Annotated in this window: 60 protein-coding genes (1 of these 60 running past the window's edge); 24 read left to right on the top strand and 36 right to left on the bottom strand. The window is 43.4% G+C overall.

Going from position 1 to position 57,671, the window contains the following annotated elements:
* Positions 1–437 precede the first annotated feature (437 nt).
* Positions 438–980 carry a gamma carbonic anhydrase family protein gene (locus L4C32_RS07895; RefSeq protein WP_428196324.1) on the top strand — a complete coding sequence of 181 codons (543 nt, stop codon included), beginning with the start codon at positions 438–440 and terminating at the stop codon, positions 978–980.
* On the opposite strand, the gene L4C32_RS07900 is transcribed toward L4C32_RS07895, so the two are convergent.
* From L4C32_RS07900 to dprA, 7 genes are all read right to left on the bottom strand, one after another.
* Positions 973–1,230, bottom strand: coding sequence for a DUF1488 family protein (locus L4C32_RS07900; RefSeq protein WP_428196325.1), 258 nt, complete (start codon positions 1,228–1,230; stop codon positions 973–975). The genes L4C32_RS07895 and L4C32_RS07900 overlap by 8 nt on opposite strands.
* Entirely contained in the window at positions 1,230–2,054 is an 825-nt protein-coding gene (gene aroE / locus L4C32_RS07905) for a shikimate dehydrogenase (RefSeq protein WP_428196326.1), read from the bottom strand. Before aroE ends, L4C32_RS07900 begins: the two co-directional genes overlap by 1 nt.
* 73 nt (positions 2,055–2,127) lie before the next feature.
* Positions 2,128–2,685, bottom strand: coding sequence for an L-threonylcarbamoyladenylate synthase type 1 TsaC (tsaC, locus tag L4C32_RS07910; protein WP_428196327.1), 558 nt, complete (start codon positions 2,683–2,685; stop codon positions 2,128–2,130).
* A gap of 125 nt (positions 2,686–2,810) precedes the next feature.
* Positions 2,811–3,317 (bottom strand): 5-(carboxyamino)imidazole ribonucleotide mutase, encoded by a 507-nt coding sequence (gene purE, locus L4C32_RS07915; RefSeq protein ID WP_428196328.1) that lies wholly within the window; start codon positions 3,315–3,317, stop codon positions 2,811–2,813.
* A 77-nt stretch (positions 3,318–3,394) separates the two neighbouring features.
* Positions 3,395–3,937, bottom strand: a complete 543-nt coding sequence (locus tag L4C32_RS07920; RefSeq protein ID WP_428196329.1) for a DNA topoisomerase family protein — start codon at positions 3,935–3,937, stop codon at positions 3,395–3,397.
* Positions 3,937–4,413 (bottom strand): DUF494 family protein, encoded by a 477-nt coding sequence (locus tag L4C32_RS07925; RefSeq protein WP_428196330.1) that lies wholly within the window; start codon positions 4,411–4,413, stop codon positions 3,937–3,939. Before L4C32_RS07925 ends, L4C32_RS07920 begins: the two co-directional genes overlap by 1 nt.
* Before the next feature lie 2 nt (positions 4,414–4,415).
* Positions 4,416–5,516, bottom strand: a complete 1,101-nt coding sequence (gene dprA / locus L4C32_RS07930; RefSeq protein ID WP_428196331.1) for a DNA-processing protein DprA — start codon at positions 5,514–5,516, stop codon at positions 4,416–4,418.
* A gap of 119 nt (positions 5,517–5,635) precedes the next feature.
* Here dprA and def point away from each other — a divergent pair, with 119 nt between their 5' ends.
* From def to L4C32_RS07955, 5 genes are read left to right on the top strand one after another with little or no spacing between them, the layout of a single operon-like run.
* The gene (gene def, locus L4C32_RS07935) at positions 5,636–6,145 is read left to right on the top strand and encodes a peptide deformylase (protein ID WP_428196332.1); all 510 of its coding nucleotides are present in this window, start codon (positions 5,636–5,638) and stop codon (positions 6,143–6,145) included.
* Positions 6,146–6,160: 15 nt separating this feature from the next.
* On the top strand, positions 6,161–7,117 hold the full coding sequence (gene fmt, locus L4C32_RS07940; RefSeq protein WP_428196333.1) for a methionyl-tRNA formyltransferase: 957 nt from the start codon (positions 6,161–6,163) through the stop codon (positions 7,115–7,117).
* Positions 7,118–7,174: 57 nt separating this feature from the next.
* Positions 7,175–8,452 (top strand): 16S rRNA (cytosine(967)-C(5))-methyltransferase RsmB, encoded by a 1,278-nt coding sequence (gene rsmB / locus L4C32_RS07945; RefSeq protein ID WP_428196334.1) that lies wholly within the window; start codon positions 7,175–7,177, stop codon positions 8,450–8,452.
* A 36-nt stretch (positions 8,453–8,488) separates the two neighbouring features.
* Entirely contained in the window at positions 8,489–9,865 is a 1,377-nt protein-coding gene (gene trkA / locus L4C32_RS07950; RefSeq protein WP_428196335.1) for a Trk system potassium transporter TrkA, read from the top strand.
* Position 9,866: 1 nt separating this feature from the next.
* Positions 9,867–11,318 (top strand): TrkH family potassium uptake protein, encoded by a 1,452-nt coding sequence (locus tag L4C32_RS07955; protein WP_428196336.1) that lies wholly within the window; start codon positions 9,867–9,869, stop codon positions 11,316–11,318.
* 38 nt (positions 11,319–11,356) lie between these two features.
* Here L4C32_RS07955 and trhA read toward each other — a convergent pair whose 3' ends face one another.
* A complete protein-coding gene (trhA, locus tag L4C32_RS07960) occupies positions 11,357–11,998 on the bottom strand; it encodes a PAQR family membrane homeostasis protein TrhA (protein ID WP_428196337.1) in 642 nt (213 codons plus the stop codon).
* Between the two features lie 232 nt (positions 11,999–12,230).
* Between trhA and L4C32_RS07965 the strand changes: the two genes are divergently transcribed.
* The 5 genes from L4C32_RS07965 to L4C32_RS07985 all read left to right on the top strand — a co-directional run bounded on the left by L4C32_RS07965 (position 12,231) and on the right by L4C32_RS07985 (position 16,236).
* Complete coding sequence (locus L4C32_RS07965) at positions 12,231–12,428, top strand: hypothetical protein (protein ID WP_428196338.1); 198 nt, start codon at positions 12,231–12,233, stop codon at positions 12,426–12,428.
* Between the two features lie 32 nt (positions 12,429–12,460).
* The gene (locus tag L4C32_RS07970) at positions 12,461–12,724 is read left to right on the top strand and encodes a YihD family protein (protein WP_428196339.1); all 264 of its coding nucleotides are present in this window, start codon (positions 12,461–12,463) and stop codon (positions 12,722–12,724) included.
* Between the two features lie 216 nt (positions 12,725–12,940).
* On the top strand, positions 12,941–14,362 hold the full coding sequence (gene ccoG / locus L4C32_RS07975; protein WP_428196340.1) for a cytochrome c oxidase accessory protein CcoG: 1,422 nt from the start codon (positions 12,941–12,943) through the stop codon (positions 14,360–14,362).
* 93 nt (positions 14,363–14,455) lie between these two features.
* Entirely contained in the window at positions 14,456–15,442 is a 987-nt protein-coding gene (locus L4C32_RS07980) for a serine/threonine protein kinase (protein WP_428196341.1), read from the top strand.
* A 191-nt stretch (positions 15,443–15,633) separates the two neighbouring features.
* Positions 15,634–16,236 carry a thiol:disulfide interchange protein DsbA/DsbL gene (locus L4C32_RS07985; RefSeq protein ID WP_428196387.1) on the top strand — a complete coding sequence of 201 codons (603 nt, stop codon included), beginning with the start codon at positions 15,634–15,636 and terminating at the stop codon, positions 16,234–16,236.
* 54 nt (positions 16,237–16,290) lie between these two features.
* Here L4C32_RS07985 and L4C32_RS07990 read toward each other — a convergent pair whose 3' ends face one another.
* Positions 16,291–17,814 (bottom strand): YifB family Mg chelatase-like AAA ATPase, encoded by a 1,524-nt coding sequence (locus L4C32_RS07990; RefSeq protein ID WP_428196388.1) that lies wholly within the window; start codon positions 17,812–17,814, stop codon positions 16,291–16,293.
* Between the two features lie 421 nt (positions 17,815–18,235).
* On the opposite strand from L4C32_RS07990, the gene ilvG reads away from it, so the two are divergent.
* From ilvG to ilvA, 5 genes are read left to right on the top strand one after another with little or no spacing between them, the layout of a single operon-like run.
* Positions 18,236–19,882, top strand: coding sequence for an acetolactate synthase 2 catalytic subunit (gene ilvG / locus L4C32_RS07995; protein ID WP_428196342.1), 1,647 nt, complete (start codon positions 18,236–18,238; stop codon positions 19,880–19,882).
* Complete coding sequence (gene ilvM / locus L4C32_RS08000) at positions 19,882–20,127, top strand: acetolactate synthase 2 small subunit (protein WP_428196343.1); 246 nt, start codon at positions 19,882–19,884, stop codon at positions 20,125–20,127. The genes ilvG and ilvM overlap by 1 nt, the downstream gene beginning before the upstream one ends.
* Positions 20,128–20,137: 10 nt before the next feature.
* Complete coding sequence (locus L4C32_RS08005; protein ID WP_428196344.1) at positions 20,138–21,079, top strand: branched-chain amino acid transaminase; 942 nt, start codon at positions 20,138–20,140, stop codon at positions 21,077–21,079.
* 21 nt (positions 21,080–21,100) lie between these two features.
* On the top strand, positions 21,101–22,945 hold the full coding sequence (ilvD, locus tag L4C32_RS08010) for a dihydroxy-acid dehydratase (protein WP_428196345.1): 1,845 nt from the start codon (positions 21,101–21,103) through the stop codon (positions 22,943–22,945).
* Between the two features lie 3 nt (positions 22,946–22,948).
* Positions 22,949–24,496 (top strand): threonine ammonia-lyase, biosynthetic, encoded by a 1,548-nt coding sequence (ilvA, locus tag L4C32_RS08015; RefSeq protein WP_428196346.1) that lies wholly within the window; start codon positions 22,949–22,951, stop codon positions 24,494–24,496.
* Positions 24,497–24,556: 60 nt separating this feature from the next.
* Here ilvA and glmU read toward each other — a convergent pair whose 3' ends face one another.
* The 23 genes from glmU to L4C32_RS08130 all read right to left on the bottom strand — a co-directional run bounded on the left by glmU (position 24,557) and on the right by L4C32_RS08130 (position 44,540).
* Positions 24,557–25,918 (bottom strand): bifunctional UDP-N-acetylglucosamine diphosphorylase/glucosamine-1-phosphate N-acetyltransferase GlmU, encoded by a 1,362-nt coding sequence (glmU, locus tag L4C32_RS08020; protein ID WP_428196347.1) that lies wholly within the window; start codon positions 25,916–25,918, stop codon positions 24,557–24,559.
* 181 nt (positions 25,919–26,099) lie between these two features.
* Positions 26,100–26,519, bottom strand: coding sequence for a F0F1 ATP synthase subunit epsilon (locus L4C32_RS08025; protein ID WP_428196348.1), 420 nt, complete (start codon positions 26,517–26,519; stop codon positions 26,100–26,102).
* Between the two features lie 18 nt (positions 26,520–26,537).
* Entirely contained in the window at positions 26,538–27,941 is a 1,404-nt protein-coding gene (atpD, locus tag L4C32_RS08030; protein ID WP_428196349.1) for a F0F1 ATP synthase subunit beta, read from the bottom strand.
* A 35-nt stretch (positions 27,942–27,976) separates the two neighbouring features.
* Positions 27,977–28,843 (bottom strand): F0F1 ATP synthase subunit gamma, encoded by an 867-nt coding sequence (gene atpG / locus L4C32_RS08035; RefSeq protein WP_428196350.1) that lies wholly within the window; start codon positions 28,841–28,843, stop codon positions 27,977–27,979.
* A 45-nt stretch (positions 28,844–28,888) separates the two neighbouring features.
* A complete protein-coding gene (gene atpA / locus L4C32_RS08040; RefSeq protein WP_428196351.1) occupies positions 28,889–30,430 on the bottom strand; it encodes a F0F1 ATP synthase subunit alpha in 1,542 nt (513 codons plus the stop codon).
* A 14-nt stretch (positions 30,431–30,444) separates the two neighbouring features.
* A complete protein-coding gene (gene atpH / locus L4C32_RS08045; RefSeq protein WP_428196352.1) occupies positions 30,445–30,978 on the bottom strand; it encodes a F0F1 ATP synthase subunit delta in 534 nt (177 codons plus the stop codon).
* 16 nt (positions 30,979–30,994) lie between these two features.
* Complete coding sequence (gene atpF / locus L4C32_RS08050) at positions 30,995–31,465, bottom strand: F0F1 ATP synthase subunit B (protein WP_428196353.1); 471 nt, start codon at positions 31,463–31,465, stop codon at positions 30,995–30,997.
* Between the two features lie 53 nt (positions 31,466–31,518).
* On the bottom strand, positions 31,519–31,758 hold the full coding sequence (atpE, locus tag L4C32_RS08055; protein WP_428196354.1) for a F0F1 ATP synthase subunit C: 240 nt from the start codon (positions 31,756–31,758) through the stop codon (positions 31,519–31,521).
* Between the two features lie 43 nt (positions 31,759–31,801).
* Positions 31,802–32,581: a F0F1 ATP synthase subunit A gene (gene atpB / locus L4C32_RS08060; RefSeq protein WP_428196355.1), complete on the bottom strand. Its 780-nt coding sequence runs from the start codon at positions 32,579–32,581 to the stop codon at positions 31,802–31,804.
* Positions 32,582–32,593: 12 nt separating this feature from the next.
* Positions 32,594–32,968: an ATP synthase subunit I gene (locus L4C32_RS08065; RefSeq protein ID WP_428196356.1), complete on the bottom strand. Its 375-nt coding sequence runs from the start codon at positions 32,966–32,968 to the stop codon at positions 32,594–32,596.
* Between the two features lie 143 nt (positions 32,969–33,111).
* Positions 33,112–34,005, bottom strand: a complete 894-nt coding sequence (locus L4C32_RS08070) for a ParB/RepB/Spo0J family partition protein (RefSeq protein WP_428196357.1) — start codon at positions 34,003–34,005, stop codon at positions 33,112–33,114.
* A 4-nt stretch (positions 34,006–34,009) separates the two neighbouring features.
* On the bottom strand, positions 34,010–34,810 hold the full coding sequence (locus L4C32_RS08075; RefSeq protein WP_428196358.1) for a ParA family protein: 801 nt from the start codon (positions 34,808–34,810) through the stop codon (positions 34,010–34,012).
* A gap of 11 nt (positions 34,811–34,821) precedes the next feature.
* Positions 34,822–35,457, bottom strand: a complete 636-nt coding sequence (gene rsmG, locus L4C32_RS08080) for a 16S rRNA (guanine(527)-N(7))-methyltransferase RsmG (RefSeq protein ID WP_428196359.1) — start codon at positions 35,455–35,457, stop codon at positions 34,822–34,824.
* A gap of 4 nt (positions 35,458–35,461) precedes the next feature.
* A complete protein-coding gene (gene mnmG, locus L4C32_RS08085; RefSeq protein WP_428196360.1) occupies positions 35,462–37,348 on the bottom strand; it encodes a tRNA uridine-5-carboxymethylaminomethyl(34) synthesis enzyme MnmG in 1,887 nt (628 codons plus the stop codon).
* A gap of 423 nt (positions 37,349–37,771) precedes the next feature.
* Complete coding sequence (gene mioC / locus L4C32_RS08090; protein ID WP_428196361.1) at positions 37,772–38,206, bottom strand: FMN-binding protein MioC; 435 nt, start codon at positions 38,204–38,206, stop codon at positions 37,772–37,774.
* Positions 38,207–38,273: 67 nt separating this feature from the next.
* Positions 38,274–39,641 (bottom strand): tRNA uridine-5-carboxymethylaminomethyl(34) synthesis GTPase MnmE, encoded by a 1,368-nt coding sequence (gene mnmE / locus L4C32_RS08095; protein WP_428196362.1) that lies wholly within the window; start codon positions 39,639–39,641, stop codon positions 38,274–38,276.
* A 94-nt stretch (positions 39,642–39,735) separates the two neighbouring features.
* Positions 39,736–41,364: a membrane protein insertase YidC gene (gene yidC / locus L4C32_RS08100; RefSeq protein WP_428196363.1), complete on the bottom strand. Its 1,629-nt coding sequence runs from the start codon at positions 41,362–41,364 to the stop codon at positions 39,736–39,738.
* 2 nt (positions 41,365–41,366) lie between these two features.
* A complete protein-coding gene (gene yidD, locus L4C32_RS08105; protein ID WP_428196364.1) occupies positions 41,367–41,624 on the bottom strand; it encodes a membrane protein insertion efficiency factor YidD in 258 nt (85 codons plus the stop codon).
* A complete protein-coding gene (rnpA, locus tag L4C32_RS08110; protein WP_428196365.1) occupies positions 41,591–41,947 on the bottom strand; it encodes a ribonuclease P protein component in 357 nt (118 codons plus the stop codon). Before rnpA ends, yidD begins: the two co-directional genes overlap by 34 nt.
* A 12-nt stretch (positions 41,948–41,959) precedes the next feature.
* On the bottom strand, positions 41,960–42,094 hold the full coding sequence (rpmH, locus tag L4C32_RS08115; protein ID WP_428196366.1) for a 50S ribosomal protein L34: 135 nt from the start codon (positions 42,092–42,094) through the stop codon (positions 41,960–41,962).
* A 184-nt stretch (positions 42,095–42,278) separates the two neighbouring features.
* Positions 42,279–43,016, bottom strand: a complete 738-nt coding sequence (locus L4C32_RS08120; protein WP_428196367.1) for an amino acid ABC transporter ATP-binding protein — start codon at positions 43,014–43,016, stop codon at positions 42,279–42,281.
* The gene (locus tag L4C32_RS08125) at positions 43,016–43,684 is read right to left on the bottom strand and encodes an amino acid ABC transporter permease (protein WP_428196368.1); all 669 of its coding nucleotides are present in this window, start codon (positions 43,682–43,684) and stop codon (positions 43,016–43,018) included. Before L4C32_RS08125 ends, L4C32_RS08120 begins: the two co-directional genes overlap by 1 nt.
* Before the next feature lie 97 nt (positions 43,685–43,781).
* Positions 43,782–44,540, bottom strand: coding sequence for an amino acid ABC transporter substrate-binding protein (locus L4C32_RS08130; RefSeq protein WP_428196369.1), 759 nt, complete (start codon positions 44,538–44,540; stop codon positions 43,782–43,784).
* Between the two features lie 284 nt (positions 44,541–44,824).
* Here L4C32_RS08130 and dnaA point away from each other — a divergent pair, with 284 nt between their 5' ends.
* The 5 genes from dnaA to L4C32_RS08155 all read left to right on the top strand — a co-directional run bounded on the left by dnaA (position 44,825) and on the right by L4C32_RS08155 (position 51,587).
* Positions 44,825–46,243: a chromosomal replication initiator protein DnaA gene (dnaA, locus tag L4C32_RS08135; protein WP_428196370.1), complete on the top strand. Its 1,419-nt coding sequence runs from the start codon at positions 44,825–44,827 to the stop codon at positions 46,241–46,243.
* A gap of 26 nt (positions 46,244–46,269) precedes the next feature.
* The gene (gene dnaN, locus L4C32_RS08140; protein ID WP_428196371.1) at positions 46,270–47,370 is read left to right on the top strand and encodes a DNA polymerase III subunit beta; all 1,101 of its coding nucleotides are present in this window, start codon (positions 46,270–46,272) and stop codon (positions 47,368–47,370) included.
* A 16-nt stretch (positions 47,371–47,386) separates the two neighbouring features.
* Complete coding sequence (gene recF / locus L4C32_RS08145; protein ID WP_428196372.1) at positions 47,387–48,481, top strand: DNA replication/repair protein RecF; 1,095 nt, start codon at positions 47,387–47,389, stop codon at positions 48,479–48,481.
* Positions 48,482–48,484: 3 nt separating this feature from the next.
* Positions 48,485–50,902 (top strand): DNA topoisomerase (ATP-hydrolyzing) subunit B, encoded by a 2,418-nt coding sequence (gene gyrB, locus L4C32_RS08150; RefSeq protein WP_428196373.1) that lies wholly within the window; start codon positions 48,485–48,487, stop codon positions 50,900–50,902.
* 241 nt (positions 50,903–51,143) lie between these two features.
* The gene (locus tag L4C32_RS08155; RefSeq protein WP_428196374.1) at positions 51,144–51,587 is read left to right on the top strand and encodes an Hsp20 family protein; all 444 of its coding nucleotides are present in this window, start codon (positions 51,144–51,146) and stop codon (positions 51,585–51,587) included.
* Positions 51,588–51,644: 57 nt separating this feature from the next.
* Here the strand turns inward: L4C32_RS08155 and L4C32_RS08160 are convergent, their stop codons facing one another.
* From L4C32_RS08160 to glyQ, 3 genes are all read right to left on the bottom strand, one after another.
* Entirely contained in the window at positions 51,645–52,895 is a 1,251-nt protein-coding gene (locus tag L4C32_RS08160; RefSeq protein ID WP_428196375.1) for a valine--pyruvate transaminase, read from the bottom strand.
* Positions 52,896–53,044: 149 nt separating this feature from the next.
* Positions 53,045–55,114, bottom strand: a complete 2,070-nt coding sequence (gene glyS, locus L4C32_RS08165) for a glycine--tRNA ligase subunit beta (protein ID WP_428196376.1) — start codon at positions 55,112–55,114, stop codon at positions 53,045–53,047.
* Between the two features lie 15 nt (positions 55,115–55,129).
* A complete protein-coding gene (gene glyQ, locus L4C32_RS08170; protein WP_428196389.1) occupies positions 55,130–56,038 on the bottom strand; it encodes a glycine--tRNA ligase subunit alpha in 909 nt (302 codons plus the stop codon).
* Between the two features lie 282 nt (positions 56,039–56,320).
* Between glyQ and L4C32_RS08175 the strand changes: the two genes are divergently transcribed.
* A complete protein-coding gene (locus L4C32_RS08175; protein ID WP_428196377.1) occupies positions 56,321–56,575 on the top strand; it encodes a hypothetical protein in 255 nt (84 codons plus the stop codon).
* Here the strand turns inward: L4C32_RS08175 and tusA are convergent, their stop codons facing one another.
* Positions 56,576–56,824 carry a sulfurtransferase TusA gene (tusA, locus tag L4C32_RS08180; protein WP_428196378.1) on the bottom strand — a complete coding sequence of 83 codons (249 nt, stop codon included), beginning with the start codon at positions 56,822–56,824 and terminating at the stop codon, positions 56,576–56,578. It lies immediately after the preceding gene.
* 134 nt (positions 56,825–56,958) lie between these two features.
* Between tusA and L4C32_RS08185 the strand changes: the two genes are divergently transcribed.
* Both L4C32_RS08185 and L4C32_RS08190 read left to right on the top strand, forming a co-directional pair.
* Positions 56,959–57,129 (top strand): hypothetical protein, encoded by a 171-nt coding sequence (locus L4C32_RS08185; RefSeq protein WP_428196379.1) that lies wholly within the window; start codon positions 56,959–56,961, stop codon positions 57,127–57,129.
* A 142-nt stretch (positions 57,130–57,271) separates the two neighbouring features.
* A protein-coding gene (locus tag L4C32_RS08190) for a LysR family transcriptional regulator (protein WP_428196380.1) crosses the window boundary here: on the top strand, positions 57,272–57,671 show its 5' end (the start). It continues 545 nt past the right edge of the window; only the first 400 of its 945 coding nucleotides appear in the window; it begins with the start codon at positions 57,272–57,274; its stop codon lies off the right edge, out of view.

A 57,671-nucleotide genomic window follows, 5' to 3' on the forward strand; every position in this document is an offset into this window, starting at 1 on the left:
ATTTGACTGTGTCAATAAGTCGAAACTTATCGATTAAGGCCACTCAGTTCATTGAGATTATTTTTTGATAATCTATTCACGAGTGCCCACACAAATTGCATGGTCAAATTGTTAAAGAGCAATTCTTAAACTTTTAAACCTTTCGGTCAGTTCGTTTAAGTGGACGGCCATTTTAGCGATTTAAGCTCTAGTGTCAAACACTTTTTTAAACTTATTTCTCGTGGCTTGTTGTCCTACTGACTGAGGCTAAATCCTTATTGGAAGCGGCTCTCCGTGTCAGTGAGGTGGCATTATAGGGAGTTAGATCACATTGACAAGTCTTTTTATGAATATTTCAAACAAATCAACTCAACCGTTGATTTATTGTACGATTCGCCCTTTTTATATCCTCTTTTTCATCATAACCTATAATCACAAGTAACCTTTTGGAGATTCAAATGAGCCAGGCACTACGTAGCTACCGCGGAATAACACCGACTATTGGTAAAAATGTGTATATAGATAGCTCTTCGGTATTGTATGGAGAGATAACAATAGGTGATGATTCTAGTATCTGGCCTTTAGTTGCCGCTCGTGGCGATGTTAATCACATCATCATTGGTGAAAGAAGCAATGTACAGGACGGCTCAGTGCTTCATGTCACTCATAAAAACCAAGAGAAACCAGAAGGCAGCCCACTAATCATAGGCAATGATGTAACCATTGGCCATAAAGTCATGCTACATGGCTGTGAGATAGGTGATCGCGTTCTAGTGGGTATGGGAAGCATTGTTCTTGATGACGTGGTTATTGAAGATGACGTAATGATTGGTGCAGGAAGTTTGGTTCCACCAGGAAAGCGATTAGAGAGTGGCTTCTTATATATAGGCAGCCCCGTAAAACAAGCTCGCCGCCTATCAGATAAAGAATCCGCATTTCTGCAAAAGTCCGCAGACAATTACGTTGCCAACAAAAATGATTATTTAAACGAAACTAAATAAGCGCTATTTGTCCTGATTCTGTAAAACACTCCTCTTCTATACGCTCTTCTATTATCTCTTCGATATCAAAACGAAGCGATTCAAATATGGAGAGCCCCTCTTTACTATTATATATCTTTTTCCCGCTCTCTTTTTCTAACCAATCTTTACTCACCCAGCACTCTATTAACTGACCGGATTGTTGCGCTGGAAAGTTAACGCCCTCATTTACCCATTGTTGAATATCAGGGAATAGAATATGTTGATTCATTACAGCCCCTCAAGGTTCTTTCTTAACTCACGCAATACCTGTTTTCCGCCTGGCCTAATTCCACGCCACAGCATAAAACTTTCAGCAGCTTGACCGACTAACATCCCTAAACCGTCATAAGCTCTCAACGCTCCACAATCGAGTGCCCACTGATTAAAACAGGTCCCCCCTTTGCCATACATCATGTCATAGCAGATGGTTTGATTTGAAATACAGCTTGAGTCAATGCCCGGCAACTCTCCATTAAGGCTCGCCGAGGTCGAGTTAATAATGACATCATAACGCTGCATGCTGGCTGCTTCTAATGAGCAAGCGTTTACTTGGCCATATTCAGTAAACTGATCTGCAAGCAGTTGAGCTTTGCTTGCTGTTCTATTAGCAATCGTGAGTGTGGCGGGTTGTTGCTTAAGAAGTGGAAGTATCGAACCTCGAGCAGCACCACCCGCACCGATGATTAATATGTTGGCATCCTTAAGGTTGGTTTGATACAGCAAGAGATCTTGCACCAAACCTTCTCCATCGGTGTTGTCCCCCAAAATAATCCCATCATCTAGCTTCTTCAGGGTATTCACCGCACCCGCACGTTGAGCTCGCTCTGTTAATTTATCGGCAAATTGGAAGGCTTGCTCTTTAAAAGGAACCGTTACATTACAGCCGCGTCCCGAGCGTGCAAAAAAATCTGTTACGGATTCGATAAAGGCATCTATTGGCGCTTCAATAGCAATATACTCTATTGGCTGTTGAGTCTGACGAGCGAAAAGGGTGTGGATATAGGGGGATTTACTGTGCTTAATCGGATTACCGAAAACGGCGTATCTGTCCATGGGAGCCTCTAACAACAAGAATAATAGTACTCAATACTCATGACGTTATCACACCCGATACAACTATCAAGCATTAACCTTGGCGTAATACATTACCGGTAAGAGCATCTCTTATTTCAGTCGGGGTCTCTCTATTACCCACTACGCCATGCAAGATGGTCACTTGCTGTTGATTAAATTGTTGCTCAACTTCAGCAACGGTTCGGCAAGGAGGCAAAGTGGTTAGATTAGCGCTGGTCGAGGTAATTGCAGCGCCAAACTCATTACATAGACTCTGCACATCAGCATGAGCCGTCACCCTAACGGCAATAGAGTTAAACTGCCCGCAAAGTAACTTAGAGACCCCAGACTTGATTGGCATAACCCAAGTAACGGGGCCTGGCCATGTCGATAATATTCGCTGCTTAACTTCGGCGCTTACGGCTGACCATTCGATGTAAGGATTCAGCTGTTCAATATTGGCGGCAATTAAGATTAATCCTTTATGGCTTGGACGCTGTTTTAAATTCAGCAGTTTCTGTATTGCTTGTTCATTCGTCGGATCGCAACCAACGCCAAAAACACCCTCGGTAGGGTAAGCAATCACTTCACCACTGTTCAGGGCGGTTACGACATTTTTCAAATTTTTCATTAACAGCTCCTGATATTGAGCAAACGACAGTCATAAAAAAGGCGCTCCCATGAGAGCGCCTCAGTAGTCAAGGACTATACCCAAACTACTTCAGGATGCAACATCCTGACATATTCCAATACAATTTAGCCTTGCAGACGTGCTTGTAGAGCGGCATCTTTCGCCATTACGTCTTCTGCATTCTTTTGACGGTTTGCTTTTACTGCTGCTTTTAGTTCAGCGTCACCCGTCGCTAAAATTTGTGCTGCAAGGTAACCTGCATTTTTAGCACCAGCACTACCGATAGCAACAGTAGCAACCGGAACACCACCAGGCATCATCGCCGTTGAAAGTAGAGCGTCCATTCCTTGCAGTGGGCCTGCATCAATTGGCACACCAATGACAGGTAGTGTCGTGATTCCAGCAACAGCACCTGCTAAGTGAGCTGCTAAACCAGCCGCACAAATAAACACACCACAACCACGAGCTTCAGCATCAGTCACATAACTGTGAGTCGCCGCTGGTGTACGGTGTGCAGAAGTAACTTTAACTTCCGTTGTAATATTGAATGACTTTAAAACGTCTAAAGTAGATTGCATTACTGGTAGATCAGAGTCCGATCCCATTAAAACCGCAACAAATGGCTTGTTCATTCAAATTTCCTTTCATATTAAGTGACGTAAACGATTGCCTGCGCATTATACGGACAGAATTGGAAATGATCGATAATTTATTTTTGGAAGTTGTTACACTTTTTGTCAGCGCACTGATAACGGGTACCAGAGGCCATATTTCGCTCCACTAGCAGTGGGAAATGACACTCACTACATTCACCCGCAACTGGGAGGTGATTCACAGCAAAACGGCACTTCGGGTAACCATCACACGCGTAGAAGGTTTTACCAAAACGAGACTGCCTCTCAATCAACTGTCCTTTTTTGCATTCAGGACACTTAGCTAAAGGTTCAACGCTTTCAGGCTCTTGTTGATTTAATGGCTCTATATGGTGACATTCAGGAAAAGAGGAGCAGCCAATAAACATACCAAACCGCCCCTGCCTCAATACCAGTTCATTAGCACACTCAGGGCAAGGTAAACCGAGTTCTTTGACAATATGACCGTCATTTTGGTGTAGCGCTCGGGTGAAATCACAAGCAGGAAACGCTACGCAACCTAAAAATGGGCCTCTTTTACTGTGTTTAATGGTTAATTCACTGCTGCACTGTGGACACATCTCAACCAGTGCATGTTCATGTTGTGTAAATAGCTCCATCAGTGCTGCATGCCTTGCTCTGTATTGTATATCAGCTCTTCCATCTGATTATAAGCACTCTCATTACCAGGAACGTTAAACAACACCATTAAAATAACCCATTTAAGATCATCTAAAGAGAACTCTGCAGTATCCAGCTCCATCACTCTATCAATGATCATTTCTCGAGTTTCATTGTTCAATACATTGATCTGTTCAAGGAATAAAATAAAACCACGACACTGGACATCTAAGCGCTCACTTTCAATCAAGGTATAGATGCGCATTGACGCAGAGCCACGACTGATTAAGTAAGGACCTCCATCCTCTTCTTGCAAAATAGCTAACTGCTCTAACCACTGTAGGGCTTTATAGATATCTTGCTGATAAAACCCAGCCCGTAGTAGTTCCTCTTCGAGCTTATCTTGATCGACGGTTAACTCTACATCGTTATGTTGTATGTACGTTTCAAATAAGTACATCAGAATATCCATCATGGCTAACCCCTCCGTTTTCTAATATATCCACCTGGGACTGCGATGATAAAACCTTGCAACTCCAACTCAAGGAGCTGCATCATAATTTCGTGCACTGGCTGATTGCAAGCTTGTGCAATAAAATCAACGGGAGTCACTTTGCTCCCCACGTTAGCTAACACTTCGGGAAATGGCAGTTCCCCTACTTGTGATTGTACTTCAAAAAGTGTCATTTGGTTAGTCATTGCGCACTCAGTTAACACTCCGACTTCATTAATAATCTCATTAATGTTATCCACTAGGTAGGCGCCTCCTTTTATCAAGGCATTACACCCTCGACTCGTTGGGTTATGAATGGATCCAGGCAGAGCAAAGACCTCACGCCCCTGTTCATTGGCATAACGGGCAGTAATCAGTGAACCGCTTTTCTCTGCTGCTTCAATCACCAGCACTCCTGTAGACAGGCCGCTTATCATACGATTCCGTCTTGGGAAATGTTGGGGCCTAGGTTTGGCATCTGGACGAAACTCTGACACTAACGCCCCTTGTTCAATGATCTTTTGTGCCAACGTTCGATGACGAGCAGGGTAGATTTCTGATAACCCGGAACCTAATACAGCAATAGTCTCCCCTTCTGCTTTTAGTGCCCCTTGATGAGCATAGCCATCTACGCCCAGTGCCAAGCCGCTAGTAATCACATACCCCTGCTTAGCTAACTCATAGGAGAACTGGTGCGCAGACTCTAAACCATCAACAGTGGCATTTCGGCTACCAACAACGGCGATTTGAGGCGCAGACAGCGCATTCACTCTACCTTGCACAAACAGAATAGGTGGTGGGGACGCTATTTCCTTTAATAGAGATGGATAGTAGGGGGAGTGCAGATGAAGAATATGACAAGAGGGTTGAGACTGCCACTGCAGTGCTCGTTCAATATCTCTGTTTAAAGGTGCATGTAAATAGAGAACCTGTGACGCTGATAACCCACAAGCGACCAACTGCTGGCTGGAATAAGAGAGTAAGTTTTCAGGGGAGTCGATAGAGAGCAGTCGTGATAACTTCTGACCGCCCAACCCAGGAGTAAAACCCAGTGTTAGCCACGGTATCAACGTTTTTTCATCCATTATCCTACCCTTTCCTAAATTTGAGGTAGATTTGATGCTGTCATTTCGTTCATAAAATGACTAGAATTGGTGCCATAAAGTTATGCTGTTTTCGGCGCAGTTCAATATTTAGAGTGTCTATGTCTGTATTAAATGTTTTAACGTTCCCGGATGAACGATTACGCACGGTTGCAAAAGAGGTTGAAACCGTAACCCCTGAACTTCAAACCTTCATTAATGACATGATTGATACCATGTATGACGAAGAGGGCATTGGCCTAGCAGCCACTCAGGTTGATTGCCATAAGAGAATCGTTGTTATCGATATCTCTGAAGAGCGCAATGACCCTATCGTGCTTATCAACCCAGTCATTACAGAGAAACGTGGTGAAGATGGTATCGAAGAGGGATGCCTCTCTGTGCCAGGTGCGCGCGCTCTGGTTCCACGAGCTGCTGAAGTCTCCGTAACAGCATTAGATAGAGAGGGAAAAAGCTTCTCTTTTGAAGCGGATGATCTACTGGCTATCTGTGTTCAACACGAATTAGACCACTTGCAAGGTAAGCTATTTGTGGATTACCTATCACCGTTAAAGCGCCAGCGCATCAAGCAAAAACTAGAAAAGATTAAGCGTTATAACGAAAAAAATTAAATTATAGAGGTTACTTTGAGCAAATCACTTCGTATTGTTTTTGCTGGTACTCCTGATTTCGCCGCCCGTCATCTGGCGGCGTTGTTGTCTTCTCAGCATGAGATTATTGGTGTCTACACCCAACCTGATCGCCCAGCAGGTCGTGGCAAAAGACTCACTGCCAGTCCAGTAAAAAATATCGCATTAGAGCATGATATTCCTGTCTATCAGCCAGAAAATTTCAAGAGTGATGATGCCAAACAACAACTAAAAGCATTAGATGCCGATCTCATGGTGGTTGTCGCTTATGGGCTACTACTGCCACAAGTGGTGTTAGACACACCAAAACTAGGTTGCATCAATGTACATGGTTCACTTCTTCCTCGTTGGCGTGGAGCGGCACCCATTCAGCGCTCAATTTGGGCTGGCGATAAAGAGACTGGCGTCACTATCATGCAGATGGATCTAGGTTTAGATACTGGTGACATGTTAAGTATCGCCTCTCTAGAGATTGCCGAAAATGATACTAGCGCCACCATGTACGAAAAGTTAGCTCAATTAGGGCCAACTGCACTGATTGATTGTCTATCAACAATAGCTGATGGCTCAGTGGTGGCGGAAAAACAAAATGATGAACTCTCTAACTATGCGAAGAAACTCAGTAAAGAAGAAGCTAAAATTGATTGGAGCCTGGACGCCAACACCATTGAACGTTGTGTTCGTGCTTTTAATCCATGGCCAATGAGTTTCTTCTCCGTTGCCGATCAAAATGTCAAAGTGTGGCAAAGCCGCGCTGAGCCACTAGAGAGCGGTGATAGCGACGCACCTGTTGGCACCATTTTTAAAGCAGACAAAACCGGCATCTATGTAGTGACAGGCGATGGCGCTATTGTGTTTGAACAACTACAGATCCCAGGTAAAAAAGCGATGCCCGTTCAAGATCTTTTAAACTCTCGTAAAGAGTGGTTTGAAGTCGGCACCGTACTCAACTAGTTTACTTCTCTTTTTCAAGGCTGATTGATGATCGGCCTTTATGTTAGGTACCCAACCATGAATGTTCGCGCTACGGCAGCCAATGTTATCTTTCAAGTTGTCGATCAAGGGCAATCTCTATCCAATGTTTTGCCTGCAGCACAACAGCAAATTAAACCTCGAGATCAAGCGTTACTGCAAGAGATATGCTATGGCGTTTTACGCTATTTACCACGCTTAGAATCCATTGCTAATGAGCTGATGGATAAACCCCTCAAAGGGAAGCAGCGAGTGTTTCATCATCTTATCTTAGTCGGTATCTACCAACTTAGTTTTATGAGAATCCCACCACATGCTGCCGTTGGTGAAACAGTAGAAGGCACAAAAGGATTAAAAGGGCCTCGTTTACGTGGTCTGATTAACGCCGTGCTTCGTAGCTATCAACGTGATCAAGAGGCTTTAGACCTAAAGGCAACCAGCCATAATGCTGGAAAATATGGCCACCCAAGCTGGTTACTAAAATTGCTCCAAAACGCCTATCCTGAAAACTGGAAACAGATTGTGGAAGCAAACAATACTAAGGCGCCAATGTGGTTAAGGGTAAACCGACAACACCATACTCGAGATGAGTATCAGCAGCTGTTAAATGCCGAAGAGATAGCCACAGAGATCCACCCAACCGCTCCGGACGCACTAAAGCTCGCCTCTCCTTGTGATGTCATGAAACTTCCAGGCTTCGAACAGGGTTGGGTGTCAGTGCAAGATGCCGCCGCTCAGCTGTCGGTTGAGTACCTAACACCACAAACAGGTGAATTAATTCTGGATTGTTGTGCCGCTCCTGGTGGAAAAACTGCGCATATTCTAGAGCGAAGCTCGGAATGTAAAGTCGTCGCGATTGATTGTGATGAGAATCGACTTAAACGAGTCCATGAGAATCTTGAGCGTCTGAACTTACAAGCAGAAGTCGTTTGCGGCGATGCACGATACCCTGAGCAGTGGTGGAGTGGTGAAAAGTTTGACCGAATCTTACTGGATGCTCCTTGTTCAGCTACGGGCGTTATTCGTCGACACCCTGACATAAAGTGGTTACGCAGAGCGGATGACATTGTTGCATTGACACAACTTCAAGCTGAAATTTTTGACGCCATGTGGCTTCAATTAAAGTCTGGTGGCACAATGGTTTATGCGACGTGTTCAATCACGCCACAAGAGAATAGAGATCAGGTCACGGCCTTTTTACAACGAACAGCTGATGCGTCACTGGTAAAGTCCGATCTGAATAATCCTGGCAACCAAATATTGCCCGGTGAACAAGATATGGATGGTTTCTATTATGCGGTATTAGAAAAAAAATAGTCATTCAACAGTATTGAACAAGCGTAGGCTCATATTATGAAAATAATCATTCTTGGTGCAGGACAAGTTGGCGGCACACTGGCTGAAAACCTAGTCGGTGAAAATAATGATATCACCGTCGTTGATAAAGACTCAGATAGATTAAGAGAACTGCAAGATAAGTATGATTTGCGAGTCGTCAATGGATTCGCCAGCCACCCCGACACCTTGCGTGAAGCAGGTGCTCAAGATGCTGACATGCTGGTCGCGGTGACTAATTCTGATGAAACCAATATGAGTGCGTGTCAGATCGCTTTTACTCTATTCAATACCCCAAGCCGAGTTGCTCGCATCCGTTCGCCTGAATATTTAAAGGAGAAAGACCGTCTATTTCAATCTGACGCCGTACCTGTTGATCACCTCATCGCTCCTGAAGAGTTAGTCACTGGTTATATCGAGCGCCTGATTGAGTATCCTGGCGCACTTCAAGTGGTCAGTTTTGCTGAAAAGCGAGTCGGTCTCGTGGCGGTCAAAGCCTATTACGGTGGCCCACTAGTGGGAAATGCCCTCTCAGCTCTGAGTGAGCATATGCCTCATATCGATACTCGTGTAGCGGCAATTTTCCGACAAGGAAGACCAATACGGCCTCAAGGCACCACCATTATTGAAGCCGATGACGAAGTCTTCTTTGTCGCAGCCAGTAATCATATTCGTTCCGTAATGAGTGAACTTCAGCGTTTAGAAAAACCGTATAAACGCATTATGATTGTCGGTGGAGGCAACATCGGTGCCGGTTTAGCCAGTCGACTAGAGCAACTCTACAGCGTAAAGTTGATCGAGCGAAATCAGCAGCGAGCAGAACGTCTCTCTGAACTACTGGATAATACCATCGTCTTCTGTGGTGATGCGTCTGATCAAGAGCTGCTTAATGAAGAGCATATTGACCAGGTTGATGTCTTTATCGCTGTCACCAACGATGATGAAGCCAATATCATGTCAGCCATGCTTGCCAAACGTATGGGGGCTAAGAAAGTAATGGTGTTGATTCAACGTAGTGCCTATGTGGATTTAGTTCAAGGCGGCACCATTGATATCGCTATCTCTCCGCAGCAAGCGACTATTTCGGCGCTATTAACACACGTACGTCGAGCAGATATTGTGAATGTCTCTTCATTACGACGTGGTGCTGCTGAAGCCATTGAAGCCATTGCTCATGGCGATGAAAACACATCAAAAGTGGTGGGACGTGCCATTGGTACTATCAAGCTTCCCCCAGGTGCAACCATTGGCGCAATAGTTCGAGGTGAGGAAGTATTAATTGCACACGATAAAACAGTGATTGAACAGGATGATCATGTCGTGATGTTCCTTGTGGATAAAAAGTATGTACCGGATGTAGAGCGCTTATTCCAACCTAGCCCTTTCTTCTTATAATATGGTCAACCTAAAACCAATTTTGTTCGTAATAGGGCTGGTCTTATCTAAGATCGCCCTATTTATGTACATCCCTACCGCCGTTGCTCTCTTTACCAAGACAGCCGGTTTCATCGAGTTTGCCCAAGCGGTGTGCATCACCCACCTTGTCGCATTTGCTTGCTTGTCTGTTGGTCGAGTCAAAAACTTCACTTTAAAGATGAATGTACGTGATATGTTCCTGATCACCACCTTTGTCTGGACCATTGCCAGCACGTTTGCCGCTCTCCCGTTTGTCTTCATCAACCACATTAGCTTCACTGATGCCTATTTTGAAACCATGTCAGGTATCACGACAACAGGATCAACCGTTCTCAGTGGTTTAGACACCATGGCTCCTAGTATTCTGTTATGGCGTTCGACGCTTCAATGGCTTGGTGGGGTTGGCTTTATTGTTATGGCCGTAGCGATACTACCGATGCTGAATGTCGGCGGGATGCGTCTATTCCAAACTGAATCGTCTGATTGGTCTGAAAAGAGCGTACCTAGAACTAAAAATGTCGCAAAGAATATCGTTAACGTCTATCTAACTCTTACCTTTCTCTGTTGTATTGGTTATCTCATCACCGGAATGAGTCTATTTGAAGCGATTAATCACGCTTTTACCACCCTTTCTACTGGGGGGTACTCCACCTCGGATGGTTCAATGAATCACTTCTCTAAGGGAGCTCACTGGGTCGGTGTTCTTTTTATGTTTGCCGGCGGGTTACCTTTTTTGCTGTTTGTACAAGCAATCAAAAAGAGAGACAGTCGCCAGTTGTGGAAAGACGCTCAAGTAAGAGGGTTCTTTCTTCTTGTCATGGTCTGTAGCCTCAGTATAGCGATCTGGTTAACTTTACAGAAAGATTACTACTTTATTGATGCCCTTCGAGTTTCGCTCTTTAATATCATCTCCATCGTAACCACCACAGGTTTTGGGTTAGAAGATTTTACCGCTTGGGGCTCTTTTCCTGCCATCATCTGTGCGTTTATTATGCTGGCTGGAGCCTGCTCAGGATCGACGGCTGGGGGCATTAAAATTTTCCGCTTTCAAATCGCTTTTGCGTTACTGAAAACTCAGATGATGAAACTGATCCATCCTTCGGGAATTTTTGTCCAACGTTATAACGGCAGACCCGTTACCGAGGACATTGTTCGTTCGGTGGTCGCTTTTGGTTTGACATTTTTTCTTACCATCATTGCGATATCAGCAGCGTTAGGCACCATGGGGTTAGATCCTGTAACCAGCATCAGTGCCGCGGTTACCTCGGTTGCCAATGTAGGTCCTGGTATGGGATCAATCATTGGGCCAACGGGTAACTTTGCCACTCTTCCTGATGCCGCTAAGTGGGTATTGAGCATTGGTATGCTAATGGGAAGACTAGAGATCCTAACGGTATTAGTACTGTTTGTCCCTGCATTTTGGAAAAGTTAATACCAAAAAGAACCGAGGAGGGGATACCTCCTCAGCTTTTAGACTGGCTGAATGTAGTAGTAAATCGCAATAAAGTGACTCACACACCCAGCTAAAACAAACAGGTGCCAAATCGCATGGTTAAAGGGTATTCGCTTATTCACATAAAAAATCACCCCTAACGAATAGACCAGACCACCAACCGCTAACCAGATCACCGCTCCGATATCTAAAAATGTCACCAGCTGATAAATAACAATCAATGATAACCAGCCCATTACTAAATAGCTGATCAGTGACACTCTTTTAAAGCGATACACAAAGACAATTTTTCCTACCACCCCGATAAGAGCAATGGCCCAGATAACCACCATTAACCACATGGCTAACGGTGTTCTTAATCCAATAAGCAGAAATGGCGTATAACTTCCCGCTATCAGTAAAAATATGGCGCTATGATCGAAGGTTTTTAGCCAACGTTTGGCTCTAGGATCTGAAATAGAGTGATACAGGGTAGAAGCCAAAAACAGTACGATGATACTGGCACCATAAACAGCGTAACTCACAAAGGTGAGCGTATCAGCATTTGATGCATAGGCTTGCTGCAGTAATAGCACAAGCGCAAGGATGCCAAACAACACCCCGATACCATGAGAAACAGTGTTGGCTCGCTCTTCATTAGTGGAATACGCAGAGGTCATTCTTCACCTTAATTGTATAAATCGTTAAAGAGAGTCATTATCACACATTTAAGCTTACACGTGTAAGCTTAAATAAATATAATTTACACTCTGTTAACCAAATTATTCAAATAATCTTGATTTAAAACAGTATCTCATTAAGTAAAACAGGGCTAAATAGCGAGCTAATTGAATCATTCATCGTATGATTTTTTACTTCAGCAAAGGATGCTATTTTTTATTTAGGCTTAATATGCGACCTGCTACATTTACTCAAACCTATATACACCGTAATACCACACGAAGAACCACCAGCTTCTCGACTCTTTCTCTTAAAAAAAGAGCATCGGTGACTGAAAAAGTGACATTAAGCAAAGTCATTGATAATACTAAGCAACCAGAAACCCGTGGTGTGTTTTCAAAACAGGTAAGGTTAGACAGAGCGGGCTAAATTGCCACATCAATCAATTATTGGGTACCCCTATGAAATGTCATCGCGTTAATGAACTCATTGAATTAATACATCCTGAGTGGCAAAAAGATCCAGAGCTAAACTTAATTGAGTTTATTTTAAAGCTCACTAAAGAGGCTGGTTATGATGGCAAGCTTGACGATCTCACTGATGATGTTCTTATCTATCACCTGAAGATGCGCAATAGCGATAAAGAAGAGATGATTCCAGGTCTGGCTAAAGATCAGGAGAATGATTTCAAAACCGCCATTTTAAAAGCGCGCGGCATTCTTTAACTGCCATCACTAGCCAGAGCTCTCTGGCTAGTATTAACCTCTTCGACATAATCTCTGTGACTCAACAACATTTTTCCTAAAAATTGATAACCATAGATAACTTGTATCTATGATTACGCTATAATCTCGCCACAAAAAATAGAACGATCTCCTTATAATAAGAACTAAACGTCAACCATGACGGTTGTATCCCTTTTTCGTGAGCAAGGAAAGGTAATGAGTCAGGATAAAATAGAGATTAAGGATGTAACTCCTCAGCAGTTTAATCCAAAAACTCACAAAGGAAATGGCGGTGACCGCTTCAATCCTAGCAATCAAATCTATGTTCGTAAGAGTAAAGGCAACTTTCAAAAGCTACGCCGTTACGGATCATGGTTCCTCCTGCTGCTATTTTGCATGACACCTTGGATGTCATACGATGGGCATCAAGCCATCCTTATGGATTTTGGTAATCAGCAATTTAGCTTTTTTGCCACTACTCTATTCCCACAAGATCTCACTCTACTGGCTATTTTCTTTATCATTGCCGCCTTTGGTCTGTTCTTTATTACCACCTTTTTAGGCCGTGTGTGGTGTGGTTATCTCTGTCCTCAAACCGTTTGGACCTTTATGTATATCTGGTTTGAAGAGAAGCTAGAAGGTCCCGCAAATAAGCGTAAAAAACAGGACCAACTGCCTCTTACCGTCAACTTAGCAATGAGAAAGGCCGGCAAACACCTCTCGTGGTTCGCCATTGCTCTGGCTACTGGCTTTACTTTTACTGGTTATTTCTTTCCAATTAAAGAGTTGGTCAGCGGATTCTTTAGTTTAGACGCTACATTTTGGCCGGTTTTCTGGGTACTGTTTTTTGCGGTATGTACCTATGCGAATGCAGGTTGGATGCGCTCCATCGTCTGCATTCACATGTGTCCATATGCTCGATTCCAGTCCGCCATGTTTGATAAAGACACCTATATTGTTGGTTATAATACGGAACGTGGTGAAAGCAGAGGGCCAAGGCCACGTAAAAAAGATCATAAAGCGATGGGGCTTGGTGATTGCATCGATTGCAATCTCTGTGTTCAAGTCTGCCCAACCGGCATCGATATTCGAGACGGCCTTCAGTATGAGTGCATTAACTGTGGTGCCTGTATCGATGCTTGTGATGAGACCATGGATAAAATGGGCTACCCTCGCGGCTTAATCAACTACACCACAGAACATAAGCTTGAAGGTAAGCACACCTCAGTGCTTAGACCTAAGTTAATCGGCTATGGGGCAATCCTATTACTGATGATTGGTTTGTTTGTAATGCAAATTGTCACTGTTTCACCGATGGGCCTTGATGTCTTACGAGATAGAACCCAAATGTACCGTATTAACAGTGAAGGGCTAGTTGAAAATACCTACACCTTAAAAGTGTTTAATAAAACTCAGCAAAGCCAAGTTTATACCCTTTCGGTTACCGGAATATCTGACTCCACCTGGTACGGTGCACAAACCGTGACGGTAGAACCTGGAGAGGTACTTAACCTGCCAATCAGCTTAGGTGTAGACTCTAGCGATTTAGAGAAACCCATCACCCCAATTCAATTCATTCTACGCAATGACCAACAAGAGACGATTCAATCAGAAAGTCGTTTTTTCAAAAAACTATAAAATAGTGACACACCTTTAGGGCGCTTTTTATAGCGCCCTTTCTTTTGATATCAGGTACTATTCCTCTATTAACCCTGACCATAAGATAGCGTGATGGATATCCAAGCCTTTAATTTTAGCGCCCTTACTCCCGATTTTATGTGGAATGCTTTAGCCAGTATTGGTATTAGAGCGGAATCTGGACTGCTAGCACTCAACAGTTATGAAAACCGTGTTTATCAGTTTATTGATGAAGAGAAGTGCCGATATGTGGTGAAGTTTTATCGCCCACAGCGCTGGTCAGAACTTCAAATTCAAGAGGAACATGACTTCTCTCTAGAACTGGTTGAGCATGAGATCCCCTTAGCAGCCCCCTGCGTGATTAACGGAAAAACCTTGCATCATTATCAAGGTTATATGTTTACTCTCTTTCCAAGTGTCGGTGGACGTCAGTTCGAAGTGGATAACTATGATCAACTCGAAGGCGTGGGACGTTTTTTAGGACGTATTCACAAAGTCAGCCAAAGCAGAACCTTTGAGCATCGACTGACTTTAGGGTTGGATGAGTATCTGTATAAACCTAAAAAGCTACTAGAGAATAGTCAATTTATCCCTCACCACCTTGAGAACAGCTTTTTTTCCGATCTCTCTCTGTTGATTAGTCGAATAGAGGAGCATTGGAGTGATGACTGGAGCGCAATTCGTCTGCATGGTGACTGTCATCCTGGTAATATCTTATGGCGTGATGGGCCTATGTTTGTCGATCTAGATGATGCTAGAAATGGTCCTGCTGTTCAGGATCTATGGATGCTGCTTAATGGTGAACGTCACGATAAGTTGGCACAATTGGACACCATATTAGAAGCTTATAGTGAATTTTGTGACTTTGATTCAACACAGCTGAAACTAATTGAGCCGTTACGCGGTCTTAGGATGGTGCATTATATGGCATGGTTAGCAAAAAGATGGGACGACCCTGCCTTTCCGCTGGCTTTTCCATGGTTTTCTGATGCAAAATATTGGGAAAATCAGGTCTTGGGTTTTAAAGAGCAGATTGCGGCGCTTTCAGAAGCACCTTTAGAACTCATGCCACAGTGGTAATACACAATAATTACAAATTTATTATCAGGAGCTACTTACACATGTTAAAAAAATTACTTGCTGCATCATTGTTGATTGGTCTAATCGGTTGTTCAGAGCCTGCGAAACAAGAGGCCGCCGCCCCAGTGAAAACAGAAGCAGCAACTGTCCAAGTTGATAAAAGTACAACAGAGCCTGTAGCGCCTAAAAAAATGACCAAACCAGCACCACGCCCTGTCACACCCACTTTAGCTGAAACTAAAACAGGACAGTACGCTGAAGGGGACTATTACACTGTTATCGATCTTCCAGCTTCAACCAAACCAACGGTTACTGAATATTTCTCTTTCTACTGCCCACACTGTAATACTTTTGAACCACTTATGGAGTCTATTGCACAGCAGCTCCCTTCAGATGCACGTTTTCTAAAAAACCATGTCTCATTCATGGGTGGCAACATGGGTAAATCAATGAGTAAAGCTTATGCAGCGATGAACCTGCTTAATGCTGAACATGTGATGGTTCCTGTTATGTTTAACCGTATCCACGCGATGGAAAAAGCACCGAAGAACGATGAACAACTTCGTCAGATATTCTTAGATGAAGGTGTCTCCGCTAAAGATTTCGATGCGGCATTTAATGGCTTTACTACCGACTCAATGGTAAACAACTTCGATAACGGCTTTAAGAAAAGTGGTCTATCTGGAGTACCCGCTGTCATCGTCAACAACAAGTTTCTGATTAAAACGGACCATATTAAAAGTGAAGAGGAGTACTTAGACCTCATTAACTTCTTATTGAAAAAGCAGAGTTAATCAATTAAAAATCAAAAAAGGAGCTTCGGCTCCTTTTTTGTCTCTATGCCCACCCTAAATTGACTGCTGAGTTAGCTGTTTTAACAGTCTATCCATTGAGCGATAACCTAACGCTTCAGCTAAGTGTGAGCGATTGATGTCTGATTCTTGATTAAGATCGGCTATGGTTCTCGCCACTTTAATGATCCGGTGGTAAGCACGAATGGAAAGACCAAGACGATGCAACGTGGTCTCCAAAAAATCCGCATCCGATTTATGCAATGGACAGTAGGTTTCAATATCTCGACTGCCAAGTAACGCATTAATTTTGCCACTGCGCTGAATCATCAGGTTCCTAGCTTCTAACACTCGCCGCTTTACTACTTCTGTTGCCTCTCCTCGATCGCCCCCTTCTGTCAGCATGCCTTTCGGTAGAAGCGGTATCTCCAACGACATGTCAAATCGGTCTAACAGTGGCCCAGATAGACGACTTAAATAACGCAAAATGACCTGTGGGTTCACTCGTGCTTGATTGCCTTTGTAATAACCAGTCGGGCTCGGGTTCAGTGCTGCTACCAGTTGAAAACGCGCTGGAAATCGAGTTTTACATATCGCCCTTGAAATAATGATCTCTCCAGATTCTAGAGGTTCTCTAAGGGAGTCTAAAACGCGTCGTTCAAATTCAGGCAGTTCATCAAGAAACAGCACCCCATTATGAGAGAGCGATATCTCACCCGGTTTAGGGTTTGAACCGCCACCAACTAATGCGGCCATTGAACTCGAGTGATGAGGCGATCGAAATGGTCGAATACGCCAATTGTGCTCAGTAATTATTTGGTCAGTTAATGACGCTACCGATGCCGTCTCTAGCGCCTCTTTATCATTCATCTCCGGCAATAGGTCGCACATTCTAGAAGCCAACATCGTCTTCCCTGTCCCCGGCGGGCCCAAAAATAGTAAATTATGCCCCCCAGCGGCCGCTATTTCTAATGCACGCTTTCCTTGTTGTTGTCCGATAATATCTTGCAAATCTCTATCGTGAACCGTATCCACTACCTCTGAGTTAGTTTGATATAGACCCAGCTCTGCTTCCCCACATAGCGTCCTGCACACTTGCAACAGTGTGGGTGACGATTTATGAATATCGGCCCCCACTAAGGCCGCCTGATCACCATTTTCATCCGGTACAATTAAGCAGCGTTGATCTTTCTCTGCTGCCATTGCTGCAGGCAGTACCCCCTTTACTCGTCGAAGTTCACCAGATAACGCCAGCTCCCCCACAAATTCATAACTGGGTAACTGACTCTCCGACACCTGACCGGATGCCACTAAAATCCCTAATGCAATGGGCAGATCAAACCGGCTCCCCTCTTTAGGCAGATCAGCCGGAGCTAAGTTAACCGTAATTTTCTTGGATGGAAATTCAAATTTTGCATTAATAATGGCACTTCTTACTCTATCTTTGGCCTCTTTAACGGTTGTTTCAGGTAAACCAACAAGGGCAAAACCTGGCATGCCGTTACTGATATGAACTTCGACGGTGACTGGTGGAGCCTCTACGCCAATACACGCTCGACTGTGAATAATTGCTAATCCCATAAAGTTACCCGTTATACGTAAAAATGCTGATTTAGGCTGGTTTGATATCATTTGCCACCTATAGAGCATAAATAAGCATAAAAAGTTAAATAAAATCGTTTTTTTCTTGTCATGAGAGGCATGTCTGTGTTACCACTTAAGGTAAGACATAAAAAGAACACAAAAATAGGTTAACAAACTAACAATGCCACTTTTTGCTCAACTGAATATTCTCATTATCAACGTCGTCGTGATTATTATCGCGATACGGGGGAGAGTGAGCTAAAAGAAGTTAACCAAGCACACAGAAAACCCCCGAGCAGATAGCAAGGGGGTTTTTTTATAATTAGTCACCAGACAGCGAGCAGTTGCACAGGGCGTGCATCAATCAATATGACATCGCCTCATAATAAGTGACTCAAGGATTGAAAAGGAAATGAAAATGAATGGAGCAAGCTTAGTCGTATCGGCTTTGCAACAAGAGGGCATTAAAACGGTATTTGGTTACCCTGGCGGTGCCATTATGCCAATTTATGATGCATTGTATGATGGTGGTGTCGAACACATCCTCTGTCGCCATGAACAAGGCGCTGCAATGGCCGCGATTGGCTTAGCTCGTTCCACTCAAGAGGTTGGTGTCTGTCTCGCAACATCGGGACCTGGAGCCACCAATTTGGTCACAGGTCTTGCTGATGCTTTCATGGACTCAGTGCCATTAGTCGCTATCACCGGACAAGTCGCTAGTTCACTGATTGGTACCGATGCTTTCCAAGAGATGGATGTTATCGGTATGTCTCTCTCATGTACTAAACACAGTTACCTAGTGACCGACATCAATGAACTGGCTCCAACCCTTTCTGAAGCTTTTGAAGTCGCGAAAGCCGGTCGTCCAGGCCCTGTTCTTGTCGATATTGCCAAAGATGTACAGTTAGCCGAAGCCCCTGTTACCATTCTTCCCTACTTTGAACCACCAGCCAAACCGATCGCCGAAGAAGGATCAATAGAAGCGGCTCAACAACTCTTATCCGTCAGCAAAAAGCCGGTACTTTATGTCGGTGGCGGGGTTCAACTGGCAAAAGCAACATCTACGGTCAGACAATTTATGCTACGTAACCCAATGCCTTCAGTAAGCACCTTAAAAGGGTTAGGGACCATCGAGCGCCATAATCCTCACTATTTAGGAATGGTAGGAATGCATGGCACAAAAGCAGCCAATTTAGTGGTTCAAGAGTCCGACCTACTGATCGTTATTGGTGCACGTTTTGATGACCGAGTGACTGGCAAGCTAGACACCTTTGCTCCGCATGCAAAAGTGATTCATATTGATATTGATGCTGCCGAATTTAATAAACTGCGCACCGCTAACGCCCCGATTCAGTGTGACATTAATGTCGTGCTTCCCCAGCTAGAGGTATCCCAAGATATTTCACCCTGGTTAGCGCATGCCGACGAACTACGATCAGAGTTTAAGTGGCGTTACGATCACCCAGGCGATCTTATTTTTGCTCCTGGGTTACTCAAGCAGCTTTCTGATCTTATGCCAGATAGTACGATGATCTCTACCGATGTTGGCCAGCATCAAATGTGGGCAGCTCAGCACATTCAACCTCGTCAGCCTGAAAACTATATGACTTCAGCAGGCTTAGGTACCATGGGGTACGGTCTACCTGTTGCGATGGGAGCGAGTGTTGCCCGTCCAGATGACCAATCGGTACTGATCACTGGAGATGGCTCATTCATGATGAACGTGCAGGAGTTAGGCACATTAAAGCGCCGCCACATCCCAGTAAAAATAGTTCTACTCAACAACCAACGATTAGGGATGGTTCGCCAATGGCAATCCCTCTTCTTTGATGGGCGTCATAGTGAAACGATTTTAGATGACAACCCAGATTTCGTGGCTTTAGCTGCCGCATTTGGCTTCCCAGGAAAAACCATCACCAAAAAAGAAGAGGTCGAACCGGCTCTTAAAGAGATGCTGGCAAGTAAGACGGCCTACCTACTGCATGTCATGATATCTGAAGAAGAGAATGTATGGCCTCTGGTACCACCTGGCGCCGCAAACCATGATATGTTGGAGAACTCATAATGATACAGCACCTATTAAACATTGAAGCAAATGATCGACCGGTACTGTTGGAGCGTGTTCTTAGAGTCATCCGACACCGTGGATTTACTATACTCAAAGTGACAGCGACTCAAAACCAATCGAATAAAATTGCAAAAATCGAGATCATTGTTGAGAGCGAGCGACCAATCAGCCTAATTACTAATCAGGTTGAAAAGTTATGGGATATTCGTACCGTTGATGTCACGACATTAGAAAGCGCATAAGGGAACTAACATGGCAAATACAGCAGATTATATTTGGTTTAATGGCGAAATGGTCCCTTGGGCTGACGCCAAAGTACACGTTCTTACTCACGCGATGCATTATGGCACCTCTGTTTTTGAAGGTATCCGTTGCTACAACACACCGAAAGGGCCAATTGTCTTCCGTCATAAAGAGCATATGGAACGTCTGAAAAACTCAGCTAAGATATACCGTTTCCCTATTCCATACTCTGTGGATGAGTTAATGGAAATCTGTCGTGAAACCATTCGAGTCAATAAACTCACTTCAGCTTACATTCGCCCTCTCGGCTATGTGGGTAATGTAGGCCTTGGGGTTTGTCCTCCCGTTGATACCAATATGGAACTGATGTGTGCTGCCTTTCCTTGGGGATCTTACTTAGGTGAAGAGGCTCTGGAAAGTGGTGTCGACGCAATGATTTCGAGCTGGAATCGTGCTGCCCCTAATACCATACCGACTGCGGCGAAAGCAGGTGGTAACTACCTTTCATCACTACTGGTTGGCAGTGAAGCACGCCGTCATGGTTACGCAGAAGGTATAGCATTAAGTGTTGATGGTTATCTTTCGGAAGGTGCCGGTGAAAACCTATTTGTGGTTCGAAAAGGGATTCTATCTACCCCTCCAGCAACCAGTGCCATTTTACCGGGTATCACTCGTGACACCATCATGATTCTTGCTAAAGAGATGGGTTATGAAGTGCGTGAAGAGAACATTGCCCGTGAGTCGCTCTACCTTGCTGATGAGATCTTCATGACAGGAACCGCTGCCGAGTTGGTTCCAGTAAGAAGTGTTGATCAAATTGAAGTTGGTACAGGGAAACGCGGGCCAATCACCAAAGAGATCCAGGCTGCCTATTTTGGCCTATTTAACGGAACAACAGAAGATAAGTGGGGCTGGTTAGATTATGTATACAGCACCGACGCTTCAAAATAATTAATAGAAGGATTTATAACAATGCCTAAGTATCGTTCAGCGACAACAACCCATGGCCGAAATATGGCTGGAGCCCGTGCACTATGGCGCGCCACTGGGGTAAAAGATGAAGATTTTGGTAAGCCTATCATTGCTGTCGTTAACTCATTTACTCAGTTTGTTCCAGGCCACGTTCATCTAAAAGATATGGGTCAGTTGGTAGCTGGTGAAATTGAAAAAGCGGGCGGAATCGCCAAAGAGTTCAATACCATTGCGGTTGATGATGGCATCGCAATGGGCCATGGCGGTATGCTCTATTCACTGCCTTCACGAGAACTGATTGCGGATTCTGTCGAATATATGGTTAACGCGCACTGCGCCGATGCCATGGTCTGTATCTCAAACTGTGACAAAATTACCCCAGGGATGATGATGGCAGCAATGCGTCTTAATATTCCTGTCATCTTTGTTTCTGGTGGCCCAATGGAAGCGGGTAAAACCAAGCTTTCCGATCAAATCATCAAACTTGACCTTGTCGATGCCATGATTCAGGGTGCCGATCCAACCATTTCTGATGAACAGAGTGAGCAAGTTGAGCGTTCTGCATGCCCTACCTGTGGTTCATGTTCAGGCATGTTCACTGCTAACTCAATGAACTGTTTAACTGAAGCATTAGGCCTATCTCAGCCAGGTAATGGTTCAATGTTAGCCACACACGCCGATCGTGAGCAACTGTTTATCAATGCAGGTAAGCGTGTGGTTGAACTGACTAAACGCTATTACGAACAAGATGATGAATCAGCTCTACCTCGCAATATTGCAAACCGCGCCGCTTTTGAAAATGCCATGGCACTCGATATTGCAATGGGCGGTTCAAGTAACACCGTTCTTCACCTGTTAGCCTCCGCTCAAGAGGGTGAGATTAACTTTGATATGGCTGATATCGATGAGATGTCTCGCCGCGTTCCTCATCTGTGTAAAGTAGCGCCATCAACGCCTAAATATCATATGGAAGATGTTCACCGCGCTGGTGGTGTTATGGCGATTCTTGGCGAATTAGATCGTGCAGGCCTGCTTAATAGCGATACACGTACAGTACTTGGTTTAAGTTTGAAAGAGCAACTAGCACAGTATGACATTATGCAAACTGATGATGCTGATGTGCTGAAGTTCTTCCGTGCTGGTCCTGCTGGTATTCGTACCACAAAAGCCTTCTCGCAAGATTGCCGTTGGGATCGTTTAGACGATGACCGTAAAAATGGTTGTATTCGTACTAAAGAGAACGCCTTTAGCCAAGAAGGTGGCCTTGCGGTTCTTTCCGGTAATATTGCCGTCGACGGTTGTATTGTGAAAACAGCAGGTGTTGATGAAGATAATCTTAAATTCCAAGGCCCTGCAGTTGTCTTTGAAAGCCAAGACAGTGCTGTAGAAGGTATCTTAGGTGGTCAGGTTAAAGCGGGTGATGTGGTTATTATTCGTTACGAAGGTCCGAAAGGTGGACCGGGTATGCAAGAGATGCTCTACCCAACCACTTACCTGAAATCAATGGGATTAGGCAAGTCATGTGCCCTTCTTACTGATGGTCGATTCTCTGGAGGTACATCTGGTCTCTCAATTGGCCATGCTTCACCGGAAGCAGCAAGTGGTGGTTTAATTGGCCTGGTTAACAGTGGTGATATTATTACCATTGATATTCCAAACCGCTCCATCACTCTTGATGTCCCTGATGCAGAAGTAGAAGCTCGTCGTATCGAACAGGATAAGTTAGGTTGGAAACCTGCTGACCGTCAGCGTGAAGTCTCTTTAGCTCTGAAAGCTTACGCTATGTTAGCTACTAGCGCAGATAAAGGTGCGGTGCGTGACAAATCTAAACTTGAGGATCTCTAATTCATGAGCAGACTTACTGAGTCAAATAGTGTTGAAATGAGCGGTGCAGAGTATCTACGCGAGATCTTAAGAGCTCCTGTTTACGATGTCGCCAGCATTACCCCACTGCAAGATATGACTCGTCTATCGGAAAGGCTCGGTAACCGCATTCAGCTAAAACGAGAAGACCGTCAACCGGTCCACTCGTTTAAACTGCGCGGCGCTTATAATATGGCAGCAAGCTTAACGGAAGCACAAAAATCGGCAGGCGTGATAGCAGCGTCGGCGGGTAACCACGCACAAGGGTTAGCTTTTTCTGGTACGACTTTAGGGATTAGAGCCATTATCGTTATGCCTAAAATCACTCCTGATATTAAAGTCGAAGCGGTTAAAGCCTTTGGTGGCGAAGTGATCTTGTATGGTAACAACTTTGATGAAGCCAAAGTGGAAGCAGAGCGGTTAGCACAGGTAAACGGCTATACGTTTATTCCCCCTTTTGATCACCCTAAAGTCATTGCAGGACAAGGCACCTTGGGGATGGAGATGTTGCAACAGAACGGTCATCTCGACTGTATCTTTGTTCCTGTTGGGGGCGGAGGGTTAGCAGCGGGTGTTGCGGTACTCATTAAGCAGCTGATGCCTGAAATTAAAGTGATAGCTGTTGAACCAGAAGACTCAGCCTGTTTAAAAGCAGCGCTCGATGCTGGTGAACCTGTGGTTCTTGATCAAATCAGTATGTTTGCTGATGGTGTGGCCGTGAAGAAGATCGGTAGTGAAACGTTCAGGTTATGCCAACAATATTTAGATGGTCACGTGACGGTTTCCAGTGATGAGATCTGCTCTGCAGTGAAGGATATCTTTGAAGATACTCGTGCTATTGCTGAACCTTCTGGTGCTATCTCGTTAGCAGGACTTAAGAAATACGCCGCTGAACATCAGCTCACGGATAAGTCACTGGCATGTGTTCTCTCTGGTGCTAATACTAACTTTCATAGCTTACGTTACGTTTCAGAGCGTTGTGAGCTCGGTGAGAAGCGTGAGGGACTGTTAGCGGTAACCATTCCAGAGCGTCAAGGTGCATTTTTACAGTTTTGCGACCTTATTAAGGGCCGAGCAGTGACAGAGTTTAATTACCGCCAAGGTGATGAAACGTTAGCAAACATCTTCGTTGGGGTGCGCTTAATGCGTGGCCAAGAAGAGTTAAATGAAATTGTTCACGATCTAAGACAAGGTGAATACCCCGTTATCGATCTATCCGATGACGAGATGGCTAAACTGCACATTCGTTACATGATAGGTGGAAAGCCGTCAAAAGCGATCAAAGAGCGTCTATACAGTTTTGAATTTCCAGAGCACCCCGGTGCCCTACTGAAGTTCTTAAACACATTAGGTACCCATTGGAATATTAGCTTGTTTAATTACCGCAACCATGGTGCTGATTATGGCCGTGTACTGTGTGGTTTTGAACTGGAAGAGTCCGATTTGGCCAGTTTCTCTAGCCATTTACGAGAACTCGGTTACCAGTGCAAAGATGAAACAGACAATCCTGCCTTTACGTTTTTTCTATCCTAAAAACCATAATAGCAGATACAAAAAAGCGACCCGAAGGTCGCTTTTTTATTGTCTATTGATCTACTTCTTTTTCGTTGGTCTAACCCAATTAGCAATCGTGCGCTCTTTGGCTCTTGAAATGGCCAGAGTGCCCTCTTCAACGTCTTTGGTCAAGGTAGTACCAGCACCAATAGTCGCGCCATCTCCAATAGTAACAGGCGCAATCAACTGACAATCCGAGCCCACAAACACATCATCTCCAATGGTGGTTTTGAATTTATTGGCACCATCATAGTTACAGGTAATCACACCCGCGCCAATATTAACTCTCTCGCCCACGTCAGAGTCACCCAAGTAACTCAAGTGACCACATTTTGAGCCTTTACCTAGTCGCGATTTTTTAATCTCAACAAAGTTACCTACATGAGAGTCTTCACACAATTCAGCGCCAGGACGAAGGCGAGCAAAAGGCCCAACGGAACACTTCTCACCAACAGTCGCTCCTTCAATAACACTATAGGGTTTGATCACAGTGTTATCATCAATTTCGCAATCGATTAAAACCGATCCCGCGCCTATCGTTACATCATTTCCGATAGTAACATTACCTTCGATGATCACGTTGGCATCAATTTCAACATCCATACCACACTGCAGAGTGCCTCGTAGATCAAATCGGCTTGGATCACGTAGCATCACCCCTTGTTGAAGCAGATTACGTGCTTGCATCTCTTGGAATGCACGCTCTAAACGAGCCAGTTGAATACGATCATTGACCCCTTCAACCTCAATCGCATTTTCAGGATGAACGGCTTCTACAGCGCGACCTTCACTGTGAGCTGCTGCAATCACATCAGTTAGGTAATATTCACCCTGCGCATTTTCATTGTTAAGATTTGAAAGCCAGCGTTTCAGATCGCCACCATTAGCCACCATGACACCAGTGTTGATCTCTTTAATCTGTTTCTGCTCTTCAGATGCATCTTTCTGCTCAACAATCGCGACCACAGGACCATTTTTACGAACAATTCGTCCATATCCCATTGGGTTGTCTAAAACGACGGTTAACAGTGCAATCCCGCCATTAGGTTGAGCTTCTAACAAGTTTTGTAATGTTGTACGGCTGATCAGTGGCACATCGCCATAAAGAATCAGTACTTTTTCATCTTCAGCAAACCGTGGTGACGCTTGATCGACTGCATGACCCGTTCCGAGTTGATCCGCCTGCAATACCCAATTCACTGACTCTTGAGCGAGTTCAGCTTGCATCAACTCTCCACCATGGCCATAAACCAGATGGATATTCTGAGCACCAATACTCTCACAGGTATCAATAACATGCTTTACCATCGGCTTGCCAGCAAGCGTATGTAAAACTTTAGGTTTATTGGAGTACATGCGGGTGCCTTTACCCGCGGCAAGAATCACTGCACTGAAGTTCATTTAAGTAAGCCTTAATTATTATGACGATTTATGTTCGACATTGTACCGAGTAACGAGGGAGGATTTAAGAGAGGATCGGACTTTTTGATTAAAAATCAGCCATAAGTATGGCAAGTATGCCGTTTTATTCAGTAGAAAATAAAAAAGGCGACCACTGGCCGCCCTTTTTGCTGATATTTAATTAACGTCTTTTGGTCAATTCGATCACTCGAAGTTGAGCAATAGCTTTAATTAAATCACTTGCCGCTTGTGCAAAGTCAACGTCACTGTGCTGATTCTGGATATGTTCCTCAGCTTTGCGTTTAGCTTCTTCAGCCTTTGCCGCATCAAGATCTTCACCACGAATCGCTGTATCAGCTAACACAGTAGATGAGTTAGCTTGAATTTCAACGAAGCCACCAGAGACATATAAAATCTCTTCGTGACCGTGCTGTTTCACAATACGCACCATACCAGGTTTAATAGCGGTCAGCAGGGGAGCATGGCCATGATAGATACCAAGCTCACCTTCGCTACCGGACACTTGAAATGTTTCAACAAGGCCAGAAAAGATCTTCTTCTCTGCGCTTACTACATCCAAGTGAAAGGTCATTGCTGCCATATTGCCTCCTAGTCTGCTTTACAGCTTCTTAGCATTCTCAAGCGCATCTTCAATAGTACCGCAGTACATGAATGCTTGCTCAGGAATGTCATCGTAATCACCAGCTAATAGACCTTTAAAGCCACGTAGTGTCTCTTTAAGAGGTACGTAGATTCCTGGGTCACCAGTGAATACTTCAGCTACGTGGTAAGGCTGAGTTAAGAAACGCTCAATCTTACGTGCACGAGATACAACTTGCTTATCTTCTTCAGATAGCTCGTCCATACCAAGGATAGCAATGATGTCTTTTAGCTCTTTATAGCGCTGAAGAGTTGACTGTACACCACGTGCAATATCATAGTGCTCTTGACCAACAACCAATGGATCTAACTGACGTGACGTCGAGTCCAATGGGTCAATCGCAGGGTATAGACCCATAGCAGCGATATTACGGTTAAGTGCAACGGTCGCATCCAAGTGAGCAAACGTTGTTGCTGGAGACGGATCGGTGTAGTCATCCGCAGGTACGTATACCGCCTGAATCGAGGTAATAGAACCTGACTTAGTCGATGTGATACGTTCCTGTAGAACACCCATTTCTTCAGCAAGTGTTGGCTGATAACCTACCGCAGATGGCATACGACCCAATAGAGCCGATACTTCTGTTCCCGCAAGGGTATAACGGTAAATGTTATCTACAAACAGTAGAACGTCACGGCCTTCATCACGGAAGCGCTCAGCCATTGTTAGGCCTGTAAGTGCTACACGTAGACGGTTACCAGGAGGCTCATTCATCTGTCCGTAAACCATCGCTACTTTTGATTCTTCAGGTTTTTCGATGTTTACAACACCTGCTTCCTGCATTTCAAAGTAGAAATCGTTACCTTCACGAGTACGTTCACCAACGCCCGCAAATACTGATAAACCTGAGTGTTGCAGTGCGATGTTGTTGATAAGTTCCATCATGTTGACGGTTTTACCTACACCTGCACCACCGAATAGACCGATTTTACCACCTTTAGCAAATGGGCAAATCAAGTCGATTACTTTTACACCGGTTTCAAGTAGTTCAGTCGAGTTTGACTGATCTTCATAGCTTGGCGCTTCACGGTGAATAGAGTAACGCTCTTCTTCACCAATCTCACCACACTCATCAATCGGGTCACCTAGAACGTTCATGATACGTCCTAGAGTCTTAGTACCAACTGGTACTTGAATTGGAGCGTTAGTGCTTTCTACTACCAAACCGCGACGTAAACCGTCAGAGCTACCCATGGCGATTGCGCGAACAATACCGCCACCAGTCTGCTGCTGAACTTCAAGAACTAGACGCTCTTTAGAGTCAACAACATTCAGAGCATCATATACCTTAGGTACTTCGCCCTGCGCAAACTCTACGTCGACTACCGCACCGATGATCTGTACGATCTTACCTGTAGCCATCGTTAATCCTCTAAACTTTTAGTTTATTCCTATGCTTAAACCGCTGCAGCGCCTGAAACAATCTCTGACAACTCTTGTGTAATCGCACTTTGACGTGCTTTGTTATACACAAGTTGTAGGTCATCGATTAAGTCGCTTGCATTATCAGTTGCCGCTTTCATCGCAATCATACGCGCTGCTTGTTCACAGGCTAGGTTCTCTACAACCGCTTGGTACACTTGTGATTCGACATAGCGAATAAGCAGTGACTCAAGAAGTTGTTTAGGCTCAGGCTCATAAATATAGTCCCAAGAATGATTGCGTTTCATTGCTTCATCTTCCGATTTAGGCAAAGGAAGCAATTGATCGATCGTTGGTGCTTGTACCATAGTGTTGACAAATTTATTGTTCACTATGTACAGGCGATCCAATTGGCCTTCATCATATTTCTTCAGCATTACACCAACAGTACCGATGAGCTCTTCCACGCTAGGTGAATCACCTAAACCTGAAACTTGAGCGACAACGTTACCGCCGTAGCTGTTGAAAAATGCAGTGGCTTTAGTACCAATAAGGCCTAAATCAATTTCTGCACCTTTTTCAGACCACTCTTTCATCTCTGTAATGACATTTTTAAATAAATTAATATTTAAACCACCACAAAGACCGCGGTCTGTAGAAATAATGATGTAGCCTACGCGCTTGGCTTCTCGCTCCTCAAGATAAGGATGACGATACTCTAAATTACCAAGGGCTAAATGACCGATCACTTTACGTATTGTTTCAGCATATGGACGTGACGCTTCCATTGAGTCTTGAGTACGACGCATTTTTGAAGCGGCAACCATCTCCATTGCCTTAGTGATCTTTTGAGTGCTTTGTACACTCCCGATCTTATTACGAATCTCTTTAGCACCGGCCATCGTTACTCTCCGTCTTATCGGTGACCCATATAGGCCACCAACGAATTACCAGGTCTGGGTTGCTTTGAAATCGTCAACCAGCTTAGTAAGCTGACCTTCGATATCTTTATCGTAAGCACCCGTTTCATCAATCTTAGAAGCAAGATCGGCGTGTTGACCTCGAGCAAACGACAGCAATGCACTTTCAAAATCAGCCAGTTTATTAAGCTCGATATCGCCTAAATAACCTTTCTCAGCTGCAAAAAGAACCATCGCTTGATCAAAAACAGACATTGGTGCGTACTGTTTTTGCTTCATAAGTTCGGTAACTTTCTGACCGTGGTCTAGCTGTTTCTTAGTTGCTTCGTCAAGATCCGATGAGAACTGAGCAAATGCTGCCAATTCACGGTACTGTGCAAGAGCGGTACGAATACCACCAGACAGTTTCTTAACGATTTTAGTTTGCGCAGCACCACCTACACGAGAAACAGAGATACCTGGATCAACTGCTGGACGTACGCCGGCGTTGAACAGTTCTGTTTGTAGGAAGATCTGGCCATCGGTAATCGAAATTACGTTTGTAGGTACAAACGCAGAGACATCACCTGCTTGTGTTTCGATAATAGGTAGAGCAGTTAAAGAACCTGTTTTACCTTTCACTTCACCGTTAGTGAATTTTTCTACGTACGCTTCGCTTACACGAGCAGCACGCTCAAGCAGACGGGAGTGAAGGTAGAATACATCACCTGGGTAAGCTTCACGTCCTGGTGGACGCTTAAGTAGCAGGGAAATCTGACGATACGCTACCGCTTGCTTAGACAGATCATCATAAACGATCAGTGCATCTTCACCGCGGTCACGGAAGTATTCACCCATTGCGCAACCAGCATAAGGAGCTAGATATTGCAGTGCTGCAGACTCAGAGGCAGACGCAACAACAACAATCGTGTTAGCTAGCGCTCCGTGCTCTTCTAGTTTGCGAACTACGTTAGAGATTGTTGATGCCTTCTGGCCAATCGCTACGTAGATAGAGTAAATACCAGAATTTCTCTGGTTGATAATTGCATCGAGTGCCAGTGCTGTTTTACCAGTCTGACGGTCTCCGATGATAAGCTCACGCTGACCACGACCCACAGGGATCATTGAGTCAACTGACTTATAACCAGTTTGTACAGGTTGATCAACCGATTTACGGTCGATAACACCTGGTGCAATTACTTCGATAGGAGAAGTAAGTTTAGCATCAATAGGACCTTTACCATCAATTGGTTGACCTAGCGTGTTTACAACACGACCAAGCATTTCTGGACCTACTGGTACTTCAAGAATACGACCAGTACCTGTTACTTTCATGCCTTCCTGAAGGTCGACATATGGACCCATTACAACTGCACCAACTGAGTCACGCTCAAGGTTAAGTGCAAGTGCAAAACGGCCACCTGGTAGTTCAATCATTTCGCCTTGCATTACATCCGCAAGGCCATGGATTCGAATGATACCATCGCTTACAGAAACGATAGTACCTTCATTGCGAGCTTCACTAACAACGCTGAATTTCTCAATACGTTGTTTGATCAGATCACTAATTTCCGTGGAATTAAGTTGCATTTTGCATGCTCCAATCAAGACTGCAATGCATCGCTCAGTCTACGTATACTAGTACGCGCTGAGTTATCGATGACTAAATCTCCGGCTCGTATAACGACCCCACCAAGTAGAGTCTCATCTACACTGCAATTCAGCTTTACTTTACGTTCTAGACGCGCTTCAAGTTTTGTACCAATATTAGCAAGTTGACTTTCTGAGAGTGCTACTGCAGAAGTGACTTCTACATCCATCACTCTTTCATGCTCAGCTTGCAGTGTTAGAAATAACTCCAACACACTTGGTAGTGCTTTTAAGCGTCCATTTTCAGCCATTACTTTAATAAAGTTTTGGCCAAATTCGTCGAGTTGCTCTTCACAAACAGAAGTGAATATTTCAGATAACTGAGGAGCTGAAACAGCACCATTAATCAGTTCTTTCATATCATCGTTGTTTGCTACTTCAGCAGTAAAGGTAAGCATTTGACCCCATTTGGTCATCTCACCTTTCTCAACAGCAAAGTCAAAAGCTGCTTTAGCGTAGGGGCGTGCGATTGTTGTCATTTCCGACATATGCTGCCCCCTCTACTTATAACTTAGCAGTGATGCTATCAAGAATATCGCTATGAGCTTGTTCATCAATAGAACGCTCTAGGATTTTCTCGGCACCAATCACGGCCAGAGTTGCAACCTGTTTACGCAGTTCATCACGTGCACGATTACGTTCGGTTTCAATTTCAGCTTCACCTTGAGTAAGGATATTTTGACGCTCAGCAAGCGCTTCCTCACGGGCTTCATCCAAAATTTTATTCTTACGAATATTCGCTTGGTCAATGATCTCGGTTGCAGTACGTTTTGCCTCTTTTAATTTATCAGAGGCATTTGCTTGGGCTAGGCTCAAGTCTTTAGCAGCGCGATCCGCAGCAGCTAAACCGTCAGCTATATTTTTCTGACGTTCTTCAATCGCAGTAATAAGTGGTGGCCATACATATTTCATGCAGAACCAAACAAATAGTACAAAGGCGATTGCCTGACCCAGCAGAGTTGCGTTCATATTCACCGCATACTCTCCTATGTTTGCAAGTTAGAAAAAATACCGAAAAAGATAATTAATTATCCGGCGACCGCAAACATAATATAAAGGCTTAAACCTACAGTAATCATTGGGATCGCATCAACCAGACCCATAACGATGAAGAACTGTGTACGAAGTAGAGGGATCAAATCAGGTTGGCGAGCTGCACCTTCCAAGAATTTACCACCTAACATACCAATACCAATTGCCGCACTGATAGCAGCTAAACCCATCATAATAGCAACTGCAAGGTACAGAATTGTTTCTGTCATTTCCATGTATAACTCCAATTTCTAACTAAGTGTTGTTTTAAAAATACAATTAATGATCTTCTGATGCTTGTGACAGATAAACGATTGTCAGCACCATAAATATAAATGATTGTAGCGTGATGATTAAAATATGAAAAATAGCCCAAGGAACTGATAATAACCATTGAGACCACCAAGGCAATAACCCTGCGATCAAAATAAATATCAACTCACCTGCGTACATATTCCCAAACAATCGGAGACCTAAAGAAACAGGTTTTGCGATTAAAGTTACCCCTTCCAATATCAAGTTCACTGGGATAAATGCCCAATGGTTGAATGGTTGTAAGGTTAACTCTTTAGCAAATCCTTTTACTCCTTTAATTTTGATGCTGTAGAACAGAATCAAAAAGAACACACCTAATGCCATTGATAACGTAATGTTAACGTCAGCAGTAGGTACGACACGAAGATAAGGTACACCAAGAACTTGAGCTGTATGAGGCAGAAAATCAACCGGAATCAAATCCATTAAGTTCATTAGGAAAACCCATCCGAAAATGGTTAACGCTAATGGAGCAATTAATGTACTCTTTCCATTGAAAATATCTTTTATGGTTCCATCGACAAATTCAACAATCATCTCGACAAAGCACTGAAGCTTGCCTGGTACTCCTACTGTTGCTTTTACAGCAACACGACGGAAAAGCCAAAGCATACCAGCACCCGTAAGCACAGAGAAAATCATAGAATCTATATTAAGACTCCAAAATCCTTCTCCAGAACTTAAAAAGGTAAGGTGGTGTGCAATGTATTCCTGAGCAGTCAGAGCTTCACCTGAACCAGCCATTAGATATCCTGTCTAGTTACGATTAAGAAAAACATATGACGTAGCGTATTGTGTAAGTAGTGTGATTACATAAGCAGCTATAAATATAGCTATATTTATTGACATATATTTGAAAATATAAATGAATAAACAGACGGAAACAGCCATCTTATAGATGGTGCCTAAATACGCTCTTGCAACAACTGCTTTGGCTGAAGTGTCACTAGATTTACTCATAAATAAGTTAGCTAATAACATTGGCCCACAGTAAACTAGCCCCCCCAAAATAGCTGATATTCCAGCTATCTCACCTTGAGTATGATAGAGGAAACTCGCAAAAACCGTCACAATAATCAATTGACATAAAAAGGCAACAATAGACCCTTTTAACCAACCATTGTTCAACATCAGCAACATTTCCTTTACCAAGACTCGGATTATACATTCACCATTGCTTTTTACAACAATGCAGAATCTACAATTCATTGCTCTAGATCTAAATATTCGATGCAATTATCAACTTAAAGCTGACTTTCGGCTACATAATTAGACTAAGCGTTAAATTTCTCATCAAATATAGCAAGAATTTGCTGTAATTTGTCTCTCTCATCAAAACAAATTGTGAGTTTTCCTTTTCCATTCACCGAGCGTGATATGGAAACCTCAGTTCCGAGTTTTTTCGACAACTGCGTAGAGATAGCTTGAGCATCGCTATCCACTGTTTTTATTGGCTTATCTTCAACAGGCGTTAGCATTTTTTTAACTAATTTCTCAGTTTCTCTAACAGTGAGCTTTTTGTTAGCAATTATTTCAGACGCTTCGCATTGTGCTTCACCGTCTAAGGCCAAAAGTGCACGTGCATGGCCCATCTCAATCACTTTTTTCTCAACCAAGCCTTTTACGGTTGATTCTAACTGATTAAGTCGTAATAAATTTGAAACGGTTGTTCTTGATTTACCTACTATTTCAGCAACTTGCAAGTGAGTTAATTCGAACTCTTCTTGCAATCTTTCAAGTGCTTGAGCCTCTTCAATCACATTCAAGTCTTCACGTTGAATATTCTCTATTAGAGCCATCGCAATTGCCGCGCGGTCTTCAACGATTTTAACAATACAAGGAACGACTTTTAGTCCCGCTTTACGTGATGCTCTCCAACGACGTTCTCCGGCAATGATCTCATAACGACCATCAGCAACTGAGCGAACGACGATAGGTTGAATAATTCCTTGAGAACTGATTGAAGCGGCAAGTTCCTCCAGCGCAACAGAATCCATATCTTTTCTTGGTTGATACTGACCCGGCTGCAGGTGATTAATCGATATATCAATTAAATTGGAGTCCGATGAAAGTGCTTGACTGCTCACGGCCACTTGCTGTTTCTCTCTGGCAAGTGAGCTGGTTGCAAGCAGTGCATCTAGTCCTTTACCTAAGCCACGTTTACTCATTCTCTTAGGCCTCTATTTTTTCGCTAGATACATGATTGTCAACTTCACTACGACGGATAATCTCACCCGCCAATGCAAGATACGCTTTAGCTCCTGCGGAGTATTTATCGTAATACATAGCTGGAAGACCATGACTAGGAGCTTCAGCTAAACGTACATTTCGAGGGATAACGGTTCTGTAAACTTTATCACCAAAGTGCTTTTTCAGCTGATCAGAAACCTCATTGGAGAGACGGTTTCTCGGATCAAACATGGTGCGCAGTAACCCTTCAATTTTTAGATCAGCATTGACGACCGCAGCTAATTTACTGATGGTGTCCATTAATGCGGTCAAACCTTCTAATGCAAAGTACTCGCACTGCATAGGAACTAACACAGAGTCAGAGGCAGCCATGGCATTGATTGTAAGCAGGTTTAGTGCTGGTGGGCAATCGATAAAGATGAAATCATATTTTTCACGAACTGATGATAACGCTGTTCTTAAACGAACTTCACGTGCAAACACTTCCATTAATTTGATTTCAGCCGCGGTCACATCCCCATTAGCAGAGATTAAATCATAACCCCCAGAGGTTGATTTTACGACCACCTCTTCAAACGGTGTCTCTTCTACCAGAAGATCATATGCAGTCGCATCGACTTGATACTTATCAACACCACTGGCCATAGTGGCATTACCTTGAGGATCCAAATCAATAACCAGTACTTTGCGTTGAGTCGCTGCCATTGAAGCAGCCAAATTCACGCAAGTCGTTGTTTTACCAACGCCACCTTTCTGATTTGCTATGGATATTATTCTGCCCACGAATACCTCACCTATTTATTAGTTGGAGACAAGGTTACTAGATGACGCTCGCCTTCTAACTCAGGAACTGTCAAAGCTTTGATGTCTGTCACAGAACACCATTCTGGTAGTAGTGATATTTCATCTGTCGGATAGAGACCTTTCAAAGCCAGAAAGTGACCTGTTGTCTCTTTAGGTAAATGATGACACCAATTCACCATATCCGTCATCGATGCAAAAGCACGACTTAATACAATATCGAATTTCTCTTCTGGTTGAAAATCTTCAACTCTGCTTTGAACCGCCGTCACATTGGAAATATGAAGTTCGTGAATCACCTGCTTAATAAAGCGGATACGTTTTCCAAGGCTGTCGAGTAAAGTAAACGTTTTTTCCGGATTCATGATCGCTAATGGGATACCAGGAAGTCCAGGTCCCGTTCCCACATCTATCATGCTGTTGCCCTCTAAATGTGGGCTAACTACAATACTGTCCATGATATGCTTCACTAACATGTCACTCGGCATTCTTACCGATGTCAGGTTATACGCTTTATTCCACTTATTGAGCAACTCAACGTAACCGATTAATTGATCTTTTTGCTGCTCAGTCACGGTTAAAGTGCTCTGTGCAATAAGCTGATTTAATCTCTTTTTTAACTCACTCACTGCTTTACCCTTTTTTTAACATGCCGTGTTTTTTTAAATAAACCAAAATAATGGAGATGGCTGCTGGTGTAATACCCGATATCCGTGATGCGATCGCGACGGTTTCTGGTTTACTATCATTCAACTTGGCAATCACTTCATTAGAAAGCCCTTTCATCTGCTGATAGTCGAGTTCAACGGGCAGCTTGGTGTTTTCATGACGCAGTGATTTCTCTATTTCATCTTTTTGACGTTGGATATATCCATCATACTTCACTTGAATTTCAACTTGCTCTGTTGCTTGTTTATCCGCGTGCTCAGGACCAAACCCCTCAATTTTAACAAGCTGTGTATAATTAACTTCTGGGCGACGGATCAGATCCTCACCATTGGCTTCACGAACTAGCGGTGTTTTTAGGATCTTGTTAAGTTGATCGACATGCTCCGATCTTGGATTGATCCAAATATCTTTAAGACGCTGACGTTCAAGAGCGATGTTTTCCATCTTCTCATTGAATCGTTGCCAGCGAAGATCACCCACTAAACCTAATTCACGCCCTTTTTCAGTCAGGCGAATATCCGCATTATCTTCACGCAGTAACAGACGATACTCTGCACGTGAAGTAAACATTCGATACGGCTCACTTGTGCCTAATGTTGAAAGATCATCAATTAATACGCCCATGTAAGCTTGATCACGTCGTGGGCTCCAACCCTCTTTGCCTTGTGAATATAAACTGGCATTCAGTCCAGCCATTAAACCTTGAGCTGCTGCCTCTTCATAACCCGTTGTTCCATTAATTTGCCCAGCAAAGAAAAGGCCTTTAATAAACTTGGTTTCGTAAGTCTGTTTTAAATCTTGTGGATTGAAAAAGTCATACTCAATGGCATAACCAGGTCGCACAATATGTGCTTGCTCGAACCCTTTCATTGAGTGCACAATTTTAACTTGTACATCAAAAGGTAAACTGGTCGAGATTCCGTTAGGATAAAGTTCGTGAGTCGTCAGTCCTTCAGGCTCAACAAAAATCTGATGACTGTTTTTGTCTGCAAAACGCATTACCTTATCTTCAATCGATGGGCAGTATCTTGGACCAATACCTTCGATTACCCCTGAATACATCGGGCTTCGATCTAAATTTTGACGAATAATCTCATGAGTCTGCTCATTGGTATGAGTGATGTAACATGGGATCTGTGTTGGATGCTCAGTACGGTTACCTAAAAATGAGAATACAGGTGTTGGATTATCTCCGTGCTGAGTCTCTAATTGACTGAAATCTACAGTACGAGCATCAATTCGTGGGGGAGTTCCCGTTTTAAGTCGATCAACTCGAAATGGCATTTCACGAAGTCGTTGTGCTAGAGCAATCGAAGAGGTATCACCTGTTCGGCCCCCAGAATAATTCTCTAAACCGATGTGAATCTTACCGCCTAAAAATGTGCCTACGGTTAATACCACTGATCGAGCATGAAACTTTAATCCCATCTGAGTTACTACACCAACAGCTTGATTGTTTTCGATGATCAGATCATCAACGGATTGTTGGAATAGAGTCAGGTTAGGTTGATTTTCTAATTTCTCTCTAACAGCTGCTTTGTAGATCGCACGATCTGCCTGTGCTCGAGTTGCGCGAACCGCTGGTCCTTTTGAGGCGTTAAGCGTTCGAAATTGAATACCCGCTTTGTCAATGGCATGAGCCATCAATCCACCTAAGGCATCGACCTCTTTCACCAAGTGACCTTTTCCAATTCCACCAATGGCTGGATTGCATGACATTTGACCTAAAGTATCGATGTTATGCGTCAAAAGTAAGGTTTTTTGTCCAGTTCTTGCAGCGGATAGTGCTGCTTCTGTGCCAGCGTGACCGCCACCGACAACAATGACATCAAATTTTTCTTGATAAAACATGGACAACCTCAGGTGTTTTTCATAGGTGGAAATGGGATATTTTAAGGTCGAGCATTTTACCCTGATTCTGGAAAATAGCGAAATGTTATGTGATCCGTCAAAAGGGCTGCTCTTAATATATATAAGATCTTTTTAAAGAGATCTTTTATTAGATCTATTATTAGGATCGCACGATCTTGTGGGTAAGCGATAAATGATCATTAAGATCATCATGTTGGATCGGATCATTTATTGTTACTTAGCTCTGATCTTCTTGGGTAATAGCTGGGATCAAAAACGGTACTTATACACAGGGGGTCGAAGTGGTAGATCTTATTAAGTGCATAACTATAGGTTAATCACCGTTTAGATCTACTTTTATCCACAGAAATAAATGAAAATAAATCCATTTTTTTTATAATTTTTATTAGATTTTGAGGCTAATTAGCTAAAAAAGGGTAAAATCCACTGCTCTGCAGCCTCTTCTGGGATCAACTCATCAGTGACATCGACCTGTAAAAGACCATATTTTTCTCCTGCGCCATGCTGTTCTAATAGCGTTTTAAGTTGATTTCCAGCGGCGCAAAATGTGTCATAACTTGAATCTCCAATGGCAATAATCGTGAATTTTACGGCAGAAAGGTCGGCATTATTGTTGGTTATTTGTTCAATAAATGGTTTGAAGTTGTCTGGATATTCACCCGCTCCATGTGTTGATACCACTAATAACCAATCACCTTGGCTAGGAATATTATCTAGATTTGGGCTGTTATGAATATCTGAATCGACCCCAATATTGCTGAGTACCTCTTCTAAATGATCTCCGACATACTCGGCTCCACCTAATGTACTGCCGGTAATTATTTGGATATTACTCATCTTTATGTCCTATAGATTATGGGTAAAAAAAAACGAGCATAGCGCTCGTTTTCTCGTTAATGAATGGTTATTTTCCAATACAAAATGAGGAGAATATACGGCCTAATAGGTCGTCAGAACTGAAGGCTCCGGTTATCTCATTCAGATGTTGCTGGCTGATTCTTAACTCTTCGGCAAGGATCTCTCCCGCCATATAACCTTCGAGTTGTTGTTGCCCTATCTCTAAGTGTTCAGCGGCTTTCTCTAGAGCTTCTAAGTGGCGACGTCGAGCCATAAAGCCCCCTTCGTTGCCGCCAGAGAAACCCATACACTCTTTCAGGTGAGTCCTTAGTGCATCAACCCCTTGGCCTGTTTTCGCTGATAGCCTAATCAATGTTGGGGAATTTACATGGCAAATGCCTAAACTCTCTTCGGTTTGATCCACTTTATTACGGATCACAGTCATACCCATATCGTTGGGTAGACGATCCACGAAGTCTGGCCAGATATCGGTCGGGTTGGTTGCTGTCGTGGTAGTACCATCAACCATGAAAAGCACTCTGTCAGCTTGGGCTATCTCTTCCCACGCACGTTCAATTCCAATTCGCTCTACCTCATCAGAAGCCTCTCTAAGCCCTGCTGTATCGATAATATGTATTGGCATGCCATCAATATGGATATGCTCTCTTAACACGTCTCGGGTGGTTCCTGCTATATCAGTGACAATCGCGGACTCCTTCCCTGATAGGGCATTAAGCAGGCTTGATTTTCCAGCATTTGGACGACCGGCAATTACCACCTTCATCCCTTCACGCATAATAGCGCCTTGATTTGCCTCTGCTCGTACCGCATTTAAATTGTTGATAATGGTTTGTAAGTCACCACTGACCTTACCATCCGCTAAAAAGTCTATCTCTTCTTCGGGAAAGTCGATGGCGGCTTCTACGTAGATTCTCAAATGAATCAGTGACTCTACCAGCAAGTTTACTTTTTGAGAGAACTGACCTTGCAAAGAGTTCAGCGCAGATTTTGCCGCCTCTTCAGAACTGGCATCGATAAGGTCGGCGATCGCTTCTGCCTGGGTGAGGTCCATTTTATCGTTCAAAAAGGCTCTTTCAGAAAATTCACCTGGCCTGGCTGTACGAATCCCCTCTACCTTCAAAATGCGTTTAATTAGCATATCCATCACGACAGGGCCACCATGACCTTGTAGCTCTAGCACATCCTCTCCTGTAAAAGAGTGCGGATTATTGAAAAAAAGTGCAATACCTTGATCGATCTCTTGTCCCGTTTCATCTTTAAAACTAATGTACTCGGCGTATCTAGGTTTGAGTTGTTTACCCGTTATTTCACGGGCGACTTGTTTGGCTTTTGCGCCAGAGACTCTAATTATTCCTACTCCACCTCGGCCTGGGGCGGTAGCTTGTGCAACGATCGTATCGGTATGTTGGGTCATGGTTTTGGCTTTTTGATAGATGATGGGCTAATTGTAATCAGACAAAAACAAAAAGGCGACCATTTGGCCGCCTTTTATTTAACTCAGTGAGTTTCTATTTACTGTGTAAGCCTTTCTTTTCAAGGGCACGGTAAATCATTGTCTGCTGAATCAAGGTTACGATATTCGACACCAACCAGTAAAGAACCAGACCGGATGGGAACCATAAGAAGAAGAAGGTAAACATAACCGGCATAAAGGTCATGATCTTCTGCTGCATAGGATCCGTTACTGTGGTTGGGCTCATCTTCTGAATCATGAACATACTCGCACCCATCAATAGTGGTAGTACGTAGTATGGGTCTTGTGCTGATAGATCGGTAATCCATCCGAAGAATGGCGTATGGCGCAGTTCAACCGATTCCATCAAAGACCAGTACAGAGCGATGAAGATAGGCATCTGCAGTACGATAGGTAAACAACCGCCCAGTGGGTTTACTTTCTCTTTCTTGTACAGTTCCATCATCTCTTGGCTCATACGTTGACGATCATCGCCAATACGTTCACGCATTGCTGTTAGCTTAGGCTGAAGCATGCGCATTTTTGCCATTGAGGTGTACTGAGCTTTGGTTAGTGGATACATCACACCACGAACAATGAATGTCAGGATCATGATCGCAACACCCCAGTTAATCACGATGCCTTGAATAAAAGAAAGCAATGAGTGAAGCGGTTTCGCAATAAACCACAACCAACCGTAATCGACTGATAGATCAAGGTTAGGGGCAACAGCTGCCATCTGCTCTTGCAGTTTTGGACCAACCCACAATGTTGCTTGAAGGTTTTTCGTTTCACCGCTTGCAACTGTCACGGTTGGCATACGAACACCAATATAACCTTGTCCTTGAGCGACGCGAGAGTAAAGTTGTGTTTCAGGTGCCTCACGTGGGATCCAAGCAGAAGCGAAGTAGTGCTGTAACATACCCGCCCAACCTTGGCCATTGACCAATGTTAGCGATAGATTCTTATCTTGCATATCATCGAAGGTGTATTTCTTATAACGGGTCTCTTCCGTTGAATACGCACCACCACGATAAGTTGGCATGGTGAGGCTGCCACCATCATCCATTAAATTTTGCTTTAATTGAGCATACATCTGAACATTAGCAACGTCAGTTGATTGGTTATTAACCGTATATTCAACATCAATCGCATAACTGTTACGTTTTACGATAAACGTTTTTGTATAGGTGATGTTGCCTTTAACTAGGGTTAATGGAATGCGTATCTCTTGTTGTGAGTCATCAAGAGTAAATGCTTTCGCTTGAGTGGTGAATTGCGCACGTCCTGCATTGGTATCAATACCTTGCTGACCGATTAAACCACTTTGAGCAATATAACTGTGAGCTGCGTCATTTTTTAAAATGACGAAAGGCGTATCTGAATCAAGCTCGGCATCATATTTATTCAATTCTGCTCTAACAATATCCCCGCCTAACGTATCAACAGTCAGTGTTAATACATCGGAAGTAATCGTAATGAGATCATTCGATTGAGCTGATTCAGTAATAGGTTGCTGATCTTGACCTGAGTGGGCAGGAACATCGCCATTACTTTCAGTTGTTTGCTGAGTAGCAGTCTGAACACTCTGAGGTTGAGGAGTGCTGTCCACATTCCATTGCTGATATAGCATGAAAGAGACAAACAGAAGTGCGACTAACAGAATATTGCGTTGAGAATCCATCGTTATTTATCTCTGTCTGGTTTTTGGTTTGGCGGAACGGGGTCATAGCCCCCATCATTCATTGGATGACATTTTAATAGACGTTTGCCTGATAACCAACACCCTTTTACAACTCCATGCATTTTTATCGCTTCAATAGCGTAAGTTGAGCATGTTGGTGTAAATCGACAACGCGGACCAATAAGAGGGCTAATCGCTACTTTATAGAAGCGAATTAGACCTATAATTATCCACGAGATGGGCGTGACAGACGATGCCATAGCTTATTCAATATCTCGTTCATTTCAGCATTTGTTAGCTCTTGAGCACTCTTCTTTGCAATAACAACAAAATCTTTGGTTGGCAGTTCATGTTGCTTTAATCGAAAATTATCACGAACAATACGTTTAAATCGATTTCTAGCGACAGCAGTTTTAATTTGCTTTTTAGGAACGGCTAAGCCAAGACGAGGGTGAGTTAGGGCGTTTTCTCTTGCGAGAATAGTAAAGTGAGGGGAGCCAGCTCGATGAGCTTGCTGAAAGACTTGTTTATAATCTTCGGGAGTTAACAAACGTAACTCCCGAATAAAAGCGTACTTAGTCAAAATAATCTGCGATTATTTTGAAAGACGCTTACGGCCTTTAGCGCGACGAGCGTTAATGACATTGCGACCGTTCGTAGTAGCCATACGAGCACGGAAACCGTGGCTGCGCTTACGCTTTAGAACTGAAGGTTGAAAAGTGCGTTTCATTGGTATTACCTTATTACTGATCAGTAGTTTTTAGGTTTTTATTAAACCGGCATGGGACATAAAATCCGTATGCCCTCAATAAAGAGGCGGAATTGTAATCATTGGCTCCTAAATAGTCAATGATTGACCCATGATATTTTCCGGACGTGGAATTATACTTTTTATCTTCAATTTGGCAAGGATCTTAGTTGATCCCAACCATATTTAAGAACTTTTTTAACTTTGGATTTTGTGGATTGTTGAAAATTTGCTCTGGAGAGCCCTGTTCTATTATCTTTCCATCCGCCATATAGACCACTCTATCTGCGACTTCTTTGGCAAATTGCATCTCATGAGTGACCACCAGCATGGTTTGATGATCTATAGCCAGTTTTTTCATCAACTGCAGAACTTCACCAACCCATTCAGGATCAAGTGCTGAAGTTGGCTCATCAAACAGCAGTAAATCAGCTTCTAGAGCCATCGCTCGGCCAATACCAACTCTCTGTTGTTGACCTCCAGATAAAGAGGAGGGGTAACTGTCACTCTTATCACCCAATCCAATGTCATCAAGAATCTGTTGTGCGCGTTGATAAGCGATCTCTTTTTTCCATTTTTTTACGGTGATTAAGCCTTCAGCAATGTTCTGTTTGGCGGTTAAATGGGCAAACAGTGCATAATTTTGAAACACAAAACCGGTTTTTTTTCGTAGTGCAATTATGTCAACTTTGCTCGCCCGTTTACTATCAACGGCGGTGTCTCCAATTTGTATGGAGCCTTGTTCGGCGGTCTCTAAAAAATTAATGCAACGAAGCAGAGTCGATTTGCCGGTCCCACTTGAGCCAATAACAACTACTATCTCGCCTTTTTTAATTTGAAGATCGATCCCTTTTAAGACTTCACTGTCACCAAATGTTTTATGTAAGTTATTAATAGTTATCATTATTGGTAAGCCTTATTCAGTCTCTTCTCTGCCCATACTTGAACTTGCGTTAACAGCACCACTACGCCCCAATAAATCAATGCCACGGCTAAAAATGCTTCAAAGAATTTAAAACTTGAAGACGCTTCCATTTGCGCTTTTGCCATAATTTCAGCGACCCCTAACGTAAATGCAAGGGAAGTTGATTTAATCATATCGATAAAGTAGTTCATTAAAGAGGGCAGAGCGATACGTGCGGCTTGCGGTAGAATAATTCTTCGCATAGCTTGATTGGTTGTCATGCCAATAGAGAGGCTGGCTTCCATCTGGCTTTTATCGACACTCATAATCGCGGCACGAATACTCTCAGCCATATACGCTGAAAAGTGCAAGCTTAACCCAATCACAGCGGCACTAAATGCGTCCAGCCCGACCATAATAGGGAAGACTTGTGGTAAACCGTAATAGAGTAAGAAGAGCTGTACCAGCAGTGGAGTGCCACGGAAGAAGCTAATAAAAAGCTGGCTTAATTGATTTAATACCGGGATTTTGAATACGCGAATATTCGCAATAGCGACCGCAAGAATCAATGAGAAAAATAGCCCCCAAATAGCCATTTCCATTGTGGTACCAAGATACTTTAGCAGTATTGGTAGTAATTCGAGCATGTATTGAAAGTCAAAACCCATGAATGTTCACTTATTTATATCGGTATTGAAGAGAGAAAACCCTGCACTTAAATCGTTAAGAGCAGGGTTGTAATATATCTATCCTAGCGGGTTATTATTACTTTTTTGTAATGTCAGTATCGAACCACTTCTGAGATATTGTCGCTAGAGTGCCATCATTTCGCATCTCAACGAGTGCTTTATTTACCTCTTGTTGCAGTTTTTGACCTTCAGAACTGTTTAAGAATGGCCATGCATTTTCAATTGTTTCAAACGGAGTTCCTGCAAGTTGCAGTGGCAGATTTGATTTTTTGATCAGTTCAATGGCGGATAGACGATCCATAATGAATGCATCTGCACGACCTAATGCAACATCATGCTCAAGAGCGGTTTCGTATGTGGCAATATTGATTTTATTGTCAGTATCGTAATTACGAAGTAACTGTTCAAAGTTAGATCCTAAATTTACCGCAACGCGTTTGCCGGCTAAGTCCTCTAAACCTTGAATCGAATCATTACCTTTACGTACTGTAATTTGAGCGCCATCAACAACATAAGGGTCAGAAAACAAAAATTTAGCTTTGCGCTCATCGGTTACGGTAATTTGATTAGAGATGGTATCAATTTGTTTGTTTTGCAGCAGACCAAATAGACCTGAAAAACTGGCAGTTACATATTCAACGTTGTAGTCATTACGGCGTCCAATCTCATCCCAAAGGTCAACTTCAAACCCTTGAAGTTTGTCCATTTTTACAAAAGTAAATGGAAAGTATTTACCCGACATTCCTACTTTTACGTCTGTTGCGGCATAAGCAACTTGGTTTACTGATAATGTCAATGTAATAGCAGCCAAAGTGCCTTTAATCCAGTTGTTCATTTCTTGTACTCCTCTAAGAACAGAATCTAATTCTACTTGTTACCAAAGGGTATAACGAAATAACTAATTGTTATTTTAAATAACTACTTTCACATTAAGATGTTTTTTTAACCACTTGTTGATATTTTTGTGGGGAAGTTGTGCCGATCTCTAACAAATAGCCCGATCTATGTGAATAACTTTGATCTTATTCACTGGATCCACGATCAAGTGCTAGCGATCTTGGTCTGGTAAGGTTAAAATTACGAACCTTTTTTTTAATAAACTTATGGTGAGGTTTATTCGTGTCGTCTTCGCTTTGGTTGCAATGTTTGCAGCGTTTACAAGAAGAGCTTCCTGCTACTGAATTTAGTATGTGGGTTCGACCGCTTCAGGCGGAGCTAAATGACAATACTCTCACGCTATTTGCACCTAATCGATTTGTTCTGGATTGGGTTCGAGATAAGTATCTGAACAGCATTAATAAAATTCTTAATGATCTGTGTAGTGGCGACGCGCCCATTTTACGCTTTGAAGTGGGGAGCCGCTCTGTGGCTCAACCTGTGGTTAAAGCTGAACCTGTACAGAGACAAACTCAAGCGGATGTTGCCGCAGCGTCTTCTGCCCCAGCAAGACTTGAGGCGAGACAATCTGTTCATAAGCCTTGGGAATCAAGTACAAACGAAGCGTCAGATATTAATCACCGTTCGAATGTGAACCCAAAACATAAGTTTGATAATTTTGTTGAAGGTAAATCCAACCAGTTAGGATTAGCCGCAGCGAGACAGGTATCTGACAACCCAGGCGCTGCTTATAACCCTCTATTCCTCTATGGCGGCACGGGTCTTGGTAAAACTCACCTGTTGCACGCTGTAGGCAATGCCATTGTTGACAGCAAACCTAATGCTCGTGTGGTCTATATGCACTCTGAGCGCTTTGTTCAAGATATGGTAAAAGCACTGCAAAATAATGCGATTGAAGAGTTTAAGCGCTATTACCGAAGTGTCGATGCACTGTTAATTGATGATATCCAATTTTTCGCCAATAAAGAGCGCTCTCAAGAGGAGTTTTTCCACACCTTTAATGCACTTCTTGAAGGCAATCAACAGATCATCCTAACGTCAGACCGTTATCCCAAAGAGATGAACGGTGTGGAAGATCGCCTTAAATCTCGATTTGGTTGGGGTTTAACTGTTGCGATTGAGCCACCAGAGCTGGAAACTCGTGTCGCCATCTTAATGAAAAAAGCGGAAGACCATCAGGTACATCTTGCTGATGAAGTCGCTTTTTTCATTGCCAAACGACTGCGCTCAAATGTTCGAGAACTAGAGGGAGCATTAAACCGCGTTATTGCCAATGCTAACTTTACCGGTCGGGCTATTACGATCGATTTTGTTCGTGAAGCATTAAGAGACCTTCTGGCGCTGCAAGAGAAGTTAGTCACCATTGATAACATTCAAAAAACAGTGGCTGAATATTACAAAATAAAAATGGCAGATCTGTTGTCCAAACGTCGTTCTCGCTCTGTAGCAAGACCACGTCAGTTAGCGATGGCATTAGCTAAAGAGTTAACCAACCACAGCCTTCCTGAGATTGGTGATGCTTTTGGTGGTCGTGACCATACAACGGTACTGCATGCTTGCCGTAAAATAGCTCAATTGCGTGAAGAGAGTCATGATATAAAAGAAGACTATTCTAATTTGATTCGTACACTCTCTTCATAACCTATAGATAAGTAAAAGTCGCTGATATGAAATTTTCAATAGAACGTAACGCTTTACTCAAACCACTTCAACAAGTCTCTGGCGCGTTAGGTGGCAGACCTTCATTACCCATTTTAGGTAATATTTTGTTGCAGGTAGAGAGTGGTTACCTGTCAATGACCGGGACTGACTTAGAAGTGGAATTAGTCAGTAAAACGGCGCTTGAAGGCGATTATGAAGCGGGCAGTGTGACGGTTCCTTCTCGTAAGTTCCTTGATATCTGTCGTGGCTTACCTGATGCGGCTAATATCATCGTTGTTTTAGAAGGTGAGCGCATTATTATTCGTTCTGGCCGCAGTAAGTTCTCATTGGCTACCTTGCCTGCTGTGGATTTCCCAAACATTGAAGATTGGCAGAGTGAAGTTGAGATCACGCTGTTGCAGTCAAATTTACGCAAGCTCATAGACAGCACTCAGTTCTCGATGGCAAATCAAGATGTTCGTTACTACCTTAATGGTATGATGTTTGAAACGGACGGTAATACACTGCGCTCTGTGGCCACAGATGGTCACCGAATGGCAGTGTGCAATGTGACTTTAGAGAGTGAATCTCCGAGCAAACAGGTGATCATGCCTAGAAAAGGGGTGCTGGAACTCGTACGTTTATTAGAGAATCCCGATCAGCCGGTGACACTGCAGATTGGTAACTCAAACCTTCGCGCTTCGGTGAACAACTTTATTTTTACCTCAAAGCTTGTAGATGGACGTTTTCCAGACTATCGCCGAGTGATGCCGCAGAGCACTAATAAAACGTTAGAAGCGGGTTGTGATGAGCTTCGTCAAGCGTTTTCAAGAGCGGCAATCTTATCCAATGAGAAGTTCCGTGGTGTCAGAGTGAATGTCGGCAGTAACCAAATGCGCATTACTGCTAACAATCCAGAACAAGAAGAGGCCGAAGAGTTCCTTGATGTGAATTATCAAGGCGATGATTTAGAAATTGGTTTCAATGTTAGCTATGTTCTTGATGTGTTGAATACTTTAAAATGTAATCAAGTCAGGTTATCGATGTCGGATGCGAATGCGAGTGCACTAGTAGAAGATTGTGATAATGATGAAGCGATGTACGTTGTTATGCCAATTCGTCTGTAACTGTAATTAGATATTAATGTCACTCACTCGACTGATTGTAAAAGACTTTAGAAACATAAAAGAGTGTGATTTAACTCTTTCTTCTGGTTTTAATTTTCTTATTGGACCTAATGGTAGTGGCAAAACCAGTGTATTAGAAGCGCTCTATTTACTGGGGCATGGCCGCTCATTCAAAAGCGCGCTGACCAGTCGAGTGATTCGACATGAGTGTAATGAACTTTTTGTTCATGGCCGTTTTAAATCCACGGATCACTTTGAAATCCCATTGGGGATAAATAAGCAGCGTGATGGTTCAACAGAGGTTAAAATAGGCGGGGAGAGCGGACAGAAGTTAGCTCAATTAGCCCAAGTACTTCCTCTGCAGCTGATTCACCCTGAGGGGTTTGAATTAGTAACGGATGGCCCCAAATTTCGTCGAGCGTTTATCGATTGGGGGGTGTTTCATGTTGAACCCGGGTTTTATGATGCCTGGAGCCGTGTTAAGCGCTTAAATAAACAGCGTAATGCATTATTGAAAACAGCCACTCACTATAGAGAGTTGAGCTATTGGGACCAAGAGTTATCTCAATTAGCAGAAAAAATTGATGACTGGCGTCGACTGTATGTTGAACAGATTGCGGCAGCCACACAAAGTATTTGTCAGGAGTTTTTGCCTGAGTTTGAATTTAAGCTCTCTTATTATAGAGGGTGGGAGAGAGAAACTCCCTATGCTGACTTGCTGAAGAAAAATTTTGAGCGAGATAAGCAGTTAGGTTATACCGTCGGCGGACCAAATAAAGCCGATTTAAAAATTAAGGTAGCCGGAACACCTGTTGAAGATGTGTTGTCTCGAGGTCAATTAAAGCTGATTGTTTGTGCTTTAAGATTGGCTCAAGGGCAGCACTTAACAGAGGTAACGGGTAAACAGTGTATCTACCTAATCGATGATTTTGCATCCGAACTGGATAGCCAACGTCGTCAGTTACTTGCACACTATCTGCAGCTGACTGGCGCCCAGGTTTTTGTTAGTTCAATTACCGAAGATCAGATTGCTGATATGCATGATGAAAAAGGCAAGATGTTCTTTGTGGAACATGGCAAAATAGACCAAGAAATATCAACGCGAGAGTAACTCATGTCCAATAATTATGATTCATCGAGTATTAAGGTTTTAAAAGGCCTGGATGCGGTACGAAAGCGTCCAGGAATGTATATCGGCGACACCGATGATGGCACTGGCCTTCACCATATGGTGTTTGAGGTTGTCGATAACTCTATCGATGAAGCACTTGCTGGCCACTGTAGTGACATTATCATCAAGATTCATGAAGATAATTCAGTCTCTGTCAGTGATGATGGTCGTGGTATTCCAACCGATATTCACCCAGAAGAGGGGGTATCAGCAGCTGAAGTTATCATGACGGTGCTGCATGCTGGTGGTAAGTTTGATGATAACTCTTACAAAGTATCTGGTGGCCTTCACGGGGTTGGTGTTTCGGTAGTAAACGCACTGTCTGAAAAAGTTGAGTTAACGATTCATCGTCACGGTTCAATTCATCAACAAACGTATCACCATGGTGAGCCTGATGCGCCTTTAGCTACTATTGGTGAAATAGATACCACAGGTACTCGTATTCGCTTTTGGCCAAGTGAAGAGACGTTTACTAACGTTGAATTCCATTATGATATTTTAGCCAAGCGCCTACGTGAACTCTCTTTCCTTAACTCGGGTGTGTCGATTCGTTTGATGGATCTGCGTGAAGAGGGTAAAGAGGACCACTTCATGTATGAAGGTGGTATTCAAGCATTTGTCGATCACCTAAACCGCAATAAAACACCAATTCATCAAAAAGTATTTCACTTTGATTTTGAACGTGATGATGGCATATCTGTTGAAGTGGCGATGCAGTGGAATGATGGTTTCCAAGAGAATATTTTCTGTTACACCAATAACATCCCACAAAAAGATGGTGGTACTCACTTAGCAGGTTTCCGCTCAGCGTTGACACGTACTCTTAATACCTACATGGAAAAAGAGGGTTACTCTAAAAAAGCCAAAGCGGCTACCTCGGGTGATGATGCTCGTGAAGGATTAACTGCTGTCGTTTCTGTTAAAGTTCCTGATCCTAAGTTCTCAAGCCAAACTAAAGAAAAACTGGTCTCCTCTGAAGTTAAATCAGCCGTTGAGTCTGCCATGGGCGAAAAATTAGGTGAATACCTGATTGAAAACCCAGGTGAAGCTAAGATGGTCTGTTCTAAAATCATCGATGCGGCTAGAGCTCGTGAAGCGGCGCGAAAAGCACGTGAAATGACTCGTCGTAAAGGCGCTTTAGACATTGCTGGCCTTCCAGGAAAGCTGGCTGATTGCCAGGAGAAAGATCCTGCCCTTTCTGAACTCTATATTGTGGAAGGGGACTCTGCTGGCGGATCAGCCAAGCAGGGACGAAACCGTAAAAACCAAGCGATCTTACCGTTGAAAGGTAAGATCCTAAATGTTGAGAAAGCACGCTTTGATAAAATGCTCTCTTCTCAAGAAGTCGGTACTCTTATCACCGCCCTTGGTTGTGGTATTGGTCGTGACGAGTACAACATTGAGAAGCTGCGTTACCATAACATCATCATCATGACCGATGCCGATGTGGATGGTTCTCACATTCGAACACTGCTGTTGACCTTCTTCTACCGTCAAATGCCTGAACTGATTGAGAATGGTTATATCTACATTGCTCAGCCACCACTGTATAAAGTGAAAAAAGGCAAACAAGAGCAGTACATTAAAGATGAAGAGGCTTATAGCCAATATCAGATATCTATGGCACTGGATAACGCTTCACTGTTTGTTACGCCTGGAGCTCCAGCGATTGCGGGTACTGAGCTGGAGAAGCTGGTTATTCAATATAATGCAGGCATGAAGTTAATTGAGCGCATGAGTCGCCGTTATCCTTTGGCGCTATTGAATGAGCTGGTTTATACCCCTCGTTTAACACAAGAGATGTGTGCTGACGAATCTGCTGTTGACGTTTGGACCAAGCAGTTAGTGGGAACACTGAATGAGAAAGAGTCTGGCGCCAGTCAATATGAGTACGTCTTAGTTCATAATGAAGAGTCCGGTGTCCATACTCCTAAGTTAGTAGTAAGAACCCACGGCGTTGAGTATGACTACGTATTAAGTGTCGATCTCCTTAATTCTAAAGAGTACGGTCGTCTGGCTGACCTTTCAGAAGCTCTAAGTGGCTTGATTGAAGAGGATGCCTACGTTCAACGTGGAGAGCGTAAACAACCGGTTGAAAGCTTTGAAGAGGGTTTAAACTGGTTGATTAAAGAGTCTCGTCGTGGTGTCTATCTACAGCGTTACAAAGGACTGGGGGAGATGAACCCTGAGCAGCTGTGGGAGACAACCATGGATCCTGAACAGCGCCGTATGCTTCAAGTTACCATCAATGACGCTGTTGCGGCTGATGAGTTGTTTACCACCTTAATGGGTGATCAAGTTGAGCCTCGTCGTAACTTCATTGAAGATAACGCACTACGCGTGGCTAACCTTGACGTCTAGTTGCATGACATAGGTTTGATGTTAAAAACACCGCTGACTCAGCGGTGTTTTTTTTTGAATGTGACTATTGAAAAATAAGTAATTGGCCCACATATCTATTGGTAAGAGAGACGCCTAATCGTTAGGGTCTTTTGATAAAACGACTTGTCCATATTGGAGAGTCTTACAACCAGATTGAGACAGCTACTTGCGGCCTATGGTCAGCTGTACTCGCTATTGCTTAAATGTAAGGATAGTTATTATGAGAAATGTAGATTTTGCCCCTTTATACCGTTCAGCCATTGGTTTTGACCGTTTGGTTAATATGATGGAAACCACCCCAACAAAAAACTGTAATGGTGGTTACCCGCCTTATAACATCGAACAAAAAGATGAGCATCACTACCGTATTACGATGGCGGTAGCTGGATTTTCTGATGAGCAAATTGAACTGACTCAACATGAGAATATGCTGATTGTTCGTGGCAATAGTCCGAAAGCGGATGAGAGCAAAACGTATCTATACCAAGGCATTGCAGAGCGTGATTTCGAACGAAAATTCCAGTTGGCTGATTATGTAAAAGTGATTGGTGCCGATATGGAGAATGGTCTGCTGCATGTAGAGCTAGAGCGTGAAGTTCCAGATGCGATGAAACCTCGTAAGATTGCTATCAATGGTAAAAACATTCTTGATAGCAACCAATAACCGTATTGGCCATCATTGAGATAAAAGAGCGCTTACGAGCGCTCTTTTTTGTTTATATTACCCCTCTAAATAGGCCCTATTCACTTCCTCGGCAATAATAGCGACACCCGCACGCATTTTTTCATCACTCTGCACATAGTTCATTCTTAGGCATTGATGCGCATGGGCCCAATCTTCCTGTTGTCCAATAAAAAAGTATTCCCCAGGAACGATTAGCACCCCTTTATTCTTCAAACGGGTATAGAGTTCCATCGTGGTAATAGGAAGATCATCAAACCATAACCATAGGAAAATAGCCCCTTCAGGTTTGTGAATTTTAAACCTTGGATCGGTGATGGCTTGTTGTAGCATTTTTACTGCGCTGGTGGACTTTTGTCGGTAATAGGGCTGAATCACATCTTCACTAAGACGAAGCAGATCCCCTGACTCAATCATATGATGAGCATACGTAGGACCCAAGCTGCCTGGTGCTAAGCTGATAATACCGTTCATATTGGTTAGTGCTTGGCTTATCTCTTCGTTAGCAATCACAATGCCGCAGCGGATGCCAGGAAGGCCAAGTTTAGAAAGACTCATACAAAGGATTGTATTGTCATTCCAAAAAGGGGTGACCGATTCAAAAATAATGTTTGGAAAAGGGGTTCCGTAGGCGTTATCAATAATCAGAGGAATATTGTTTTCACGGGCCAGTTTATCCAGTTTACTGATCTCTTCATCTGTCAGTACATTGCCTGTCGGGTTAGTTGGTCGTGAGGCACAGATAGCCCCAATAGAACTATCAACCTTTAATTGAGTAAAGTCGACGTGATATTTAAATAAGCCATTTTCGAGTAGCTCAATTTCCGGGCGATAGGAGATAAACGAGTCATACTCTAACTCAGAGTCAGCATATCCTATGTATTCAGGCGCGAGAGGCAGTAGGATTTTCTTTTTCGTACCATCTGGATAAGTGCCTGCCAGTAGGTTAAACAGATAGAAAAAAGCACTTTGGCTGCCGTTAGTGAGCGTGATGTTTTTCTCAGTAATTGGCCAGTTGTATGTGTCGTTAAGCAGTTTTGCTAATGATTTAACAAACAGGTCTTTACCTTGTGGCCCATCATAGTTGGTCATTGAGGCAACCAGCTCACCTGAGTCGAGAAGGGTTTGGCTGGCAGCGGTAAAATAGTCATTCATGGCAGGAATTGCGGCAGGATTCCCCCCACCAAGCATGATCATACCTGGTGTTCTGAGGCCGTCATTGAGATCATCCATCAACTGAGTAATGCCTGAGTATCGATTAAATTTTTCGCCAAAATTTGAAAATGTCATTGTCGCCACCGCTCTTTTTTAACAAGGTATTAATATGTGATAATCGAAACATACCTCAATGATCTAGAGACATAAAGCCTTGTGTACAATTAAATTATCCATAAAAAAAGCCCCGCATTCGCGAGGCTTATTATGAGTGCTAAATAACTCTATTTTTGCAGTAGAGAGATATCCGCTACTTTTAAGAATAGGTTACGCAGATTGTTGAGTAACGTGAGGCGGTTAAGTTTTAGTTTCTCATCATCCGCCATTACCATTACGTTATCAAAGAAGGCATCAACAGGCTCACGTAGAGCGGCAAGTTGACTCAGTGCGTGCTGGTAGTCGCCTGTTGCAAAAGCAGGCTCTAGCGCTTCACTCATGACTTCAACATTTTCAGCTAGCGCTTTTTCTGCTTCTTCAGTTAGCAGTGCTAAATCGATATCTGCCGCCAGCTCACCGTTAAATTTCGCTAGGATATTACCGACACGCTTATTTGCTGCGGCTAATGACTCTGCAGCATCCAGTGAACGGAAATGGGTAACGGCTTTAACACGTTGGTCAAAATCGGCAGGTTTGGTAGGGCGACGAGCTAATACGGCTTGAATCGCATCGACACTATGCCCCTCATCTTGATACCAAGCACGGAAACGACCAAGCATGAAATCAAGAACATCGCTCTCAACGTTGTCATTGGTGAGCTTATCGGCAAACTGCAGTTTGGCGTGGGCAATCAAATCCACTAAGTCTAACTGGTAGTTTTTCTCGACGATAATACGTAATACACCGAGTGCAGCACGACGAAGAGCAAATGGGTCACTGCCTTTAGGAGCTTGGCCAATACCAAAGATACCTACTAAAGTATCCATTTTATCAGCGATTGCAACGGTTGCCGCCACATCAGAGCTTGGTAGTTCGTCACCAGCGAAGCGAGGCATGTATTGTTCGTTCAGTGCAACAGCAACATCTTCATGCTCACCATCGTGGCGCGCATAGTGCATACCCATTACGCCTTGAGTATCGGTAAATTCAAACACCATAGAGGTCATTAAATCACATTTACACAGTAGCGCAGCACGTTCAGCATGTTCTAAGTTGGCATTCACACTTGGAGCGATAAACGAAGCCATTGCTCCGATGCGGTCCACTTTATCTTTAATGGTACCCAGTTGTTTTTGGAAGATCGCATTTTCCAGCTCAGGAAGACGATCAATCAATGGACGCTTACGGTCGGTATTGAAGAAAAACTCGGCATCGGCAAGACGAGGACGAACCACTTTTTCATTTCCTTCAATAACTTGGCGAGGTTCTTTTGATTCAATATTAGTCACAAAGATAAATTTAGGCAGGAGGTTGCCATCGGCATCATAAACTGGGAAGTACTTCTGGTCGCCTTTCATGGTGTAAACAAGAGCTTCAGAAGGAACATTCAGGAAGTCATTCTCAAAAGACGCCGTTAATACTACCGGCCACTCAACTAGTGAGGTCACCTCTTCAACGAGATCATCATCAAGATCGGCAATACCACCCACAGCGTCAGCAGCTGCTTTGGATCCTTTTAGAATGATCGCTTTACGTGTTTCGTAATCGGCCAGGACTTTACCGCGCTCTTCGAGTATCGTTGGGTATTGATCCGCATGTTCAATGGTGAACTCAGCTTCACCCATGAAGCGGTGTCCACGAATTGTTCGAGCAGAGCTGACACCTAAGATAGAGCCTTCAATTAGCTCATCACCTAATAACACCGTTAAGGTTTTTACTGGACGAATAAATTGTGTGGTTTTGTCACCCCAGCGCATTGGTTTCGCGATAGGCAGTTTAGATAGGGCATTAGCAGCCAAGTCGATGACTAACTCTTTTGATGATTGGCCTTTCACCTCTTGTTGATAAAGCAGCCATTCACCTTTGTCTGTTTTAAGGCGGTCAGCTTGCTCAACGGTGATACCGTTACCACGAGCCCAGCCTTGGGCCGCTTTGGTTGGGTTACCTTCAGCATCGAAGGCTGCTGTAATTGCTGGACCACGTTTTTCAACAATTTTATCTTTTTGGCCAGCCGCTAACGCAGTAACTTTAAGTGCAAGGCGACGAGGAGAGGCGAACCACTTAATGCCTTGATGCTCTAAATTTGCAGCTTTTAGCTCCGCTTCAAAGTTGTTGGCAAACGCTTCTGCTAGAGTGCGAAGTGATTTTGGTGGAAGCTCTTCCGTTCCCAATTCAATAAGAAAATTCTGTTCAGTCATTATCTTTTCCTTCTCTTATTTGTTGTTGCACATAGGGAAACCTAGTGCTTCACGTGAGGCGTAGTAGGCTTCAGCAACGGTTTTTGTTAGGTTACGAATTCTTAAAATGTAACGCTGACGTTCGGTAACTGAGATCGCTTTACGTGCATCAAGAAGGTTAAAAGCGTGACCCGCTTTTAAAATACGTTCGTAGGCTGGAAGAGGCAGAGGGTTTTCTAATTCAAGCAGCTCTTTGCACTCTTTTTCACACTGATCAAAGAACCCAAATAAAAAGTCCACATCTGCGTGTTCAAAGTTGTAAGTAGATTGCTCAACTTCATTTTGATGGAAAATGTCACCATAAGTAACCACGCCTTGAGGGCCGTTGTTCCATACTAAGTCATAAACAGAGTCGACTTCTTGAATATACATAGCAAGACGTTCAATACCGTAAGTGATTTCACCGGTTACGGGTTTGCATTCAATGCCACCCACTTGTTGGAAGTAAGTAAACTGAGAAATTTCCATGCCGTTCAGCCAGATCTCCCATCCTAAACCCCAAGCGCCCAACGTAGGGTTTTCCCAGTTATCTTCAACAAAACGAATATCATGAACAAGCGGGTCTACACCTAGCGCTTCAAGAGAACCTAAGTAGAGCTCTTGAATATTGTCAGGAGAAGGTTTCAGCGCGACTTGAAATTGATAGTAGTGCTGTAAACGGTTTGGGTTTTCTCCGTAGCGGCCATCGGTTGGACGGCGAGACGGTTGAACATAAGCGGTTGACATTGGTTCTGGGCCAAGCGCACGCAGACATGTCATTGGATGTGAAGTACCTGCCCCAACTTCTATATCAAGAGGTTGGACTATGGTACACCCTTGTTGAGCCCAATAGTCTTGTAGTGTCAGGATCATTCCCTGAAAGGTTTTAACGTCATATTTATGCATAGTCATTTCGTGCAATCTTATCAAATAAATAAAAAGAAAATTATCATCGAGTATACCCAATATACGGGTTACCTAGTAGTGGAAATACACTATTTCAGGGGAGGGGGAGTAAAATTTGATGAATTATTGACCACGCCCCTGTAGTGGCTACTAATAGAGGGATCTTTTTTGGTTTGAATGACAATTTGATGACAGAGAAAAAGCGTGTGATGGTTGGCACGATTATCGAGGGAAAGTTATGCTAGCTTTTATTATAAATTCATTCGTTTATAGGTGGTATTTATGAATAGATTTCTGGCTATTTCTCCCAAAAGCCAATGCACTCTGTTTGCTTTTGCGTTCTGTTTGAATTTATTGGCGATGGTATTAACGGATATGTGGCTGCCCATGGTTGTCGGTGCCATTATCACCATGGGGCTATTTGTCGACTCTTGGGCTAGGTTTTACTACATTACGCCATTAAAAAAAGAGCTAGAGAAGGTGAATCAACAGATGAGTGAGATGCGCAAGCTCATCCAAGACAAACCAGACTATTAGTTATTCTATTCCCTTTTTAATAAGGTATTTATAGGGAAGAGAGTCGGTATCAGATGCTAATAGTTGATGGTCCATAAAACGGCAGAAACTCGGAATATCACGGGTGGTTGAAGGATCATCAGCCGTAATTAATAGGGTTTCGCCATCGGCCATTTTGCGGATGGTTTTACGCACCATCATGACTGGCTCTGGACAACGTAAGCCTTCAGCTTCGAGGGTGAGATTGGCACTGCTAAAATTTATCGTCATATCGAATTCTTTTCAAAATAATCTAAACAGCGTAGATGATACTAGTGATAAAAAAATATTCAATACCGCTTGGACTGTGTTAATTTTTAGTGTAACGTTATTAACAATTATTTAACAAATCAAAGGGGTGACCAATGTTAACAAAGGTGGACCGCTTAACGATTTATTCTGTTTTATGCTTCATGACCTTTTGCGCTTTGGTACTACGTCGCCCAGAAGAGATAAGCTTTATTCCATTAATTGGATTGGCTGCAGCGATCACTGGACTGTTTGTTGAACTTAATGAGCAATCTAAGCTGACCTAAAATCGGCACGAAACAGAAACACAGAATTCCATACTACACTCATACCCTTAGATGGGCTTTCCCGGCAACTTGCGTTCAGGCTGCACGGGATTTTTTTTGTCTATTCTATTATGATGTTGTTTTCTCTTAGTTGTGAATGACCATGGAATTAGAAGAAGTGTATCGCAGAGACCTGAATCTTTTAGTGGCCTTAAAGGTGTTGCTTGAAGAGAACAGTGTGAGTAAAGCGGCATTAAGGTTGAACCTAAGTCAATCCGCGATGAGCCGTATTCTTGGTCGATTAAGAGATATGTTGGGTGATCCGCTTTTTACTCGTGAAGGGCAACACTTGATACCGACGCAAAAAGCGTTGGAGTTAAGTGCCCAAATTAACCAACCGCTTGAATCACTGCGCCAGTTACTGAGCCCCAATGATTTTACGCCGCAGCACTGTGATCAGCACTTTTTGATTGCGACGACTGATTATGCCATGCAGACTATTCTTCCTTATGCACTACCGAAGATTTACGAACAAGCACCGAACATCTCTTTGGAGTTTGCTC

Origin of the sequence: Aliivibrio kagoshimensis, from assembly GCF_050337105.1 — a bacterium.
GTDB lineage: Bacteria > Pseudomonadota > Gammaproteobacteria > Enterobacterales > Vibrionaceae > Aliivibrio_A > Aliivibrio_A kagoshimensis.

Coding starts and splice junctions, on each gene's coding strand:
- dnaN (WP_428196371.1), top strand. CDS start 46,270: ATGAAATTTTCAATAGAACGTAACGCTTTACTCAAACCACTTCAACAA.
- L4C32_RS07955 (WP_428196336.1), top strand. CDS start 9,867: ATGGTCAACCTAAAACCAATTTTGTTCGTAATAGGGCTGGTCTTATCT.
- def (WP_428196332.1), top strand. CDS start 5,636: ATGTCTGTATTAAATGTTTTAACGTTCCCGGATGAACGATTACGCACG.
- aroE (WP_428196326.1), bottom strand. CDS start 2,054: ATGGACAGATACGCCGTTTTCGGTAATCCGATTAAGCACAGTAAATCC.
- purE (WP_428196328.1), bottom strand. CDS start 3,317: ATGAACAAGCCATTTGTTGCGGTTTTAATGGGATCGGACTCTGATCTA.
- L4C32_RS07970 (WP_428196339.1), top strand. CDS start 12,461: ATGAAATGTCATCGCGTTAATGAACTCATTGAATTAATACATCCTGAG.
- glyS (WP_428196376.1), bottom strand. CDS start 55,114: ATGACTGAACAGAATTTTCTTATTGAATTGGGAACGGAAGAGCTTCCA.
- L4C32_RS07920 (WP_428196329.1), bottom strand. CDS start 3,937: ATGGAGCTATTTACACAACATGAACATGCACTGGTTGAGATGTGTCCA.
- L4C32_RS08025 (WP_428196348.1), bottom strand. CDS start 26,519: ATGGCAGCAATGACCTTTCACTTGGATGTAGTAAGCGCAGAGAAGAAG.
- ilvA (WP_428196346.1), top strand. CDS start 22,949: ATGAGCAGACTTACTGAGTCAAATAGTGTTGAAATGAGCGGTGCAGAG.
- L4C32_RS08175 (WP_428196377.1), top strand. CDS start 56,321: ATGAATAGATTTCTGGCTATTTCTCCCAAAAGCCAATGCACTCTGTTT.
- L4C32_RS07980 (WP_428196341.1), top strand. CDS start 14,456: ATGGATATCCAAGCCTTTAATTTTAGCGCCCTTACTCCCGATTTTATG.
- L4C32_RS08065 (WP_428196356.1), bottom strand. CDS start 32,968: ATGTTGAACAATGGTTGGTTAAAAGGGTCTATTGTTGCCTTTTTATGT.
- recF (WP_428196372.1), top strand. CDS start 47,387: ATGTCACTCACTCGACTGATTGTAAAAGACTTTAGAAACATAAAAGAG.
- mnmG (WP_428196360.1), bottom strand. CDS start 37,348: ATGTTTTATCAAGAAAAATTTGATGTCATTGTTGTCGGTGGCGGTCAC.
- trhA (WP_428196337.1), bottom strand. CDS start 11,998: ATGACCTCTGCGTATTCCACTAATGAAGAGCGAGCCAACACTGTTTCT.
- mioC (WP_428196361.1), bottom strand. CDS start 38,206: ATGAGTAATATCCAAATAATTACCGGCAGTACATTAGGTGGAGCCGAG.
- ilvG (WP_428196342.1), top strand. CDS start 18,236: ATGAATGGAGCAAGCTTAGTCGTATCGGCTTTGCAACAAGAGGGCATT.
- rpmH (WP_428196366.1), bottom strand. CDS start 42,094: ATGAAACGCACTTTTCAACCTTCAGTTCTAAAGCGTAAGCGCAGCCAC.
- atpB (WP_428196355.1), bottom strand. CDS start 32,581: ATGGCTGGTTCAGGTGAAGCTCTGACTGCTCAGGAATACATTGCACAC.
- glyQ (WP_428196389.1), bottom strand. CDS start 56,038: ATGCATAAATATGACGTTAAAACCTTTCAGGGAATGATCCTGACACTA.
- L4C32_RS07965 (WP_428196338.1), top strand. CDS start 12,231: ATGCGACCTGCTACATTTACTCAAACCTATATACACCGTAATACCACA.
- mnmE (WP_428196362.1), bottom strand. CDS start 39,641: ATGACCCAACATACCGATACGATCGTTGCACAAGCTACCGCCCCAGGC.
- ilvD (WP_428196345.1), top strand. CDS start 21,101: ATGCCTAAGTATCGTTCAGCGACAACAACCCATGGCCGAAATATGGCT.
- L4C32_RS08155 (WP_428196374.1), top strand. CDS start 51,144: ATGAGAAATGTAGATTTTGCCCCTTTATACCGTTCAGCCATTGGTTTT.
- L4C32_RS08130 (WP_428196369.1), bottom strand. CDS start 44,540: ATGAACAACTGGATTAAAGGCACTTTGGCTGCTATTACATTGACATTA.
- yidC (WP_428196363.1), bottom strand. CDS start 41,364: ATGGATTCTCAACGCAATATTCTGTTAGTCGCACTTCTGTTTGTCTCT.
- ccoG (WP_428196340.1), top strand. CDS start 12,941: ATGAGTCAGGATAAAATAGAGATTAAGGATGTAACTCCTCAGCAGTTT.
- L4C32_RS07895 (WP_428196324.1), top strand. CDS start 438: ATGAGCCAGGCACTACGTAGCTACCGCGGAATAACACCGACTATTGGT.
- L4C32_RS07925 (WP_428196330.1), bottom strand. CDS start 4,413: ATGATGGATATTCTGATGTACTTATTTGAAACGTACATACAACATAAC.
- L4C32_RS08125 (WP_428196368.1), bottom strand. CDS start 43,684: ATGGGTTTTGACTTTCAATACATGCTCGAATTACTACCAATACTGCTA.
- gyrB (WP_428196373.1), top strand. CDS start 48,485: ATGTCCAATAATTATGATTCATCGAGTATTAAGGTTTTAAAAGGCCTG.
- L4C32_RS08120 (WP_428196367.1), bottom strand. CDS start 43,016: ATGATAACTATTAATAACTTACATAAAACATTTGGTGACAGTGAAGTC.
- tsaC (WP_428196327.1), bottom strand. CDS start 2,685: ATGAAAAATTTGAAAAATGTCGTAACCGCCCTGAACAGTGGTGAAGTG.
- atpD (WP_428196349.1), bottom strand. CDS start 27,941: ATGGCTACAGGTAAGATCGTACAGATCATCGGTGCGGTAGTCGACGTA.
- atpH (WP_428196352.1), bottom strand. CDS start 30,978: ATGTCGGAAATGACAACAATCGCACGCCCCTACGCTAAAGCAGCTTTT.
- atpA (WP_428196351.1), bottom strand. CDS start 30,430: ATGCAACTTAATTCCACGGAAATTAGTGATCTGATCAAACAACGTATT.
- dprA (WP_428196331.1), bottom strand. CDS start 5,516: ATGGATGAAAAAACGTTGATACCGTGGCTAACACTGGGTTTTACTCCT.
- glmU (WP_428196347.1), bottom strand. CDS start 25,918: ATGAACTTCAGTGCAGTGATTCTTGCCGCGGGTAAAGGCACCCGCATG.
- L4C32_RS07900 (WP_428196325.1), bottom strand. CDS start 1,230: ATGAATCAACATATTCTATTCCCTGATATTCAACAATGGGTAAATGAG.
- L4C32_RS07985 (WP_428196387.1), top strand. CDS start 15,634: ATGACCAAACCAGCACCACGCCCTGTCACACCCACTTTAGCTGAAACT.
- L4C32_RS08005 (WP_428196344.1), top strand. CDS start 20,138: ATGGCAAATACAGCAGATTATATTTGGTTTAATGGCGAAATGGTCCCT.
- rsmB (WP_428196334.1), top strand. CDS start 7,175: ATGAATGTTCGCGCTACGGCAGCCAATGTTATCTTTCAAGTTGTCGAT.
- atpE (WP_428196354.1), bottom strand. CDS start 31,758: ATGGAAATGACAGAAACAATTCTGTACCTTGCAGTTGCTATTATGATG.
- tusA (WP_428196378.1), bottom strand. CDS start 56,824: ATGACGATAAATTTTAGCAGTGCCAATCTCACCCTCGAAGCTGAAGGC.
- L4C32_RS07990 (WP_428196388.1), bottom strand. CDS start 17,814: ATGGGATTAGCAATTATTCACAGTCGAGCGTGTATTGGCGTAGAGGCT.
- L4C32_RS08160 (WP_428196375.1), bottom strand. CDS start 52,895: ATGACATTTTCAAATTTTGGCGAAAAATTTAATCGATACTCAGGCATT.
- L4C32_RS08070 (WP_428196357.1), bottom strand. CDS start 34,005: ATGAGTAAACGTGGCTTAGGTAAAGGACTAGATGCACTGCTTGCAACC.
- trkA (WP_428196335.1), top strand. CDS start 8,489: ATGAAAATAATCATTCTTGGTGCAGGACAAGTTGGCGGCACACTGGCT.
- yidD (WP_428196364.1), bottom strand. CDS start 41,624: ATGGCATCGTCTGTCACGCCCATCTCGTGGATAATTATAGGTCTAATT.
- L4C32_RS08185 (WP_428196379.1), top strand. CDS start 56,959: ATGTTAACAAAGGTGGACCGCTTAACGATTTATTCTGTTTTATGCTTC.
- ilvM (WP_428196343.1), top strand. CDS start 19,882: ATGATACAGCACCTATTAAACATTGAAGCAAATGATCGACCGGTACTG.
- atpG (WP_428196350.1), bottom strand. CDS start 28,843: ATGGCCGGTGCTAAAGAGATTCGTAATAAGATCGGGAGTGTACAAAGC.